The sequence below is a fragment of the Geomicrobium sediminis genome, assembly GCF_016908595.1.
GTDB lineage: Bacteria > Bacillota > Bacilli > Bacillales > Marinococcaceae > Geomicrobium_A > Geomicrobium_A sediminis.
Genome location: NZ_JAFBEC010000017.1, coordinates 1 through 56,456, shown reverse-complemented (window position 1 = coordinate 56,456; position 56,456 = coordinate 1). Strand labels below are relative to the sequence as shown.

The 56,456-nt window shown below is 41.1% G+C and carries 69 protein-coding genes (1 of these 69 running past the window's edge); 28 read left to right on the top strand and 41 right to left on the bottom strand.

Going from position 1 to position 56,456, the window contains the following annotated elements:
• Both JOD17_RS19215 and bcp read right to left on the bottom strand, forming a co-directional pair.
• On the bottom strand, positions 1–619 hold the 5' portion of the coding sequence (locus tag JOD17_RS19215; RefSeq protein WP_204699591.1) for an NAD(P)-dependent oxidoreductase. The gene continues 329 nt to the left of window position 1, outside the view; only the first 619 of its 948 coding nucleotides appear in the window; its start codon is at positions 617–619; its stop codon lies beyond the left edge, outside the window.
• 5 nt (positions 620–624) lie between these two features.
• Positions 625–1,098 (bottom strand): thioredoxin-dependent thiol peroxidase, encoded by a 474-nt coding sequence (gene bcp / locus JOD17_RS19210; RefSeq protein WP_204699590.1) that lies wholly within the window; start codon positions 1,096–1,098, stop codon positions 625–627.
• 115 nt (positions 1,099–1,213) lie between these two features.
• Here bcp and JOD17_RS19205 point away from each other — a divergent pair, with 115 nt between their 5' ends.
• Genes JOD17_RS19205 through JOD17_RS19195 form a run of 3 tightly spaced genes read left to right on the top strand, consistent with a single transcriptional unit; the run spans position 1,214 to position 4,834 of the window.
• Positions 1,214–2,506, top strand: a complete 1,293-nt coding sequence (locus JOD17_RS19205) for a glutamate-1-semialdehyde 2,1-aminomutase (RefSeq protein WP_204699589.1) — start codon at positions 1,214–1,216, stop codon at positions 2,504–2,506.
• A 21-nt stretch (positions 2,507–2,527) separates the two neighbouring features.
• The gene (locus tag JOD17_RS19200) at positions 2,528–3,751 is read left to right on the top strand and encodes a GTPase family protein (RefSeq protein WP_204699588.1); all 1,224 of its coding nucleotides are present in this window, start codon (positions 2,528–2,530) and stop codon (positions 3,749–3,751) included.
• A 24-nt stretch (positions 3,752–3,775) separates the two neighbouring features.
• Positions 3,776–4,834, top strand: a complete 1,059-nt coding sequence (locus tag JOD17_RS19195; RefSeq protein WP_204699587.1) for an FUSC family protein — start codon at positions 3,776–3,778, stop codon at positions 4,832–4,834.
• Here JOD17_RS19195 and JOD17_RS19190 read toward each other — a convergent pair.
• The 3 genes from JOD17_RS19190 to fabL all read right to left on the bottom strand — a co-directional run bounded on the left by JOD17_RS19190 (position 4,831) and on the right by fabL (position 6,426).
• Positions 4,831–5,355, bottom strand: coding sequence for a DUF402 domain-containing protein (locus JOD17_RS19190; protein WP_338028837.1), 525 nt, complete (start codon positions 5,353–5,355; stop codon positions 4,831–4,833). The two genes, JOD17_RS19195 and JOD17_RS19190, sit on opposite strands and share 4 nt — an antisense overlap.
• 107 nt (positions 5,356–5,462) lie before the next feature.
• Complete coding sequence (locus JOD17_RS19185; protein WP_204699585.1) at positions 5,463–5,618, bottom strand: gamma-type small acid-soluble spore protein; 156 nt, start codon at positions 5,616–5,618, stop codon at positions 5,463–5,465.
• A 58-nt stretch (positions 5,619–5,676) separates the two neighbouring features.
• Positions 5,677–6,426, bottom strand: coding sequence for an enoyl-[acyl-carrier-protein] reductase FabL (gene fabL / locus JOD17_RS19180; protein ID WP_204699584.1), 750 nt, complete (start codon positions 6,424–6,426; stop codon positions 5,677–5,679).
• A gap of 119 nt (positions 6,427–6,545) precedes the next feature.
• On the opposite strand from fabL, the gene JOD17_RS19175 reads away from it, so the two are divergent.
• Entirely contained in the window at positions 6,546–6,854 is a 309-nt protein-coding gene (locus tag JOD17_RS19175) for a hypothetical protein (protein ID WP_204699583.1), read from the top strand.
• Positions 6,855–6,913: 59 nt separating this feature from the next.
• A complete protein-coding gene (locus tag JOD17_RS19170; protein WP_204699582.1) occupies positions 6,914–7,267 on the top strand; it encodes a hypothetical protein in 354 nt (117 codons plus the stop codon).
• Here the strand turns inward: JOD17_RS19170 and mutY are convergent.
• Positions 7,256–8,299, bottom strand: a complete 1,044-nt coding sequence (gene mutY, locus JOD17_RS19165; protein WP_204699581.1) for an A/G-specific adenine glycosylase — start codon at positions 8,297–8,299, stop codon at positions 7,256–7,258. The genes JOD17_RS19170 and mutY overlap by 12 nt on opposite strands.
• A 14-nt stretch (positions 8,300–8,313) precedes the next feature.
• Complete coding sequence (locus JOD17_RS19160) at positions 8,314–8,619, bottom strand: hypothetical protein (protein WP_204699580.1); 306 nt, start codon at positions 8,617–8,619, stop codon at positions 8,314–8,316.
• Positions 8,620–8,712: 93 nt separating this feature from the next.
• Between JOD17_RS19160 and JOD17_RS19155 the strand changes: the two genes are divergently transcribed.
• Positions 8,713–9,729, top strand: a complete 1,017-nt coding sequence (locus tag JOD17_RS19155; protein WP_204699579.1) for a metal-dependent hydrolase — start codon at positions 8,713–8,715, stop codon at positions 9,727–9,729.
• Between the two features lie 2 nt (positions 9,730–9,731).
• Here JOD17_RS19155 and JOD17_RS19150 read toward each other — a convergent pair whose 3' ends face one another.
• Both JOD17_RS19150 and JOD17_RS19145 read right to left on the bottom strand, forming a co-directional pair.
• Positions 9,732–10,049 carry a YfhH family protein gene (locus JOD17_RS19150; RefSeq protein WP_042360935.1) on the bottom strand — a complete coding sequence of 106 codons (318 nt, stop codon included), beginning with the start codon at positions 10,047–10,049 and terminating at the stop codon, positions 9,732–9,734.
• Entirely contained in the window at positions 10,050–10,856 is an 807-nt protein-coding gene (locus tag JOD17_RS19145; RefSeq protein ID WP_204699578.1) for a RecX family transcriptional regulator, read from the bottom strand. It lies immediately after the preceding gene.
• 322 nt (positions 10,857–11,178) lie between these two features.
• Here JOD17_RS19145 and JOD17_RS19140 point away from each other — a divergent pair, with 322 nt between their 5' ends.
• Positions 11,179–12,075 carry a TIGR01777 family oxidoreductase gene (locus JOD17_RS19140; protein ID WP_204699577.1) on the top strand — a complete coding sequence of 299 codons (897 nt, stop codon included), beginning with the start codon at positions 11,179–11,181 and terminating at the stop codon, positions 12,073–12,075.
• A gap of 46 nt (positions 12,076–12,121) precedes the next feature.
• On the opposite strand, the gene JOD17_RS19135 is transcribed toward JOD17_RS19140, so the two are convergent.
• A complete protein-coding gene (locus JOD17_RS19135) occupies positions 12,122–13,015 on the bottom strand; it encodes an AEC family transporter (RefSeq protein WP_204699576.1) in 894 nt (297 codons plus the stop codon).
• A 319-nt stretch (positions 13,016–13,334) separates the two neighbouring features.
• Between JOD17_RS19135 and ectA the strand changes: the two genes are divergently transcribed.
• From ectA to JOD17_RS19120, 3 genes are read left to right on the top strand one after another with little or no spacing between them, the layout of a single operon-like run.
• Positions 13,335–13,847: a diaminobutyrate acetyltransferase gene (gene ectA, locus JOD17_RS19130; RefSeq protein WP_169967145.1), complete on the top strand. Its 513-nt coding sequence runs from the start codon at positions 13,335–13,337 to the stop codon at positions 13,845–13,847.
• Between the two features lie 39 nt (positions 13,848–13,886).
• Complete coding sequence (gene ectB / locus JOD17_RS19125; RefSeq protein WP_204699575.1) at positions 13,887–15,155, top strand: diaminobutyrate--2-oxoglutarate transaminase; 1,269 nt, start codon at positions 13,887–13,889, stop codon at positions 15,153–15,155.
• Between the two features lie 39 nt (positions 15,156–15,194).
• Positions 15,195–15,581: an ectoine synthase gene (locus tag JOD17_RS19120; RefSeq protein WP_042421183.1), complete on the top strand. Its 387-nt coding sequence runs from the start codon at positions 15,195–15,197 to the stop codon at positions 15,579–15,581.
• A 44-nt stretch (positions 15,582–15,625) separates the two neighbouring features.
• Here the strand turns inward: JOD17_RS19120 and acsA are convergent, their stop codons facing one another.
• The 6 genes from acsA to JOD17_RS19090 all read right to left on the bottom strand — a co-directional run bounded on the left by acsA (position 15,626) and on the right by JOD17_RS19090 (position 22,610).
• Positions 15,626–17,335 (bottom strand): acetate--CoA ligase, encoded by a 1,710-nt coding sequence (gene acsA, locus JOD17_RS19115; RefSeq protein ID WP_338028834.1) that lies wholly within the window; start codon positions 17,333–17,335, stop codon positions 15,626–15,628.
• Between the two features lie 20 nt (positions 17,336–17,355).
• Positions 17,356–18,105 carry an ABC transporter ATP-binding protein gene (locus tag JOD17_RS19110; protein ID WP_204699574.1) on the bottom strand — a complete coding sequence of 250 codons (750 nt, stop codon included), beginning with the start codon at positions 18,103–18,105 and terminating at the stop codon, positions 17,356–17,358.
• A 14-nt stretch (positions 18,106–18,119) separates the two neighbouring features.
• A complete protein-coding gene (locus tag JOD17_RS19105) occupies positions 18,120–18,950 on the bottom strand; it encodes an ABC transporter permease (protein ID WP_204699573.1) in 831 nt (276 codons plus the stop codon).
• A gap of 12 nt (positions 18,951–18,962) precedes the next feature.
• Positions 18,963–19,952: an aliphatic sulfonate ABC transporter substrate-binding protein gene (locus tag JOD17_RS19100; RefSeq protein WP_204699572.1), complete on the bottom strand. Its 990-nt coding sequence runs from the start codon at positions 19,950–19,952 to the stop codon at positions 18,963–18,965.
• Positions 19,953–19,978: 26 nt separating this feature from the next.
• Positions 19,979–21,784 carry an aminotransferase class V-fold PLP-dependent enzyme gene (locus tag JOD17_RS19095; RefSeq protein WP_204699571.1) on the bottom strand — a complete coding sequence of 602 codons (1,806 nt, stop codon included), beginning with the start codon at positions 21,782–21,784 and terminating at the stop codon, positions 19,979–19,981.
• A gap of 148 nt (positions 21,785–21,932) precedes the next feature.
• A complete protein-coding gene (locus JOD17_RS19090; protein ID WP_204699570.1) occupies positions 21,933–22,610 on the bottom strand; it encodes a hypothetical protein in 678 nt (225 codons plus the stop codon).
• A gap of 193 nt (positions 22,611–22,803) precedes the next feature.
• Between JOD17_RS19090 and JOD17_RS19085 the strand changes: the two genes are divergently transcribed.
• On the top strand, positions 22,804–23,142 hold the full coding sequence (locus JOD17_RS19085) for a hypothetical protein (protein ID WP_042360943.1): 339 nt from the start codon (positions 22,804–22,806) through the stop codon (positions 23,140–23,142).
• Here JOD17_RS19085 and pdaA read toward each other — a convergent pair.
• Positions 23,078–23,923 (bottom strand): delta-lactam-biosynthetic de-N-acetylase, encoded by an 846-nt coding sequence (pdaA, locus tag JOD17_RS19080; protein ID WP_204699569.1) that lies wholly within the window; start codon positions 23,921–23,923, stop codon positions 23,078–23,080. The genes JOD17_RS19085 and pdaA overlap by 65 nt on opposite strands.
• Positions 23,924–24,026: 103 nt before the next feature.
• On the opposite strand from pdaA, the gene yfkAB reads away from it, so the two are divergent.
• Entirely contained in the window at positions 24,027–25,154 is a 1,128-nt protein-coding gene (gene yfkAB, locus JOD17_RS19075; RefSeq protein ID WP_204699568.1) for a radical SAM/CxCxxxxC motif protein YfkAB, read from the top strand.
• 39 nt (positions 25,155–25,193) lie between these two features.
• Here the strand turns inward: yfkAB and JOD17_RS19070 are convergent, their stop codons facing one another.
• Together JOD17_RS19070 and JOD17_RS19065 are read right to left on the bottom strand one after the other, a co-directional pair.
• Positions 25,194–25,988 carry a YfkD family protein gene (locus tag JOD17_RS19070; protein ID WP_204699567.1) on the bottom strand — a complete coding sequence of 265 codons (795 nt, stop codon included), beginning with the start codon at positions 25,986–25,988 and terminating at the stop codon, positions 25,194–25,196.
• Positions 25,989–26,359: 371 nt separating this feature from the next.
• Positions 26,360–26,746 carry an OsmC family protein gene (locus JOD17_RS19065; protein WP_204699566.1) on the bottom strand — a complete coding sequence of 129 codons (387 nt, stop codon included), beginning with the start codon at positions 26,744–26,746 and terminating at the stop codon, positions 26,360–26,362.
• Positions 26,747–26,876: 130 nt separating this feature from the next.
• Here JOD17_RS19065 and JOD17_RS19060 point away from each other — a divergent pair, with 130 nt between their 5' ends.
• From JOD17_RS19060 to JOD17_RS21640, 5 genes are all read left to right on the top strand, one after another.
• Positions 26,877–28,055 (top strand): MFS transporter, encoded by a 1,179-nt coding sequence (locus JOD17_RS19060; protein ID WP_239575744.1) that lies wholly within the window; start codon positions 26,877–26,879, stop codon positions 28,053–28,055.
• A 290-nt stretch (positions 28,056–28,345) separates the two neighbouring features.
• On the top strand, positions 28,346–29,728 hold the full coding sequence (locus JOD17_RS19055; RefSeq protein ID WP_204699565.1) for an MDR family MFS transporter: 1,383 nt from the start codon (positions 28,346–28,348) through the stop codon (positions 29,726–29,728).
• Positions 29,729–29,786: 58 nt separating this feature from the next.
• Positions 29,787–30,602, top strand: a complete 816-nt coding sequence (locus tag JOD17_RS19050) for a YihY/virulence factor BrkB family protein (RefSeq protein ID WP_204699564.1) — start codon at positions 29,787–29,789, stop codon at positions 30,600–30,602.
• Position 30,603: 1 nt separating this feature from the next.
• On the top strand, positions 30,604–31,320 hold the full coding sequence (locus JOD17_RS19045) for a 5-formyltetrahydrofolate cyclo-ligase (RefSeq protein ID WP_204699563.1): 717 nt from the start codon (positions 30,604–30,606) through the stop codon (positions 31,318–31,320).
• 178 nt (positions 31,321–31,498) lie between these two features.
• Positions 31,499–31,615, top strand: a complete 117-nt coding sequence (locus JOD17_RS21640) for a hypothetical protein (protein WP_204699596.1) — start codon at positions 31,499–31,501, stop codon at positions 31,613–31,615.
• Positions 31,616–31,831: 216 nt separating this feature from the next.
• Here the strand turns inward: JOD17_RS21640 and JOD17_RS19035 are convergent, their stop codons facing one another.
• Both JOD17_RS19035 and JOD17_RS19030 read right to left on the bottom strand, forming a co-directional pair.
• Entirely contained in the window at positions 31,832–32,626 is a 795-nt protein-coding gene (locus tag JOD17_RS19035; protein WP_204699562.1) for a VLRF1 family aeRF1-type release factor, read from the bottom strand.
• Positions 32,627–32,694: 68 nt separating this feature from the next.
• Positions 32,695–33,090, bottom strand: a complete 396-nt coding sequence (locus JOD17_RS19030; protein ID WP_204699561.1) for a hypothetical protein — start codon at positions 33,088–33,090, stop codon at positions 32,695–32,697.
• Positions 33,091–33,310: 220 nt separating this feature from the next.
• Here JOD17_RS19030 and JOD17_RS19025 point away from each other — a divergent pair, with 220 nt between their 5' ends.
• Complete coding sequence (locus JOD17_RS19025) at positions 33,311–33,469, top strand: FbpB family small basic protein (protein ID WP_152549511.1); 159 nt, start codon at positions 33,311–33,313, stop codon at positions 33,467–33,469.
• A gap of 41 nt (positions 33,470–33,510) precedes the next feature.
• Here JOD17_RS19025 and JOD17_RS19020 read toward each other — a convergent pair whose 3' ends face one another.
• The 7 genes from JOD17_RS19020 to JOD17_RS18990 form a co-directional block, all read right to left on the bottom strand.
• Entirely contained in the window at positions 33,511–34,404 is an 894-nt protein-coding gene (locus tag JOD17_RS19020; RefSeq protein WP_204699560.1) for an alpha/beta hydrolase, read from the bottom strand.
• Positions 34,404–34,838, bottom strand: coding sequence for a peptide-methionine (R)-S-oxide reductase MsrB (gene msrB / locus JOD17_RS21780; protein ID WP_042420734.1), 435 nt, complete (start codon positions 34,836–34,838; stop codon positions 34,404–34,406). Before msrB ends, JOD17_RS19020 begins: the two co-directional genes overlap by 1 nt.
• Positions 34,838–35,359: a peptide-methionine (S)-S-oxide reductase MsrA gene (gene msrA / locus JOD17_RS21775; protein WP_204699559.1), complete on the bottom strand. Its 522-nt coding sequence runs from the start codon at positions 35,357–35,359 to the stop codon at positions 34,838–34,840. The genes msrB and msrA overlap by 1 nt, the downstream gene beginning before the upstream one ends.
• Positions 35,360–35,416: 57 nt before the next feature.
• Positions 35,417–36,055, bottom strand: a complete 639-nt coding sequence (locus JOD17_RS19005; protein ID WP_204699558.1) for a ribonuclease H1 domain-containing protein — start codon at positions 36,053–36,055, stop codon at positions 35,417–35,419.
• Positions 36,056–36,151: 96 nt separating this feature from the next.
• Positions 36,152–36,445 carry a DNA primase gene (locus tag JOD17_RS19000; protein WP_204699557.1) on the bottom strand — a complete coding sequence of 98 codons (294 nt, stop codon included), beginning with the start codon at positions 36,443–36,445 and terminating at the stop codon, positions 36,152–36,154.
• A gap of 225 nt (positions 36,446–36,670) precedes the next feature.
• Positions 36,671–36,895, bottom strand: a complete 225-nt coding sequence (locus JOD17_RS18995) for a hypothetical protein (protein ID WP_042420729.1) — start codon at positions 36,893–36,895, stop codon at positions 36,671–36,673.
• An 88-nt stretch (positions 36,896–36,983) separates the two neighbouring features.
• Entirely contained in the window at positions 36,984–37,244 is a 261-nt protein-coding gene (locus JOD17_RS18990; protein ID WP_204699556.1) for a hypothetical protein, read from the bottom strand.
• A gap of 105 nt (positions 37,245–37,349) precedes the next feature.
• Here JOD17_RS18990 and JOD17_RS18985 point away from each other — a divergent pair, with 105 nt between their 5' ends.
• The 5 genes from JOD17_RS18985 to aceA all read left to right on the top strand — a co-directional run bounded on the left by JOD17_RS18985 (position 37,350) and on the right by aceA (position 43,115).
• Positions 37,350–38,342: a lipoate--protein ligase gene (locus JOD17_RS18985; protein WP_204699555.1), complete on the top strand. Its 993-nt coding sequence runs from the start codon at positions 37,350–37,352 to the stop codon at positions 38,340–38,342.
• A gap of 17 nt (positions 38,343–38,359) precedes the next feature.
• Entirely contained in the window at positions 38,360–39,298 is a 939-nt protein-coding gene (locus JOD17_RS18980; RefSeq protein WP_204699554.1) for an agmatinase family protein, read from the top strand.
• 78 nt (positions 39,299–39,376) lie between these two features.
• Positions 39,377–40,516: a sporulation integral membrane protein YtvI gene (ytvI, locus tag JOD17_RS18975; RefSeq protein WP_204699553.1), complete on the top strand. Its 1,140-nt coding sequence runs from the start codon at positions 39,377–39,379 to the stop codon at positions 40,514–40,516.
• A 232-nt stretch (positions 40,517–40,748) separates the two neighbouring features.
• Entirely contained in the window at positions 40,749–41,681 is a 933-nt protein-coding gene (locus JOD17_RS18970) for a peptidoglycan-binding protein (RefSeq protein WP_239575742.1), read from the top strand.
• 168 nt (positions 41,682–41,849) lie between these two features.
• A complete protein-coding gene (gene aceA / locus JOD17_RS18965) occupies positions 41,850–43,115 on the top strand; it encodes an isocitrate lyase (RefSeq protein ID WP_204699552.1) in 1,266 nt (421 codons plus the stop codon).
• Between the two features lie 119 nt (positions 43,116–43,234).
• On the opposite strand, the gene JOD17_RS21635 is transcribed toward aceA, so the two are convergent.
• The 11 genes from JOD17_RS21635 to JOD17_RS18915 form a co-directional block, all read right to left on the bottom strand.
• Positions 43,235–43,360, bottom strand: coding sequence for a hypothetical protein (locus tag JOD17_RS21635; protein WP_275581901.1), 126 nt, complete (start codon positions 43,358–43,360; stop codon positions 43,235–43,237).
• Between the two features lie 108 nt (positions 43,361–43,468).
• Positions 43,469–43,771 (bottom strand): hypothetical protein, encoded by a 303-nt coding sequence (locus tag JOD17_RS18960; protein ID WP_204699551.1) that lies wholly within the window; start codon positions 43,769–43,771, stop codon positions 43,469–43,471.
• Positions 43,772–43,847: 76 nt separating this feature from the next.
• Positions 43,848–44,345 (bottom strand): CotY/CotZ family spore coat protein, encoded by a 498-nt coding sequence (locus tag JOD17_RS18955; RefSeq protein ID WP_204699550.1) that lies wholly within the window; start codon positions 44,343–44,345, stop codon positions 43,848–43,850.
• 316 nt (positions 44,346–44,661) lie between these two features.
• Positions 44,662–45,444, bottom strand: coding sequence for a hydroxyethylthiazole kinase (gene thiM / locus JOD17_RS18950; RefSeq protein ID WP_204699549.1), 783 nt, complete (start codon positions 45,442–45,444; stop codon positions 44,662–44,664).
• 70 nt (positions 45,445–45,514) lie between these two features.
• Positions 45,515–46,321, bottom strand: a complete 807-nt coding sequence (gene ehuA / locus JOD17_RS18945; protein ID WP_239575740.1) for an ectoine/hydroxyectoine ABC transporter ATP-binding protein EhuA — start codon at positions 46,319–46,321, stop codon at positions 45,515–45,517.
• On the bottom strand, positions 46,318–46,986 hold the full coding sequence (ehuD, locus tag JOD17_RS18940) for an ectoine/hydroxyectoine ABC transporter permease subunit EhuD (RefSeq protein ID WP_204699548.1): 669 nt from the start codon (positions 46,984–46,986) through the stop codon (positions 46,318–46,320). The genes ehuA and ehuD overlap by 4 nt, the downstream gene beginning before the upstream one ends.
• Entirely contained in the window at positions 46,983–47,651 is a 669-nt protein-coding gene (gene ehuC / locus JOD17_RS18935; protein ID WP_204699547.1) for an ectoine/hydroxyectoine ABC transporter permease subunit EhuC, read from the bottom strand. Before ehuC ends, ehuD begins: the two co-directional genes overlap by 4 nt.
• A gap of 90 nt (positions 47,652–47,741) precedes the next feature.
• Positions 47,742–48,623: a transporter substrate-binding domain-containing protein gene (locus JOD17_RS18930; RefSeq protein ID WP_042420711.1), complete on the bottom strand. Its 882-nt coding sequence runs from the start codon at positions 48,621–48,623 to the stop codon at positions 47,742–47,744.
• A 236-nt stretch (positions 48,624–48,859) separates the two neighbouring features.
• Positions 48,860–49,321 carry a hypothetical protein gene (locus tag JOD17_RS18925; protein ID WP_204699546.1) on the bottom strand — a complete coding sequence of 154 codons (462 nt, stop codon included), beginning with the start codon at positions 49,319–49,321 and terminating at the stop codon, positions 48,860–48,862.
• A 23-nt stretch (positions 49,322–49,344) separates the two neighbouring features.
• Complete coding sequence (locus JOD17_RS18920; protein WP_204699545.1) at positions 49,345–49,899, bottom strand: GNAT family N-acetyltransferase; 555 nt, start codon at positions 49,897–49,899, stop codon at positions 49,345–49,347.
• 108 nt (positions 49,900–50,007) lie between these two features.
• Entirely contained in the window at positions 50,008–50,205 is a 198-nt protein-coding gene (locus tag JOD17_RS18915; RefSeq protein WP_042361292.1) for a cold shock domain-containing protein, read from the bottom strand.
• 213 nt (positions 50,206–50,418) lie between these two features.
• Here JOD17_RS18915 and JOD17_RS18910 point away from each other — a divergent pair, with 213 nt between their 5' ends.
• The 3 genes from JOD17_RS18910 to JOD17_RS18900 are packed head-to-tail and all read left to right on the top strand — an operon-like array spanning position 50,419 to position 53,366.
• Positions 50,419–52,143, top strand: coding sequence for a carbon starvation CstA family protein (locus tag JOD17_RS18910; protein WP_204699544.1), 1,725 nt, complete (start codon positions 50,419–50,421; stop codon positions 52,141–52,143).
• A 9-nt stretch (positions 52,144–52,152) separates the two neighbouring features.
• Positions 52,153–52,416: a cory-CC-star protein gene (locus JOD17_RS18905; protein ID WP_204699543.1), complete on the top strand. Its 264-nt coding sequence runs from the start codon at positions 52,153–52,155 to the stop codon at positions 52,414–52,416.
• A 23-nt stretch (positions 52,417–52,439) separates the two neighbouring features.
• A complete protein-coding gene (locus JOD17_RS18900) occupies positions 52,440–53,366 on the top strand; it encodes an ArsA family ATPase (RefSeq protein WP_204699542.1) in 927 nt (308 codons plus the stop codon).
• Between the two features lie 110 nt (positions 53,367–53,476).
• Here JOD17_RS18900 and JOD17_RS18895 read toward each other — a convergent pair whose 3' ends face one another.
• Complete coding sequence (locus tag JOD17_RS18895) at positions 53,477–54,103, bottom strand: spore coat protein (RefSeq protein ID WP_204699541.1); 627 nt, start codon at positions 54,101–54,103, stop codon at positions 53,477–53,479.
• A 63-nt stretch (positions 54,104–54,166) separates the two neighbouring features.
• Complete coding sequence (locus tag JOD17_RS18890) at positions 54,167–55,225, bottom strand: YqcI/YcgG family protein (protein WP_338028832.1); 1,059 nt, start codon at positions 55,223–55,225, stop codon at positions 54,167–54,169.
• Between the two features lie 90 nt (positions 55,226–55,315).
• Here JOD17_RS18890 and JOD17_RS18885 point away from each other — a divergent pair, with 90 nt between their 5' ends.
• A complete protein-coding gene (locus JOD17_RS18885) occupies positions 55,316–55,948 on the top strand; it encodes a LysE family translocator (protein ID WP_204699539.1) in 633 nt (210 codons plus the stop codon).
• A gap of 129 nt (positions 55,949–56,077) precedes the next feature.
• Positions 56,078–56,329 carry a hypothetical protein gene (locus JOD17_RS18880; RefSeq protein WP_042361281.1) on the top strand — a complete coding sequence of 84 codons (252 nt, stop codon included), beginning with the start codon at positions 56,078–56,080 and terminating at the stop codon, positions 56,327–56,329.
• The last annotated feature ends 127 nt before the right edge of the window (positions 56,330–56,456 follow it).

Below are 56,456 nucleotides of genomic sequence, written 5' to 3'. Positions count from 1 at the left end.
GTTGTTTCGTCTTTGATGTTGACGGTAGGACGTTTACGATATAGTCCGCTTTAGGTAACACGTTAAACAACTCTTGTAGCGCATATGTCTCATCAAAATGCACAACCTCTCGCCCGCTTTGATTGATTCCAAACACTCTCATACCAAACACGTTCGCCCTCTTTGCGACAGCTTGTGCGATTGCGCCTGTTCCAAGGATGACTAGCGTTTTCCCGTAAAGTTCACCTGGCTTGAAGTTCTCAAATCGTTTGATTTGTTGATACTCTACGCTTACCTTATGTTTACGTGCATGATCAAGCATCGCATGAAGGGCGTACTCCCCCATCTGCACATTATGAACACCTCGAGCATTCGTAACGGTAATTCCTCGTTTCTCAAGTGAGTCCAACGGCAAGTTTTCAACACCTGCCGAAGAAGTCATCACCCACTTCAAATTAACTGCACTCGAAATGACACGTTCTGTTAAGCCTCCGCCAAACAAGAACAATGCGTCCGCACTCTCAAGCTTTTCTTTCGCTTCTGACATCGTTTCAAACTGAGAGATGTTAACAGAAGGTAATTGCTCTTTAATCTCACGAATGGTTTCAGTCGGTATTTTATTCGTAATGACAACTTCCACGATCATCATCCTCCATTTTTGTGGGCTTGAATCGCTTCTTTCACTTTTTCTACATGGTCTTTAACACGAACGTTTCTCCATTCGTTAATTACCGTTCCTGTTTCATCTATTAAAAACGTGGATCTGACGATTCCCATGTATTCTTTGCCGAAGTTCTTTTTCAATTGCCAAACTCCGTATTTGTTTGCGGCTTCTTGCTCTTCATCTGCAATCAGCGTAAATGGAAGTTCATGCTTTTGAATGAATTTGTCATGACGATCTAACGAGTCAGGACTGATTCCAAGGACAACTACATTATCTTCACGAAGTGCTGGCATAGCATCACGGAAATCACAAGCCTGTGTTGTACAACCTGGTGTCATGTCTTTTGGATAAAAATAAAGGACAACGATGCTACCTTTATAATCGCTAATTGAAAGGTTCTCACCATTACTTGCTGGCAACGTAAAATCTGGCGCTACTTTGTTCAATAATTCCATTTCATTCAACTTCCTCTCACTTTTTTGATGACTTTCTTCTATTATGATCGCGTTTTACGTGTTTGTCGAATCATACAATGGTAGAATAAAGATTGATGATATTGGAGGTTACAAAATGAATATAGAACAGTCACAACGACAATACGAAATCGCAAATGAACATATCGTTGGAGGCGTAAACAGCCCTTCCCGATCATTTAAAGGAGTCGGCGGAGGAATTCCTGTTTCAATAAAGAAAGGAAACGGTGCATACTTGTATGACTTGGATGACAACCGCTACATTGATTACATTGCAGCGTACGGTCCAATCATCACAGGGCACGCACACCCTCACATTACAAAAGCAATTACACAAGCTGCTGAAGATGGTGTCTTATATGGAACACCAACACGGTTAGAAAATGACTTTGCAATCATGTTAAAATCAGCCATCCCTTCTCTTGAGAAGGTTCGCTTCGTTAACTCAGGTACAGAAGCAGTTATGACGACCATTCGAGTTGCAAGAGCATATACAGGTCGCAATAAGATTATTAAATTTGCAGGTTGTTACCACGGCCATTCTGACCTTGTGCTTGTTGCCGCAGGTTCCGGACCTTCGACATTAGGTTCTCCAGATTCCGCAGGAGTCACAAAGAACATTGCAAAAGAAGTCATTACAGTTCCGTTTAACGATGCGGATGCATTAGAACAAGCGTTAGAAACATTCGGAGATGACGTCGCTGCTGTTCTCGTTGAACCGATCGTTGGTAACTTTGGAATTGTAGAACCTGAACCAGGGTTTCTAGAAGCGGTAAATGATCTTACGCATCGTTATGGAGGCCTCGTCATTTATGATGAAGTAATTACAGCCTTCCGCTTTCATTATGGAGCTGCCCAAGACCTTCTCGGTGTTAAACCCGACCTTACTGCACTAGGAAAAATCATCGGTGGCGGTTTACCAATTGGTGCCTATGGTGGTCGCGTTGATATTATGGAACAAATTGCACCACTTGGCCCTGCTTATCAAGCAGGAACAATGGCTGGAAATCCAGCATCGATGCATTCTGGCATTGCATGTTTAGAAGTCTTGCAACAACCAGGGGTATATGATCACCTAGAAACACTCGGGAAGAAACTCGAAGATGGTCTACACGTAGCCGCCAAAGAAGCGGGTATTGATGATGTTGTGATTAACCGTAAAGTAGGAGCATTAACTGTCTATTTCTCAGACAAACCAATTAGAAATTATGACGATGCTAAAGCGAGTAACGGGGAACGTTTTTCACAGTTATTCCATGCTCTACTAAAACGAGGCGTTCATTTAGCACCAAGTAAATATGAAGCTTGGTTCTTAACGACCGCTCATACCGAAGCTGATGTAGAGGAAACGATTGAGATTGCTAAGGAAGCCTTTAAAGAAGTTCGATAAAAGAAGGAAAAGGTGATTTTCTTGAGCAATGAAAGAAAACCTGAAGAACTTCAACAATCACTTGAATTAATCCGGAATAAACTTTTGCCTAAACTTCCGGCCTCTGTTAAGCAGAAAATAAACCCTGAAGTTGAGAAACTTGAAGAATTGTTTTTAAATACCCGCTCCCCTCGTTTTGCCGTCGTAGGTCGGCGGGGTGCGGGGAAATCAACGCTAATCAATGCGATCTTTCAAAAGGAAGTCGCCAAAGTCGGTAGTGTGGTCGCAGAAACAGAACGCGCCTCTTGGCATACATTTAAAGATGAAAAAAACGAAACACTAATGGAAGTACTTGATACGAGAGGATTTGGCGAAGGCTCTTCAGAACGTTTCGCTCTTTCTGAAGAAGACGCTTGGCAAGAAGCCATTCAAGATACGTATCCAGATGCCATTCTTTTTCTCGTCAAAGCTAAAGAAGTTGACAGTCGGATTACAGAAGATATAAAGCAGCTGAAAAGCCTACAATCATTGATCTTAGAAAAGCACGATTATCGTCCACCAATTGTAGGTGTTGTCACTCAAGTCGATGAACTTGATCCCATTTATGATTCTGATCCACCGTTTACTTCGGAGAAAAATGATGCCATTCATCTTGCAGTTTCTCACGTTAATAAAATGCTCAAAAAAGAATTTCAAGATATTCCGAAGGTCATTCCAGTCTGTGCTTATCTCGCATTTAAAAACGGTGAGATCGTTTACGACCGCCGTTATAACATTGAAACGCTCACTGACTATTTACTTGATCAACTTCCAGGAAATACGTGGATGGAGTGGGCGAGGATTACACAGGGAAAAAAGATTCAAACCCGGATTGCTAAAACTGTTGGCAAAAGCGCATCCACCATTGCAGCCGGTGTTGGGGCACAACCGATCCCCCTCGCAGATTTACCTATTATAACGAGTATTCAAATTTCAATGGTCGCTGCGATTGCGTACATTTCAGGGCGCAAGTTCAATCGGAAAACACTCCTTGAATTTTTCACAGCGATGGGAGCCAATGTTGGAACCGCATTAGCTTTTCGACAGCTATCACGTTCTGTTAGCAAATTCGTATTCCCAGTTGCCGGTAACGCTATTTCTGGAACACTCGCTGCAACCGCAACGTGGGGGCTTTGCAAAGCAGCAATCCTTTACTTTATTGAAAAAAGACCAGCGATTGAGGCGAAAGAAGCCTATGATTTTAATCAAGAAAAGCCGCTGGACTAACCGTAGAAAGGAGCGCTTATTCTTATGCGTCTAGGCGCCCGCATTTTTAAGACTGGATTGGCCATTATGCTTGCTTTGTATGCAGCACAATGGCTCGGTTTAGAACCCGCTTTCTTTGCAGGATTAACAGCAGCATTTGCAATCCAGCCTTCCATTTACAAAACGTATCAAACGATCTTAGAACAACTTCAAGCGAATACAATTGGAGCGATTCTAGCTGTCGTATTCGGTCTTGCTTTTGGGCATGAACCGTTTGTAATCGGGGTCGTTGTCATGCTGGCAATCGCTATAATCACCCGAATGAATCTAGAGTCCGCAACGATTCCAGTCACACTCGTCACGATTATCATTATTATGGGTTCAGCTCCGAATGAAGAATACTTGATGTATGCAATCTCTCGTTTTGGTTTAATTATGGTTGGGGTATTCTCGGCATTTCTCATTAACATGCTATTTATACCGCCTAAATATGAAGAAAAGTTATATAAAAAAGTCGTCACAATGACCGAGAACACCGCACAGTGGATTCGACTAACGACTCGTCACGATACGAATACTCAATCCAGAAGAAAAGATCTAGAAAAATCAAAAGAAGAGCTCGTTGAATTAGATCAGATGTACTTGTTATTCAAAGAAGAACGTAATTATTTCATGAAAAACAAATTCAACAAAGCACGCAAGTTGGTTCTCTTTCGCGAAATGATTAACGTTAATAAGGAGCTTATTAGCATTTTGACCTTCTTAGATGATCGAGAAAATGCTTATCATCACCTTCCCGACAATATGCAACGGCTATTGTCACAACAGCTTGATCATTTAACGACGTATCATGAACGGATCTTAATGCGTTATGACGGAAAAGTGACCACTCAGATGACCGATACGATGGCTGAGGAAGTTGATGAAGGTCACAAATCACTGACTGACCTGTTCATGGACTCCTACGACTACAAAGAGGTTACTCGGGAAGAATGGTTAAGCTTACTACCGATCGTCTCTCATATTGTCGAATACAACCAGCGACTAGAGCATCTCGACCGACTTGTAGAAAGCTTCTTTAGTTATCACAATAGCGATGATTAACGATGCATCAGAAACTCTTCATACCAACGTTCAATAAACTGGGGATCAAACGGTCCTTTCCCTTGGTAAATCCAATACTTTAATTCCTCTACCCCTTCGATCACTTTTGTTGTGACATCGAAGGGGTAGTTCATTGTCTGTTGATGCAACAAAAACTCATCTTCATCCAACAACTGAAAACTGTGATCTGGATACACTTTGATGTCTAAGTCATAATCGATATATTTTAAAGCTTCAGAATCATAAGCGCACGGTGAACTGATATTACAATAATAATGCGTACCGTCACTTCGAATCATCGCAATCACATTAAACCATTTTTCATGATGAAAATAAAATAACGCAGGCTCCCTCGTTCTCCAAGAGCTCCCATCGCCTTCGACCACAAGGATCCGATCATTACCACCGATAATCTCTTGGGATGTGCTTTTTAATACAGCCGATTGCTCCCACACTCTATGCAGTTTTCCATTATGTTTGTAACTACGAATTTCGATTGTTTCCCCTTCTGTTGGAATCACGTGGCTATCCCCCCTTTTCTGACAATGACAAATCGTTATCCGTAGTATAATAAACCTAACGTCAAAAGAAAAGGGAGCCATCCGTATAGGACGCTCCCCATCTTACATTACTGTTGGTTATTTTGGTTTTTGTGTTGCTCAGATTGTGCGTTACGTTTCTTCACTTCTTGCACATCAGTCTCACTACCGAACTCTTGTTCGTAGTTTTGGTGTTGTTGATTTTGTTGTTGTTGGTTTTGCTGGTTGTTTTGTTTCTTAGCCATTTGACTTCACCTCCACAACGATTAACATGCCCGCTGTGTGAAATCTTATGCAAAGAAATTACATTGTCAGCGATATACCCCCATCTACAATGATGGTTTGTCCACAAATCATACTCGCTTCATCCGAAATCAAAAACATAATCGTCGATGTTAAATCGTGCGGTTCAACGATCCGCCCTGCTGGTGTATTTTTCACAGAACTCTCTAGAATTTCATCACGATTAGGGAAATGCTTTAACGCATCCGTATCAACAACTCCCCCACTTACTGCATTGACTCGAATGTTCTTCTGAGCGAGTTCAACAGCCAAATATCGTGTTAGCGATTCGACAGCAGCTTTTGAAACGCCTACCGCTGTATAGTTCTCTAATGTACGAATTGAGCCTAACGAAGAGAGACTTACAATATAGCCTTGTCCGTTTTTTTCCATTAACGGGACGGCTTTTTGTGCACAGAGGAGTAATGCTTTAGCGTTCACATTCATCGTCCAGTCCCAATGATTGCTCGTCAGTTCCATAGAAGGCTTTAAAACGCCTGATGCTGCATTGTTGACGAGAACATCTAATCTTCCATAACGCTCATGAATTGCTTCAAATAGTTGATCAATCTTTTCTTCATCATTTAAGTTCGCTTTTACACTTATTGCTTCAACACCGTGAGATTGAATTTCCTCGACAGTCTGATCCGCGTCTTTTCTGCTTCTAGCATAGTGTACGACAAGGTTATATCCACGTTTTGCAAGCTCAATCGCTGTTAGTCTTCCAATTCCACGGCTTGAGCCTGTAACGAGTGCTACTTTTCTTTCCATATAAATCCCTCCTTCAGTTTCATTGGCATTATACCATTACATTTGAGTCGTTTGGTTCAGATTATATTTATTCGTTAACGGGTAATCCTCTCATAAGCCAGATTTTAAGGAGAGATTTTGTGGCACGTGAAAAGTTTTTTGTTACAGTAAATCAAGGATCACTTGAATTATCACCGGTTAAAGTAGACGACAATACCATTCAATATGAAGTATTCGTTAATACAGAGGAAAAGCACGAATTAGAAAATGAACTAAGCGTTATTGAACTTCATGACGTTGAAGGTGATGAACTTGTAACGTTTTTCGATGAATTGCAAGCCGATCGCGATAAAGAAGAAGTCGGTAAGGAATTCGGTCGCCTGTACAAACTCATTTATGAATATGGTTCAAAAGAGACAAAATCAATGCTCGATGAGATTAGTAAGTAAACACACATAACTCCTCCTTACGTTTGCACATACTACGTATACGATAAGGAGGAGTTATCATGGATAAACAAATTTATTACGTGAATTTAAATCCCATTAGCATGGATGATGTAACTACAACAAAGATTGATGATAGCGAATTAATTCAGTTTGAGATCGAAGCATCCGCTCACGAAATCAAGGAATTAAAAACATTACTAAGTGAAGTCCAAGCCCATGATATGGAATTACAAGATTTATTTACGTTCAGACATTTTAATGAAGAATATACCGATGACGACAGTCGAGAATTTCAGCACGGATTGGATCACGTTTACAAACGTATCTACGAGTTAGGCACGCATAAGACGAGAGAAGATATGGAAAGCATGCGTCCTACACTCATGAGCAATGAGGATGAATCACCATCCTAAATAATGCTTGGCAATCTTTTGGTAAACAACAGGGAAACTATAGGTTTGAAACTCTTGTTTATTTACCCAAACACCTTGATGATCTTCTTCAGTTGCAATCGTTCCAGTGTAGATGGACACTTCCCATTTTAAATGGGAAAACACATGCTTAAATACGTCGCTTTCTTTTTGTAACGATATGTCTAATTTATATTGATCGTGTAAGACTGAAGAAAGATCATCTTCATGTCCAAGCACAGCTGGAAATTGCCAAAGACCGGCCAAAAGCCCTTCCTTCGGACGTTGCTCAATGAGCACTCGTTCATTTTCATCGACAATAACCGCACAGGAGACTTGTTGATCTTTTGGCTTTGCTTTTTTCGCCTTGATCGGGAGTTGTTCAACAACTCCTTTTTCTCTCGCTACACATAATTTCGAAACTGGGCATTGTTCACAATCCGGTTTTTTCGGCTTACAGATTAACGCACCAAGCTCCATAAGAGCTTGGTTAAACTTAGATGGCTCAGTCATTTCCAAATACTCACGAACGTGTTCTTCAAATTGCTTTCTCGTTTTTTGTTTTGAAATATCTTCAGTAATATAAAGCACTCTAGAAAGAACTCGCATAACATTTCCATCGACTGCCGGTTCTTTAAAATCGTATGCAATACTCATTACCGCGCCACCCGTATAAGGACCAACGCCTTTTAGCTCGCGGAACTTATCAGGGTCATTCGGAACGACACCGTCGTATGACGCTGCAATTTCTTTAACTGCTCCGTGGAGGTTTCTTGCTCTTGAATAATAACCAAGTCCCTCCCAAGCTTTTAACACTTCATCTTCATGAGCATTGGCTAAAGCAGGTAATGTCGGGAACTTCTTTAAAAAGTTTTCGTAGTATGGAATGACCGTATCGACTCTCGTTTGTTGAAGCATTACTTCTGAAATCCAAATCCGATAGGGATCTCTACTCCGTCTCCACGGTAAGTCTCGTTGTTCAGATTCATACCAGTCAACGAGGTCTTGTGTAAATTGATATGCAAAAAGTGACATGGTGAAGATCCTTTCTAGTTATTCTCCTTTTGTTCAATAAATGCCCAACAATTCATGTTGGCTAATGGCTTCGTAATTAGTGGCGCAAGCTTACCAAAAACCGGATCGTTCTCATTTCTTCGACTACTCTTCACGTACTCATATTCTTGTTGATTAGTCACTTCGAACATCTCAACAAATAAATTCGGCTGATCAAATGCTTTGTAGGTGCGATAATTCCAGACTTCAAACTGTTTCATTGCCTCTTTAATATGAGGTATCAGTCGTTCGTAATCAACTACATAGTCATCATTAACTTTATATTCCATAAAGATTTGCATTGTATTTACTCGTCATCACCTTTCTTTTATTTACGTCAGAAACGATTTTTGCTAATCTATTTACACGCATTACAAAAGGAGGAACAACCGGGTATGGACTCAGCGACACATGTAGTCATGGGTGTAGGGTTGTGCGGGCTTGCTACACTTGACCCGGTCATCGCCGAGAACCAAGCGACTTTCGCAGCAGCTGCTGTTGGGATCATGCTTGGATCACAAGCACCTGATTTAGACACTGTTTTAAAAATGAGAAATAACGCCGTTTATATTAAAAACCATCGTGGTTCTTCTCATTCACTTCCTGCAGTTTTACTCTGGTCAGTAGCCATTGCTGTCTTAACCTTTATGTTCATTCCAGAAGCAGCATTAATTCATGTTTGGATATGGACATTACTAGCAGTCGGTCTTCACGTGCTTGTAGACATTTTTAATGCTTATGGTACGAAAGCACTCGCCCCTTTTAAAAACCGGTGGATTGCACTCGGGGCCATCAATATATTCGACCCTTTTCTCTTTGGGATGCACATTCTAGGCATCGTTTTGTGGATTATGGGCGCACACCCTGGCTATACGTTTTTAGCGATTTACGGAGTTTTATTGCTTTATTATCTGTGGAGGATGCACGTTCGCAATAAGATCGTTCGTCTTGCGAGAAAAAGACATCCAAGAGCCAGTCACATCTTTATTTCACCGACGATTCGTTGGACTGACTTTCATCTAGTCATCCGTACAAGAAACCACTTACACGTCGCCACTTATAAGAATAAAAACATTCGTTATTTAGAAAGCTTTCCTTTTGAGCCAATTCCCCAAGATGAAGTCATTTTGGCAGCTCTAAAAGATACGAACCTTACGGCTTTTTTAAGTTTCTCCCCAGCATATCGTTGGAATGTTGAAGAGAAGTCGTTTGGATATGAAGTTACTTTTACAGACCTTCGCTATCGTTCTGGTGGATATTATCCATTTATTACAATTGTCCGCCTTAACAGCAACCTACAAATTCTTGGGTCTTATACTGGTTGGATTTACAACCAAACAAAGCTCGAACAGAAGCTACAAAAATCTACCGAACAGAATACGAAAAAAGCGAAATTAAGACATGCAACGTAACATTACGTTGCATGTCTTTTTAGTAGTGAAATTGGAATTGCAGTTAAGTCTGTTTCTCCATCTCGGTATCCCCAAGCAAAGACGCCATTCATATAGGAAATGAGTAACGAACCTTGATCTTCACCCTGAATTTCATATCGCTTTCCAGGCTCATACTGCTTTCGGTCAAGTAAATACGATTGAGCGATGGTTTTTTTTCTCTCATAAACCTCGAATTCACTTAACATTCCTTTCTGTTCTGCTTTTCTAGCTCGCTCTGTTAACGTTGTTACTTCTCGCAATAGCTCTTGTCGTGTTAATCGTCCATAACGTTGATCCATCTATTGATCTTCCTCCTGAAAGCTCTCATTAACATAATCGATCGCTGCTTGATACGAAAACCCCTTTTGCACAAGCTTTTGAACGATGCGTCGATGAAGGTCTTGTCCACTATATTTCTTTTGTAACTTTTGTGCAGCTTGTTTTGCTTGGATCGATAAAGCGTCTTCTTCATCTGCTTTTGGAAGATGCTCTAATGCCAATTGAATCATCTCATATGAAAAGCCAAGTCGCAACAAAGCGTCTGTAAGCTTCTTCTTTTTCATTTGTATACTGTCTTTTTTGTATTGCCTCGACTTCTTTTGGATAACTGCAATCGCCTTGTCTAGTTGTTGCTCTTTCGTGTAGCTCAAAAGTGCACCCTCAATGGTTGACCTTGCAACACCCTTCTCTTCTAAGTATTGCTTCATTCTACCAGGACCTTTAGAACTTGTTGATAATTCGAGATTTACATATGACTTGGCGTACATGTGATCATTCACATACTTACGTTCTTTCATTGCTTCAAGAATTCGATCGATGTGGTCCATTATAACTTCTTTGTTCGCAAGCTCGAGACGTACTTCTTGTTCTGTTCGCATGCGGCGGTTTACATAATGCAATGCATGTTTGTATGCTTTCTCATATTCGTCTTCTAATGCCCATTGCGCAAGCTTTTTTTCATCAACTTCCATGCCTTTATGAAGATGATGACGCAGTAGTAATTCTTGATCAACGCCACAAGCAAAGCGTTCTTCATGTTGGTCCCCAACAAAAATATTGTACCGCTCTGGATCATTTTTTTGGACGGTAATTTTTGTTATTTTCATTGCATCCTACTACTAGTCTAAAGAAAAATATCCCTAGCTCGTGTTCGTCATTAACTAGTAGCAGGCTCACCTCGCTTTCGTTATCGTTATCGAGTTCTCAGCTCGTAATTGTACGATCCTAGCTGTCTACTTAAGAAGTTCAAACAGGCAGCTCAGTTACGTTTGACTCCACTCGCTTCAATAGGCTATTCTTGCTCGTCAAAAACGGCTTTCGTTGCATCTATGACGTTACACAATTCGATGGACATTATAAAATTCTACTTTATAGGATAACTACTCGTCATTTTTGGGTATGAGTTACTTAGAAAGGGAGGTTCTTGATATGCACGTACTCATTTCAGGTGGAACTGGACTGGTCGGAACGAAACTGACCGAGCGTCTCATTGAAAAAGGTCACTCTGTTACTATTCTAACAAGAAATGCAAAAGACAAACAGAATCATTCTCACATTCGTTACGTAACGTGGCTCGATGGCTCAAAACCAGAAAATCAATTAGAAAACGTTGATGCGGTCGTAAATTTAGCGGGTGCTTCGATTAGTAAGCCCTGGACTCGTTCACATAAGGAAGCAATTTTAAAAAGCCGAGTGGTGGCCACACAAGAATGCATTCGAATTATACGAGCCTTAGAGCATACGCCTAGCGTTTTCTACAGTTCCTCAGCAATTGGATACTACGGAGTTTCTGAAGAAGATACGTTCACGGAACACTCAGAACCGATCAATCAATACTTTTTACAAACAGTCAGTGAACAGTGGGAAAGTGAAGCGTCGCAAGTGAAAGATGAAGTCCGTTTAGTGATCGGTCGACTCGGACTCGTATTGGATCGTAATGATGGGCCACTACCGCTTATGGTGCTCCCCTATCGGTTTGGTGTTGGAGGCAGAATAGGCAATGGCAGACAGTGGTATTCATGGATTCATGTCGAAGATGTTGCTAACGCAATTGTATTCTGCTTAGAAAATGAGCAATGTGAAGGTCCCTTTAATATCACCGCTCCTGAACCACTTCGAATGCGTAAATTCGGGCAAATCATTGGAGAAACGATCCATCGTCCGCACTGGTTACCTGCTCCGCGATTTGCTATGAGACTTGCGCTTGGAGAAATGAGTGACCTTATTATTAAAGGGCAACGAGTCATTCCGAAACGGACTGAAGAACTTGGTTATTCGTATCGTTTCCCCACATTAAGAAAAGCGTTACAAGATATTTATTCTTAAAAAAACCGCTACGCATCGAGGCATTCGATGAACGTAGCGGTTTTGTTTATAGTAAAACGAGCAATGCTGTGATTGAGAATATACTTATAATCGTCGTCACGAGCGTAATGCTTGAGACGAGCTTTGGTTCTGCCTCAAATTGAACAGCAAACATGACGATATTTGCTGCACTTGGCATTGCAGCAAGCACGATAATAACATTTGCTAACAATGGATCTACAGGAAACAACAACGTTAGCCCATAGGCAATGAGCGGCGATACGAAAAGTCTCATAATACTTGCATATGTAATGCCTTTCCATTCAAAACCTGATAGTGGAATTTTGGCTAACTGCATCCCTAAAATTAACATGACGGTAGGAATTGTAGCCTCAGAAACCATACTCGTCGTTCTCTCTAACGCTAACGGCAACTCAAGCGGAATTGTTTTCGCAATAGCAGCTACTACCAATGCCCAAATTGCAGGCATTGTTAAGACCATTTTTACCGCATACATCATCGATTCCTTCATTTTTGTTGCGAAATAAACTCCAAAACTATTCATTAGAATCGATTGAATGACCATAAACATAACCGCAAATTGAAATCCTTCTTGCCCGAAAGCAAATAAGATGATCGGTGCCCCATAGTTTCCTGCATTCATAAACGCCGTTGATAAAACGAAACCTGTTTCCCGATCGGAAGGAATTTTCATAAAATAAGCGATAATTTTATTGAGAATTACGAGGGTTAATAATAAAATAAGAGCAATCAAGAGCATATAAAAGATTTGTACATCGATCGATGTATGGTAAAAGTTCTGAAAAACGAGACAAGGCGTCATAATATAAATAGCGAGTGTTGAAATCGGTTTAATATCGAGTTTGGATTTTCTTTCTAATACGAATCCGAGTGAAAACACTAATAAAACAGGCAATACGACCTCTAAGAATATAGTCAAACTTCTTTCCCTCCCTTTCTCTTTCTGTATATTTTTGTCGAGTTTTTCTTAGCTAAATAAGGAAATTGATCAAATCGGCAGAAATTAAAATGCACCACTATGTTCAAATCATCAATTCACGATTAATCGTCTCTCAGTGGTTCAGAGTCCTTTTAAATGCATTTGATCTTTTTTTTGTTTCTCCTTATCATTATATACCGTAATCGTTTTTCAAAAAGGAAATAGTTAGCTACTCATTCCAAATAACTGGTTTAAACGATTAGGATAACGGTTATGGAAGAGTAGGTAAATAAAATACTCTTTAGAAGGTGATGATCACATGGCGGTTACTCCAATTACGGAGAAAGAAGCGCTAGTATTTACGAAACCATCAGTCGAAGATGGTGCTGAAATGTGGGAACTAGCAAAGAAGCTAGGACTCGATTTGAATTCATCCTACAAATATTTGATGATGGCTGAATATTTCGCCGAAACTTGTGTTGTCGTTAAAGAAGATGATGAACTTGTAGGTTTTGTTACCGCTTTTATTCTTCCAGAACGCCAAGACACTGTATTTGTATGGCAAGTCGGCGTAGATGAATCACAACGAGGACGCGGACTCGCTTCACGTATGCTAAATGAAGTTTTAGAACGTAACTCATGTGGTAAAGTAAAGTATCTTGAAGCAACAGTAACTCCATCGAACGACGCTTCGCAAAAGCTGTTCCGGCGATTAGCCCGTAAAAACGATACTGCTTGTCACGTGTCGGAATGCTTCTCCGAAGATTTGTTCCCTGGAGAAGGCCATGAAGCTGAACTATCGTTTAAGATCGGCCCATTTTTACGTCAATAAGAAAACGTTTTTTATACTTGAAAGGAGCACATCAATTACATGTCTGTCAATGTCATGAACGTATTTGAACAATTAGAATCTGAGGTAAGAAGTTATAGCAGAAGTTTCCCTACCGTTTTTCACAAAGCTAAAGGGTATAAATTATACGATGAGTCAGGTAAAGAGTACATTGATTTTTTCTCCGGTGCTGGTGCACTAAACTACGGTCACAATGATGATCAAATGAAAGCGAAATTAATCGAGTACATTCAAGAAGACGGAATCACTCATTCCCTCGATATGGCCTCAAAGTCAAAGCGTGAATTTTTGAGCGCTTTCCAATCTTCAATCTTAGAGCCTCGTAACATGTCTTACAAAGTCATGTTCCCAGGACCAACTGGTACAAATGCCGTTGAAAGTGCATTAAAGCTTGCTCGTAAGATTACTGGCCGAACAAACGTCGTAAGTTTCACAAACGGCTTCCACGGTATGACACTCGGTTCACTTTCTGTAACGTCAAATGACTTCAAGCGTAAAGGCGCTGGCGTTCCATTAAGCAATACGACAATTATGCCTTACGACAAATATGTCGATGAGCCTGTAGAAACTCAAATGAAGTACATTCGTAGATTTCTGGCGACGAACGGTAGTGGTGTTGATGCACCGGCAGCATTGATCTTAGAGACAGTTCAAGGTGAAGGTGGTTTGAACGCTGCAAGTATGGAATGGCTTCAAGAGATTGAGAAGCTCGCTAAAGACATTGGTGCGTTATTGATTGTTGATGACATTCAAGCTGGAGTTGGTCGTGCGGGTACGTTCTTTAGCTTTGAGCCTGCTGGCATTAAACCAGATATCATTTGCTTGTCTAAATCAATCGGTGGTTACGGATTACCACTTGCATTGACACTCTTTAAGCCAGAGCTAGACAAATGGGCACCAGGTGAGCACAATGGTACGTTTAGAGGAAACAACCTCGCCTTCGTTACTGCGACAGCGGCCCTTGATTACTGGAAAGATCCTTCCTTTGAAAAAGGTATTGAAGAGAAATCCCAGATGATCACTAGCTTCTTACAACTTATGATTGATAAATATCCTGCACTTGAAGGAAAGCTTAAAGGTCGTGGGTTCATCCAAGGAATTCGTACAGACATTCCAGACCTTGCTGGTAAAGTAGCAGCTAATGCGTTTGAGCAAGGCTTAATTATGGAAACAGCTGGACCTAACGATGAAGTATTTAAGCTCTTCCCACCACTTACAATTGATAAAGAAGGTCTTCAAGCAGGACTCGATAAACTAGATGCAGCCATCGATCAAGCACTTAACGCATAAACATCGATCGTTACTCAACAACTTTAGGAGGCAATACACATGAAAGTCGTCAAATTAGAAGACATCCTAGGAACTGAAAAAGAAGTCGAAGGTGGCAACTGGGTTAGTCGCCGTCTCATCTCTAAAAAAGACGGAATGGGTTATTCTGTGAATGACACGATTATCCGTGCTGGCACAGAAACACACATCTGGTATCAAAACCACCTCGAAGCAGTCTATTGCATCGAGGGTCATGCAGAAGTTGTTACGTTAAGTGATAACAAAGTACACACGATTAAAGCAGGTACACTTTATGCACTTGATGAGCACGATGAGCACCTACTTCGCGGCATTGAAGATGCACGTATGGTTTGTGTATTCAACCCACCATTAAGCGGTCGTGAAATCCACGATGAGAATGGTGTTTACCCAGCAGACTTAGACTAATTACAAATACAAAAACGCAGGAGCTTTTAGCCCCTGCGTTTTTCTTATGCTTGTTCTTTTAATAATCGTCGCATTATCTTACCGCTAATCCTCGTTTTCGGCAGCTCTTTCAGCACTTCAATTTCTCTCGGTGCTGCATGTGCCGCAAGTTTGCCTCGAACGTGTAAACGAATCTCTTCAAGTAATGCTGGTGACTCTTCATAGTCAGGGTGTAAGACAACAAAGCCTTTAACAATCTCCCCTCGTAGCTCGTCGGCTTTACCTACAACTGCCGCTTCAATGACGGCATCATGAGTAATTAAAGCACTTTCTACTTCAAAAGGACCGATACGCTCTCCAGAAGAGTTAATCATATCATCATTTCGACTTTGAAAAAATACGAATCCTTCCTCATCTTGGTATGCTAGATCACCAGAGACATACCATTCTCCATCATAAGGAAAATAGGAACGATACTTCTCCTCGTTCTTCCAAATTTCACGCATCATTGATGGCCAACCTTTTCGAACAGCCAGTTGACCTACCAATCCGCGTGGCAATTGATTGCCCGATTCATCAAGAATTGCAACTGTAATTCCAGGTAATGGTCGCCCCATTGAGCCTGCCTTAATCGTCTGATTCGGGAGATTAACGATTAATTGCGCTCCTGTTTCAGTCATCCACCACGTATCGTGAATCCGAACGTTTAGCTGCTCGTAGCCCCACTTTACAATTTCTGGATTTAGAGGTTCTCCTACACTTAACACATGTCGTAAGCTAGACAAGTTATAACGCTCAATTAATTCCTGACCACCAGCAGCTTTTAACATCCGAAATGCCGTTGGCGCACTATACCAAACCGTCACGTTAAATCGTTCAATATAGCTATACCACTCGTTTGCATCAAAGCGCCCTGTATTAATCAGACTCGTAGCACCGTTTAAGAAAGGAGCAAAGATTCCGTAAGAGCTACCGGTTACCCAACCTGGGTGTGATGTGCACCAATACACATCGTTTTCTTTTAAATCAAGCACCCATTCGCCAGTCTTCTTCTGCTGGACGATTGCCCGATGAGAATGCAGAACCCCTTTTGGTTGTCCTGTTGAACCCGATGTATAATGAATGATCATGCCTTCGTTCTCATCCACCCATTCCGTCACTTGTGCGGCACTCTCTTTAGATACCGATTCAAGTTCCTCTTGAAGATGATACTCGCCTGCTTCCTTGTCCGCACCTTCTCCATCAATTAGAACATGTTCTAATGCCGGCAACTTATTTGATGGTACTCGGCTTTTTAACTGTGCATCGGTAATGATCATTTTGGCATCACAATTGTACATCCGCTCGAAAATTGCGTCTTCTTGAAATGCCTCAAACAATGGACCAGCAACAGCGCCCGCTTTAATAATAGCGAGCACCGTAATGTATGCGTTAGGTGTCTTTGGTAATAACGTGAACACGCGCTCGCCCCGCTTGATTCCTTTTGCTTTAATGACAACAGCAAATCGATCCGTTTCATTCTTTAATTGACGGTATGTGATTTCTTCATGTATGTCATCGTTCACATAAATCATCGCGACACGGTCGCCTCTCCCTTCATCTACGTGTCGGTCGATACATTCATAAGCGGCATTCCATTTTCCTTGTAAACGTGCTCTCCATTGATCGAACTCATCATTCCAATGAAACGAAGTAGCGTCTACGGATTCTATATTTGCTTTTTCTTTATGCTCACTTGCTAAAATAAGACGTTCTCCTGATGTAATTGAACTCACCGTTAATCCTCCTCAATTGTCTAAATTGCTGACTTTACATGAACGTCATGATTTAAATCTAATGATTGCAAGATTTCACGTTTGTATTCTGCCATTTCGAGTGATCCTCGTTCCCGAGGTCTTTGCAAATCAATCTTCAAATCTTTAAAAAGCACACCAGGTTGATCTCGAAAGATTAACACGCGATCACATAAGAATAATGCCTCATCAATATCGTGGGTAACAATGAGCATCGACGTATGATTTGTCTCCCATAAATCGATGAGCAACTCTTGCAATTGCATTTTTGTAAACGCATCTAGTGCACTAAAGGGTTCATCAAGTAGCAACAATTGCGGGTTTGTAACGAGGGCTCTTGCAATCGCTGCTCGCTGCGCCATGCCTCCTGAAAGCTCTCGCGGATACAGTTTTTCTGTATCTTTTAACCCTACAGCACGAAGAAGACGGGCTCCCTTCTCACGCTTTTCTTGTTTATTCCCTTTTAAACCGAAAACAACGTTGTCAATGACCGTTAACCAAGGCATTAATCGGGGCTCTTGGAATACAACACCCGTGTGTTCCGTGCCACTTCTCACCGATTGCTCTTGAAACGAAATCTCACCGTCAAAGCCGAGATCAAGTCCGGCTATGGCACGTAGTAACGTACTTTTCCCACAACCACTCGTTCCGAGTATGCCGACAATCTCACTTTGTTCTGTATGAAAGCTTACCGGCTTAAATGCTTTATACCCATTGTCAAACGTACGACTCACTTTTTGAACCGCTAACATGCTCATGCCCTCCTTTATGTCTCATACCGATCTTGCCAACGTAATGAACGGTTTTCTAATTGTTTTAGAATTGCATCGGTTGCTTTACCGAGAATCGCAAACAAAATGATGCTCGCTAAAATTGTATCGGGTCGCGACGTATTCTGTCCGAGTGTTAACAAGAAGCCTAAGCCTTCACTTGCTCCCATAAGTTCTGCAGCTACAACGAACATCCACCCTAAACCAAGTCCACTTCTAAGCCCAACAAGAAATGAAGGTAAAGAAGCAGGCAATACAATTCTTGTAATAATAGAAGCTGTTGACATGTTGTAAACTTTTCCAACTTCAATGAGTTTTCGGTCAACGCCTTGAATGCCACTTACTATATTCAAATACACTGGGAAAAAAACTCCAACTGCAATAAGCGTCACTTTTGACGTTTCCGCAATTCCCATCCATAGAATAAAGAGTGGTACCCACGCTAGTGAAGGAATCGATCTTAACGCTTGAAGGAGTGGATCAAATAGTCGTTCCAACGGTTTAAAAAAGCCGATAAATGAACCTAAGACGACCGCAACAATTGTTCCTAAGAAAAATCCGATGAGTACGCGAGATAAGGTTGATGAAACGTGTGTCCATAGTTCTCCACTACTCGCTAAGGCGACCAACGTAGAAATGACTGCAGAAGGAGCTGGTAATAAATATTGAGGGAAAATCCCAGCTCTAGATGCCACTTCCCAAATGATGAGAAGAAGAGCTGGAATAATTAAGCCAATTGCAAATGAACGAATGTAGTTCACGCTAGACGTTGTTTTCTTGCCTGGTGATTTCTTGTTCGGTGAATGTGATACTTCTGTTTGTGTCATTGTGCTCCCCCATTAATTGCTCGTAGAGCCAACGACTGATTCGACATACGTAGGATTAAGCAGTTCGTCCACTAACTCTTCTACCGAAGAAGCTGCTGGACCTAAGTGTCCTTCTTCTAGTACAACACCCGCACCAATTAGTGCATCGCGATGCTCATCTTCAAGAACGGGGTTCGAGAAATCATTTCTTTCCATTTGTATTGCTGCAACTTCCTCACTTAAATCAGCTTGTTCCGCAAGAATGGCTGTCGCTTCCTCATTGTTATCAAGCGTCCACTTTCTTGCTTCTTCGTATAATTCAATGACTTCTTCAACGAGTTCTGGATGACTTTCAGCAAAGTCCTCACGAACATTTAACACACTATACGTATTGAAGTCTTGATTGCGGTAAAACAGTTCGGCATCATGTTCAACTTCTTGGGTAGCCATATGTGGATCAAGCCCTGCCCAAGCATCCACTTCCCCTGTTGCTAATGCGGATGCACCGTCGTTATGTTGCAATTGAACGATCGTAATTTCACTTTCATCGATGCCAGCTTCGTGTAGAGCTCTTAATAAGAAAATATGAGGATCAGTACCCATCGTTGCCGCTACTTGTTTGCCTTTTAAATCTTCAATCGTTTCAATGTCACCATTTGCTAGAAGCGCTGTCCATTCAGGATCAGAAGCAACATAGACTGTCTCAATTGGCGCGTGGTTGGATTTGGCAACAAGAGCTGCCGCTCCTGCTGTAGAGCCAAAGTCAACACTGTTAGAATTGAGTAATTCAATCGCTCGGTTACTTCCTTGACTGAGTACCCACTCAACATCAATTCCTTGTTCTTCAAAGTGTTCTTCAACCTTGCCTGACTCCTTTAGGACAAGACTCGTTGGTGAATAAAACGCATAATCTAAGCGAATGGTCTCTGGTGCGCTCTCTTCACCGCTCGTTGAACTTCCACAAGCTGACAACAGTAGTGCTCCGGCTAGTAACGTAAATCCTACATTTCTTTTTTTCAACATTCTCCACTCCTATTTCTAATGATAGTTTATTGGCCACTGAATGTACGGATTGTGCCACGCATTCGTTGGGCTTCCTTATACGTACATCTGTTGTGAACCACTTCTAAACCACCTTCGGTCGCGATGCGAACCGCCTCATCAGAAATAACACCCTCTTGTAGCCAGAAAACCGAAGCATCCGTAAGAATTGCCTCTCCAGCTATACCAATTGCCGCCTCCGGACTTCTAAACACTTGTACGATGTCGATTTTTTCATCGATTGATTGAAGATCTGGATAAACTTTCTCCCCTAAAATCTCTGACTCCTTAGGGTTTACCGGAATAATCTTGTACCCGAGTCGTTGCATTTTTCGAGCAAGTCGATAGCTAGGTCTAGCAGCATTGCCACTTAATCCAACAACAGCTAATGATTTCGTTCGAACAGAGTCTTGACCATTAACAGTCGTCCGTTCGAGCGAAGAATGAAGCGCCCAGCGAATGACCCCTTCATCATTCACGACTCCTTCTGGTCTGCTACTACCTGCATGACTTAGTCCTGTTGCTTTATAAAGAGCTTTATCGAGTGCAGTGATTAAATCTCCTGACGACTCTAAGCCAACTGAAAGACGAATAAGCTCTTCTAACACGCCTGACTTCTTTCGCTCTTCTTCATTCAATTGTTGATGCGTTGTACTAGCAGGGTGAATAACGAGAGACTTTGCGTCACCAACGTTTGCAAGGTGCGACCAAATTGATACAGAATCAATAAACGTTTTCCCTGCTTCAAGTCCACCTTTAATTCCGAAGTTCACGACAGAACCAAACCCACGTTGCAAATACTTCTTTGCAAGTTCATGAGAGTCGTGTGATTGCAGCCCTGGATAAGAAACCCAGTCAACAGCAGGGTGGGACTCTAAATATTCAGCGATCTTCAAAGAATTCTCTTGATGACGCTCAATTCGAAGTGGCAATGTTTCCAACCCTTGCAATAGTAAGAATGCATTAAACGGACTAAGCGCTGGACCGAAATCACGTAGAAGTTGGACGCGAACTTTTTGACTAAACGCAAGAGTAGCGAAATCAACCGCATAACGCACACCATGATAACTTGGATCTGGCTCTGTAAAACCAGGGAACTTCTCGCTATTCCAATTAAATCGACCACCGTCAACGATAATTCCGCCGATCGTTGTTCCGTGACCACCAATCCACTTCGTTGTTGAATGAACGACAATATCTGCTCCCCACGTAATTGGGCGACAAACAGCAGGACTAGCAAACGTGCTGTCAATAATTAGAGGGATCCCTGCTTGGTGTGCAACATCAGCAACTGCTTCAACATCTAAGACGTGTAAGCTTGGATTCCCAATAATCTCAGCAAAAACCGCTTTTGTATTCGGGGTAATCGCGCTCTCTATGTTTGAAGGGTTTGTTGCATCAACAAACGTCACATGAATTCCGTATTTCGGAAGTGTTGTAGCAAAGAGGTTATATGTACCGCCATAAAGATTGTTCGCCGCAACAATCTCATCGCCTGATTGACAAATGTTTAAGATCGCTAACGTAATTGCAGCTTGCCCTGAAGCTGTTGCTACCGCCGCTACTCCGTCTTCTAACAAAGCAATTCGCTTTTCCAAAACTTCGACCGTAGGATTACCAATTCTCGAATAAATGTTTCCTGGCTCATCTAATGCAAACAGTTGCTTTGCATGCTCAGTATCGTGAAAGACATAGGAACTCGTCTGGTAAATTGGCACTGCTCTTGAACCGGTTGTCGGATCAGGATGGTGACCACCGTGCAATACGAGAGTCTCTAAATCATAGGTTTTTACATCGTCTTGGTGTTTACTCACTGTTCTGACTCCTCCTAATACTTTCCTAATTCATGTTTAATCATACTAATCTTATAAGAATTAAATAGTATTCTACTGCTTCATCGCATTAACGTCAACATGTTTTTTTAGAAAATTTACTTTTTATACGCAAAATAAAAAGCAAGGATTAGCTCCCTGCTTTCTCTTCGTTCACCACAGCACTAAGCTCTGGCTTCTCCCAATATTCTGTTGCAATTAATTCTGCATCAAATTGCTCGAGGCTTTCCCATTCAATATTCCGTAATTGTTCATTAAATACCGTCATCTTTAAGATCGTATCGAATTCACCTGGTCCATACTCTGGCTCATAATAAAGGTCCCAATTAAGATGAATGATATCAACTTCTTCAATTTGCGACAAACGTTGTAACACTCTTGCTGTACGGTTCATCGTAGATGAACGAATCAGTTCTGTCGTTACATTGTCTTCTGTCGTAAGCGATGCATGAAGTTCAGTAAACTGTTCCTCATTATTCTCTACAAATTCGAGATTACGGATCACATCATTGTGATCAACGGTTACTTGTCCTAGTTCTGATGTTATGTGCCAACTCGCTTGTTCTTCTACTGTTGAAAGCGACTCTGGCGTTGCATACATCATTTCAGCGGGTATAAATTCATGGTCGTCTGCAGTCACCCAAAAAAGTAAAAACAAAACTGCTGCAGAAGAAATACTCGCTCCAAAATATTTCACTTGTTTATAGCGTGCGTTTTTCCGATTCGGCCACGTTATAAGCATTAGGAATGTTGTATAGGCCGTAAAAACCCCTGCAACAAAAAAGCCTGTCAAAAAAAGCGTCGACATCGTCAAGCCCCCAATTTCCGCATTGCTCATTCAAACTGTCTGCTTACAAGTGTACACGAAAATGATGATGAACCGAATGGAAATGTATGAACGTTTATTGACTAAACCACACATTTCCTAAACTTACTAGCGAATCTAACGCATAACGTTTGTTAGAATTGAACATGCACGAATGATCACTGGAGGGATTACTATGTCAATCGCAACAGACATTGCTGCAATTAAGATTGTAGCGGAACTCGAAAAAAATAATAAACATCCACGGTTTTTAGAAGAGACCGTCCACACATTAGTAGAGCGTGTTAATTACATTCATTACGCTGCACTTCATTTAGGTGATGACAAACCAATCGTTGCTTCTGACTGCGATGAAGATGAATACATAGGTTCTCTAAGTTTTGCGATCGGTGAGAATGAAGACAATGGAAAACTCGTCGTTCGTACGAAAGAAACGGTTGCCTTTGATGTTACGGATTTATCCACGTTACAAACGGTTGCAGACCGAATTGGGGCTCGCTTGTTTGCCCACTAATGATTGGTGAGGCTGAGTGTTTACCCGTAAGTTCGTCCAAACTCTTAAATGTATAACCCTCAGCCTTTAACTGATCAATAACTTCCCCGAGTGCATCCCGATTATCAGTTGAAACAGAATGAAGTAAAAGTATTGCCCCTGGATGGACACGGTCCATAATTTTTTCGTACGCGTACGCTTTTCCTTTTTGATCGTCAGTATTCCAATCAACATAAGCAAACGACCAAAAAATATGATGATACCCATACTTCTTTGAAACGTCTAACGTGCGCTCATTAAATGTTCCTCGAGGTGGTCGCACATAATGCATCGGATTTCCGGTTAAAGCATAATAATGATCTTCTACTTTCTTCAACTCTTGGATAATTAATTCATCAGACAAGTCCGGAAAATGCGGATGACTCCACGAATGATTTGCGACAATATGCCCTTCATTAGCCATACGCTTAATCAATTCAGGCTCACTTTCTAAATAATGACCTGTTACAAAAAAGGCGGCAGGGACTTGCTTTTCTTTTAGTGTGTCTAAAAGATCTGGCATTGTACCATTTTCATAACCGCTATCAAATGTTACATACAATTCTTTTTCATTTGCATTGCCGAGAAAGTATCCGTCATACTTATCGAGCCATTCTAAATACTGCTCTTCTGTTGTCGGTGTTTCATTGTTTTTTGCTGGTTTAAAGTTCCAACCATAAGACTCCTCAGCAAAAGCCTCTTCATATGTTGTGCCAACAGAGAATAAACATATCCCTATAACTACTATCATTAATTGCTTCATGTTTAGTTCCTTCCCGATCCATAAAATATCCTTTTCTGTATGTTACAATGGGAAATAGTGCAGTTTTGCTGTTCTTGACTTTTTACCATAAAGGAGACGAACGATGTCTTTACATACGCCTGCAATTCATCACCAACCGATTACACCCCAAAACGACCCGTGGGAAGCTTACGAAGACCTGCAATTGTTTGGGCAATCTACGTTAACGAATATAGAATTTACAACAACAACCCTTTGCAATATGCGCTGCGAACATTGCGCTGTCGGGTATATGCTCCAGCGTAAAGACCCTGAAGCATTACCGTTTGAACTGCTCAAAAAACGATTAGATGAGATCCCTCATTTAAGAGCACTGAGCATTACAGGTGGAGAGCCAATGCTATCAAAGAAATCGGTTGATCACTACGTTGTTCCACTTTTGCGTTATGCGCATGAACGCGGAGCGAGAACTCAAATTAATTCCAACCTCACACTCCCATTAAAGCAATATGAAGTGATCTTGCCTTATTTAGATGTATTACATATCTCGCACAACTACGGCAGCAAAGAAGACTTCGCTGAAATTGGATTCAAAGAAATGGCGAACGCACCTAGCATGGATAAACGGTATGCCTTCTTTGATCGAATGGTTGAAAATGCTCGAGAGCTAACGAAACGTGGGGTCCTCGTTTCAGCTGAAACGATGGTCAATGAACGGACATTACCCCACTTAGAAAAAATTCATGAACAAATTGTTTCTATGGGCTGTCAGCGCCATGAAGTTCACCCGATGTATCCGAGTGACTTCGCTTCTAAGCTAAGCATTTCAACACTTCCTGATATACGTAAAGGCATTCACCGATTGCTAGACGTTAAAGATCCAAATACGTGGATGTTGTTTGGGACTTTACCTTTTTATGCATGCAATGATAATGATGAAGATGTGGCGCTCATCAAACGTCTACATGAAACCGACGGCGTCACCATTCGAAACGACCCTGATGGTCGAAGTCGTTTAAACGTTAACATCTTTGATGGGGATATTATCGTGACAGATTTTGGTAATGAACCAAAGCTTGGTAATATCCGCGACACATCGCTTCTTGATGCATTTGATAAGTGGCAACAAACAGCGCTAAACCAATCCCTTAACTGCCATTGCCCTTCAGTTCAATGCTTAGGACCGAATGCCCTCGTTAAAAATGCTTATTATAAAAATATCGACTTCAAACAACGTGCAAGTCGCTTATAAAAACACAAGCTTCTATATCAAATAGAAGCTTGTTTCGTTTTATCCATTGTTATACTTCAATGTGACAAAGTCCTTAACTGGAATCCAAGCATCGACCTGTTGCTTTTCGATATTTTTAACGACGAGTGCTGGATTTTTCCCTTTTAACGTTAAGAACACTTCTCCATAAGTGACCGTCCCTTGGTCATGTACGGCCGGTACATATCCTTGAACCGTACCCATCTGACCTGCATGGACTTGATATTCTGGACCAATCTTCGTTTCTCTTCCAATAGGTGCTAAGAACGTTAACGGTAACGATGTTTTCTTCGTTGCTGTAATTCGCATCATGTTCTGAACATCTTCTTGTTGAGGGACAGGACTTAACAATTCCCCTTTGATGAACTTGTCATCATTTTGTACAAATGAAAGCTTTGAAGAATCTTCCCCGCCACGATTATCAATCGTATTCGAGTTAATTCTCTCGTACTCCCAGTTTACATCTGTTTCTTCGGAATCGTATGAGAGCGCCCAAGAGCCTAAATAAATCGATGCATTTACACCGAAGGCTACTTTCGAATCTTTCACATTGGATTCATTGAGCATAGAAATGAGTGTTGGATTTTCGATGCGTACGTCTGACGTGTCTTGAAGACGGCTCGTAAATTCTGCGGGCTCCAAGTAAGGCAATTCTCGACTCACGTTTTCAAACGTATTTTCTCTAGAAATATTATAGACATAATCAGGCTTTTCAAACGGGTTTGCTTCAGGCTCACTTTCTGCATTGGCAATCAACGGTAACAAGGCACTTGCAAGAACGAGCATGATCATGAGGATTCGACCAATTCGTTTCATAATAACCTCCAAAAGCGATTTTTTTATAGTCTTTTCAGAGGCCGTATGTTTTATCCAAATTAATCATCACTGACTTTTATTTTCGTAATTGAAACCTGTCCTTCACACAAGAAAAGCACGATTCCAAGATATGGAACCGTGCGTTAGGAATAAGTGAAAGTACGTACGGCAACGCAATAACATTTGCAGCACCAATGACAACTAACACACCAATGAGGTCCGACATTGTGAACACCTTTCAACAATTTTAAGAATTATTCGTTATATCATCACTTTATATTTTTCCCATTGAAAAATCTACACATTATGTTCATTTTAATGAATTCTTCTTCATAAAAATACGAGACCGGAATGATCCGCTCTCGCACATGTTACGTTCGTAATGTTAACGTTTCTTTAATTTCAATAGACTGATTTACCGATTGAACGATCGGACAGTTTTTAGAAGCTACATGGAGCATCTTCTGCAATTGTTCTTCTGAAACACCTCGTGCAGCAACAGTAAAATGAAGATGAACAGCTTGAACCTCACTTGGAGGGTTGTCGTTTCTAGTCACTTCTGCTTCGACAACGATGTCTTCAAATTCAACCCGACGTTTTCTCAATATCTTACGAAATACACTTGCGCTACAACCAGCAATTGATGATACGAGTAATTGATAAGGACGATAACCAAATTCATCGTTTCCTGAGATGACAAGAGGTCCAAATGGTGCTTCTGTTTCAAATGCTTCATCATTATGAATTGTGAATTTCATGATTTTGCCTCCTTTGTTCTCGTATATTGTACCGAATGTTTCTCGCGTTTGCGAACGGTTTGCTTTTCACCTTTTCAATTGTACAAAACTTCGCTATGATAGCTTTTGTACACGATAAGGAGCGGTAATTTTGACTACGTTACAATCCAATTCACCAACATTTCGATTTACGATGCTCGTCATCATGGTCTTTATCGCCGGGTTTGTCCAAGGCATGTTATTGCCTTTACTAGCGATTCTTCTTGAACAAGCAGGATATTCCTCTGCATCAAACGGTTTTAATGCGATTGCATTATACATAGGTATTCTGATCGCTTCACCATTTATTGAACACCCTGTACGAAAATATGGATACAAACCCGTCATTTCAATCGGCCTCATTGCCGTCATCATTACTTTGCTACTATTTCCATTATGGCAAAGCTTCTGGTTTTGGTTTATCCTACGATTAATTATCGGAATCGCAGATAATATGGTCCATTTTTCAACACAAGTATGGATTACATCAACGAGTTCAAAAGCGGTACGTGGAAGAAATATCGCCATCTACGGGCTTGCATTTAGTGCCGGATTCGCTGGCGGACCACTCATGTCGAACTTATTAGCGATCGACGAACGACTTCCGTTTGTGATTGCCGCGCTATTTTGTGCGATGATTTGGGTCATCATGCTAAAATTGCGAAACGAATGGCCTGACAACACGGTTGAAACCGTACAACAATCCGGAGTATTGGGTCGCTACTTCCTCGTCATCAAATACGGTTGGTTTGCATTTCTACCACCATTAACGTTTGGATTTATGGAAGCAACCATTCATGGCAGTTACCCGATCTATGCAATGCGGATGGGCATAGACATTGAATGGCTTTCGTTCATACTGCCAGCGTTTGTAGTCGGAGGTGTAATTACGCAAATCCCACTCGGGTTATTAAGCGACCGGGCGGGGCGTAAACGAGTCCTTTTACTACTTGCTACTGTTGGCGCGTTGATCTTTTTAGCGATTCCGCAATTTGAACATCATATTCCTCTTCTCATAGCAGCTTTTCTCGTTGCCGGAGGATTGCTCGGTTCATTTTATTCACTCGGATTAATGTACATGGCAGACTTGTTACCCAGACAGCTACTGCCGACCGGAAACGTCCTCATCGCAATTTCTTTTAGTCTCGGTAGCATGCTCGGCCCAGTCACTGGAGGCGTCTTAATTGAATGGGTCGGTCAAGGAAGCCTCTATTACGCAATCGGTTCGTTGTTAATCGTATTAATCGGTGCAGGACTCATCTTCCGCCCTGTTTATCGTGGGGAGGAGTGAGCCGAGGTGGTGAGACAGTGCCTTTCTGTCGCCAGACGAGTTCCGCCCGCTGTCGCTCAACAGCTTGTCGGTCTGTCTAGCGAGAGAAGAGTAACTTTAAAGCACACCAAATATAGTCACAATACAACATTTATACACGAGCACCTAGACTAACGCAAAGCTAGGTGCTCTTTATGATCAAATGAGTACGGCTGACGAATAGTCCAATAACAAATTCTCTGCTATAATAAAGAGAATATTTTTTATTTTATTAAATACTTCGTTACTCGAATCTTTAGGGGATGGAATTGATGAGTGATCCACAAAAATCTAAGTGGGGCGTCTTGTCTGCAACGTTATTTGCTGGCTTTACTGTCGTCTTAAACAATAGTTTAATGAATGTTGCATTGCCTTATTTTATGGGTTTTTATGCACTTACAGCCGTTGCTGGGCAATGGATTATTACAGCGTTTGCTTTAGGTATGGCTTTAATTATGCCTGTTTCAACCTACTTGGCAAAACGGTTTGGTAGTAAAACAATCTTTCTTACAGGGACGATTATTTTCTTATTTTCTTCTTTAGCAGGGTCTTTTTCTTGGGATTTTGCAAGCATGATTGCCTTTAGGCTCGTTCAAGGAATCGGCGGCGGGTTGATCATGCCAATTGCGATGATCATGATCTTTCAGAAATTCCCGAAAGGAGAACGGGGATTTGCAATGGGGATCTGGGGTGTTGCAGTTATGATTGCCCCAACGATTGGACCTACAATTGGCGGCTTATTACTTGAATTCTTTTCTTGGCACATGCTGTTTCTTATGAACATTCCTACTGCCTTGATTTCTTTACTACTCGCCATTAAGTTTTTACAAGAGGACGCACAAAAAGAACGACGTCAATTCGACTGGTTAGGCTTTTTATTCGTAACTGGCGGGATATTAGGAACGTTAATTGGGATCGATGCACTTCAAACGAACGCAGGAGTGTATGTTTACCTACTCATTTTTAGTGGAATAGTATTACTCGGACTTTTTGTCGTCCACGAATTACGGACTTCTGAACCATTACTAGACATTTCAATACTTAAAAACACTGTCTTCTCTGCAAGTTTACTCATACTTATTAACAGTGTTACAGCTATGTTCTCTGTCTTACTTCTCATTCCCATGCTTATTCAAGAAGTGTATGGACAATCGGCATTGTACGCTGGGTTGTTACTGTTTCCTCAAGCGTTAGCGATGGGGATCTCTATGACAATTGGAGGTCGTCTTCTTGACCGCAAAGGTCCTTATCCTGTCATTATGATTGGTGTTATTACGATCACAGTTGTGACGTTTATTCTCGCCTTTTCAATTAATACGACAAGTGTTGCTTTACTCATTACGTTGCTCGTGATTCACGGAATTGCGAACGGTTTTATTAATACTCCGGTCACTACAGCTGGTTTAAACGCCTTACCAGCTGAACACGTATCTGCAGGCTCTGTGTTTAACAATGTAGCGCGCCAAATGATGAAGGTCATTAGCGTTGTGTTGCTATCGATCCTTTATGAAAGTCGACGCAACTCACATCTTGTAACAACTTCTGATGAACTTCAATCTGGACTCGTTGCAATTCAAGAAGTATATATTATCGTAGCAATTTGCCTTGCCATCAGCATACCGATTGTGTTTTACCTAAGAAAAGACTGGCAATGATTGAGATCTTACAAAATTGTTCAAACTACCAAGAACTTATCGTGTGAGGAGAAATTGAATGCTCAAACTGATCGTAGCAATGGTCAAAACGACGTGGGAGCAGAGGTTATTTGATGTTGCTGCTCAAATGGCTTATTACTTTTTATTAGCTTTCTTTCCTTTGCTCATTGTTATTTTAAATATTATTAGTTTCTTTCCAGTTGGAACCGCTGAACTCCTTGAACTTATCTCACCGTATATTCCAGATCAGATCTACTCGTTTATTCAATCCACGTTAAACGACATCTTTACTGATCAACGTGCGAACGTATTAAGTATTAGCTCGATCGCGACAGTTTGGCTCACGTTTCTCGGCTCTTTTGCGGTCATTCGTGCTGTAAACAAAGCTTATCAGCTCCCCCATCCGTCATTAAAGCGAATGGTTGGCGTTGGTTCAATTCTTGTTGTTTCATTTCTTACTGCACTACTCGTCTCTCTTCTCTTTCCTATCTTTGGAGAACCGATTGGGGAATTTATCTTTAGCACATTAGGTGTTGAAAGCTGGCTAGCACCGTTTTGGTCCGTGGTCCGCTGGTCCATTAGCGTACTAGTTATTGGGATTGTGCTCATTATTTTGTACACGATTGTACCGAGTAAGCGAATTAGTTGGCGAGACACATGGCCAGGAGCCCTGTTCGCAACGATTGGTTGGCAGATCGCTTCACTAGGGTTTTCCTTTTATAACCAGTATAATGACTACTCGATTATATACGGTAGCCTAGGCACGATTATCGGTCTTATGGTATGGTTTTTCCTAACTGGATTAATGATTTTACTTGGCGCACAGTTAAATGCGTTACGAATCAATGTTCATAAGCACGAAGGAGAGACCTAATTTGAACGAAAAACAAGCGATACGTGAAAAAGTCTGGACCGACCTTACTGAACAAAAAGCAGGTCGCTTCCCATTTCCACTCGAAGGAAGGATCCCAAATTTCAAAGGAGCAGAAGCTGCAGCAGAGCAACTGTTTCAACTATCCATATATAAAGAGGCAAATGTCGTAAAAGTGAATCCTGATTCGCCTCAATTGCCGATCCGAACACAAGTGATTAAAGACCAAAAAACGTTACTCATTCCTACACCAAGGCTAAAAGACGGATTTGTCGTTATTCTCCCTGGCACAGTACCCACTGGCGAAGAACGAAAAGCAGCAAGCTTAAAGCATATGAATGCCTATGGTAAAGTTACCCCTCTTCATGAGCTACCTGAAATTGATCTCATGCTCATGGGCTCTGTTGCTGTCGACTTTGGCGGTCATCGCATCGGGAAAGGCGCGGGTTTTGCAGATCGGGAATACGGCATTATCCGTGAAATCGGTAACCGAGCGATCCCTGTTGTAACGACCATTCATGAGTTACAGCTCATTGAATCTTCTCTTCCTAGCGCACACTATGATGTCTCAATGGACTATGTCATAACAAATGAACGGATCATCGAAGTTCAGAAAAGCCATAAGTCTACCGGCATAGATTGGTCGATTGTCAGCGAAGACGACTTAGATGAGATGCCTATCCTTAGAGAGTTAAAAGAATTAAAAAGTAGTAACGCTTAGTAGTAAAGCAGCTTCCAAAGTTGTGAGGACTTTGCAAGCTGCTTCTTTTTTAAAAACTCCACAACTCAATCCTTCTCATACCACTTTAAATAGGTGACCCTTATTCAACAGATAACCATCCGCATTATACGTTGTCACATATAAATCACTTTAGGGCAGAGTCCCAAGAGCCGTAGCAATCAGCTCCGCCACTCGACTCGCTTATGTTAGCAATAACTTCGATAATACTGTATCGGTCATTGACCTTGAAACCAATACTGTAATTGCTACCCTGCTTGTAGGCAGAAATCCTTAAGGAATTGCAATTTATTAATTTCCACGTGAATGATCACATGACTAAAAAGTGGAGAACCGTATTAAACGGTTCTCCACTTTTTTAGGTTAATGCTTAGTGTTAAGAAACATCAAGTAAAACCTAAGCAGATCCTAATTATCAATCATGAATATGATTGGCAACTTGCTTCTATAACACAATTGTCTCGGTCACATTCACAAATTCATTTGAGTAAGTCTATGCTTCTTTAAATACCGTGTACACGATGTCTTTCACTGACTTTGAACCAAGGTTCTTCTCAACTCTACCTTGAATATGGTTTGATGAAAAATGTTGAGTGAGTTCCCCGATCATTGGCTTACTTCCAACGAAGAATGCGCCATTTAACTCGCGTTTCTTCATTTCTTGAATAATGACTGGGGCTAGCTTCTTATACCAACGTTGCATGTTCTCTTCAAAACGACGGTCGAATTCGTCATTTGCCGTATCGGCACCGTTCGGTGAACTTGCATGTCCCTCATCGTGTTGAACCCAATCGTCGTTCTCGAAATCCCAACTAAATGTAAACGAATCACGAACTTCACCAAGCGCTGTATCAATAAACGTAACATCGGTTTTCTGAGTGACGATAATGCCTGTTTGTGGATAAGATTTCAGAAGCTCATGCAATTGTTCAAGCTCAGCTTCTTCTTCCCAATGAAACGATGTTTCAACTGGCACTTGCAGTAGATGTGCGGAAAACACATCCCCATTAGCCGTCGTTACAATAACTAAGCCTCGTTGCATATTCGCTTGTTGGTCATTGATGTATGACTCGACTTCTTCAAGTCGCTTCTTCAATTTCTTCACTGAATCAGCGTCTTCGCTCTTCTCTGCGTATTCTATCAGTCGCTTTCGACCATTCTTCAGTCGAATCTTCCATTCGCCTCGATGATGGTTCTGATCTTGAAAATCGGTGTTCAAGTAAACCGTTAATGTTCCTTCTTTGTCTTGTACCTGTTGTAGTTGATCTAATTCTTCTATAAGTGACATATTCTATTCCTCCTACAGCAATAACGTACTGTACTTATTACCGCTCATAGTAAGGAATAAACATCTTTTTATCTTGGGTCCAAGTAAGTTAAATTGTCAGGAGTAGATTGATCATCTTCAATGTTCTTTTGATGTTTGATTTCTTCTGCCGCTGACTTTGCGGTGTCAATGAGGTCCGTTGCTGTCGTTTTTAAGTGTGATGTGTGCTTGGCAATTTGTTCAATCTCTGAGCTTGCAACGGTAACGAGTGAATTTACTTTCGTGCTCGTATCTTTAATTAAAGATCGAATCTCTTCTTGGTTGTCTCTTACAAACTTTCCGGTCTCATCGATAAACTGAGCACCTTCTCGAACGTAACCGATCGTTTTCTCACGTGTTTTCTTATTCGAAAATATATACGCAACAAAAGCTGCAATTCCACCGATGACTACCCACGCTGTCCATTTTCTTCCTTCTTTTGACAAGTTGATCCCTCCATCGTTCAAATTATTGTTTACTTTTCCATATTATACATCGAAACCGCTCTATATTTCACGATTCTTCGCAAATGTTGTCCATTCTTGTACGCTTCGCTAAATTGTAACAATTTATCAATGTTTAATTTTTTGCAAATAGGGTAAAATGATCTTACAGGTAAGTTTACAAATTACCTATTCAATGAATCTATTCAAAAGGACGGGAAACATGCGACGACCATTTAGAACTTCTTTTAATGAACTAGTCGACCAAAATAAACAAGATCTTGAGAGAGACGCTGACCTACTTAACGCGATTGAAAAGCGCGTTGAAGATCGCCAACTCAGACGTTTAAAAAAGTCAAATAATAAGAAAGCTTTATCGTAAGCTTAGATCAGAAGCACACTTTTATAAGAGTGCTTCTTTTTTTATTGTTGAAACTGCCACACAATATGAAAAATCCGACTGTACGTCATTTCTCTAATAGGTGATACCTCGTTTAGTAACTGGTGTTCACCATGTTCAATTAGAATCGGATTTGCTCTAGGAAACTTCTGTTTGTAAACCGAAAGATTATGTTTCCAATCGACCGTTTTATCAGCTGTGCCCTGAATAATAGAAACGGCCTTTTGACTCGGTTGATTAAAAAGAAATTTCTTTTCCCAACTTAGCATTTCTTTGACCCAAGCGATCGGTATTCGATCGCTTTGCAGCGGATCTTGTTGTTGCATCATCGCAAAGTGACCATCACCTGTATTATGCCGAAATTTCCGAGGTACTTCTTCTGACGTCAATTGAACGAGCGGTTGCCCTACTTTCATGAATAGTGAACTCATCGTTCTGACGAGCGGGGAAACGAGGATCGGATGCAAAACATACGGATTGTTTCTTTTTAATATATAGTGAGCAATAATACCTCCACCGGTACTATGACCGAGTAAGAACGGTCTCTTACGATTCTCCGTTTGTATTTGCTCTAACAGTATCCCCAACATTTGATCATAAATATCAAAAGAACGTACAGCATAGCGGTCACCTGACGACAATCCGTGACCTGGTAAATCGATTGCAACGACACGTAGACCGTGTTCTACTGCTTTTGTAAAAAACGGCGCTTGCGCGCCACTGTGGTCCATATATCCGTGTATAAAAACGAGCGTGTTGTCGTATGACTCTGGTGTAAACCAATGAACAATTACGTCTATCTGCTCCACACGCAAAACAGTTTGTTCATATTCTGCAATTGTTGATAAATGATAATGATTAAGATAGCTTTGTTGATCTTGCAAAAAATGAAGACGCTTCTGTTCTAGACGTTCCATTACTTTGAATCCATGCGCGCTTTAAACGCTCCGTAACCTTCTTCTTCTAATCGGTCGTAAGGAACAAATCGAATGGCTGCTGAATTAATGCAATAACGCAAACCCTCTGGTCCTGGTCCATCAGGAAATACATGGCCTAAATGTGAATCCGCTTCTTTACTTCGAACTTCTGTACGACGCATGCCGTGAGTTGTATCCAACTTCTCATTAATCACTTTTTCTTCAACTGGCTTCGTAAAACTCGGCCAGCCACAACTTGATTCGAACTTTTCCTTAGACGTAAACAACGGCTCACCAGAGACGATATCCACATATAATCCTTCTTCAAAATGATTCCAATACTCATTTTGAAAAGGAGGCTCTGTTGCATCATGTTGCGTAACATTGTATTGTATGTCAGTTAACCGCTCTTTTAAATCTTTTTTCTCACTCATTACTCATTCCCCCAGTGTTTCTTAATAAATCCTGCTCGACCTGAGCCTCTTTTATACAGTTGATAGTGAAATGGGTTTTTTAAATGATAATCTTGATGTTCTTCTTCTGCATCATAAAAAATCTTCGCTGGAACGATTGGTGTAATAACCTTACCTTCAAAAGGACCGCTTTTTTCAAGCTGGGTACGTGATTTTTCTGCTGAATCTTTTTGCTCGTCACTATGATAAAAGATTGCCGTTTTGTACGAATCTCCACGATCGTTAAACTGGCCACCAGCATCTGTTGGGTCGATATTCATCCAAAAGATTTCTAGAAGCCGATCATAACTTACAACACCTGGATCAAAGTCAATTTGAATTGCCTCAACGTGACCGGTCGTATCACTACACACTTCACGATACGTTGGATCTTCTGTATGACCACCTGTGTAACCAGATCTCACATTGGTGACCCCCTCTTGTGCTTGAAACGGGCCAACCATACACCAAAAACAACCACCAGCAAATGTCGCTTTTTCCATGACGAAATAACCTCCTCATGCGTGTTCTATATTTTTTCCCATTAACGAAACTTTATGTTACTTCCGTCCATAGTCAGCCTTTATTTCTCCCCAATCTTTCGTTTCCCATTTCAATACTTGGTTTGGGATACCATGTTCATGTAGCCACTCTTCTGCTTTTGAGACATCGTTCCAAATCGGCTTACTTTTTTCATTAACGACAAGTGTTGCCTTCGCTTTCTTCTTGTTCACCCAACCGATCGCTGTTTGTGAATCACTATAGATTGGAACGTTTAGGTTTTTCTCTTTTTGAAATTGGAGCGCGTGGACAATTGCTAGAAATTCTGCCATATTATTCGTCCCTAACGGGTATGGTTTTGTTTTAAATAATACTTGTCCATCTTCAGTCCAAACCCCTTGGTACTCAACAGGTCCAGGGTTTCCATGTGTCCCTGCATCGACAGAAATACTCGTTGTTTCATAATAAATCGACGTTTTTTTCTGGTTCTGGTTCGTTGTATGAGTAGGTTGCTTTTTTTGTGTTGATGCAACCTCACTTTTCCCAGATTGAAACGCTCGTTTAGCTTCCTCATACGTTGGATATGATTTAAAACGGGCGCCTTTGAATCCCTTAACCTCCGCTTCACACTCTGCCCACGTCGTATAAATACCAGGCTTTCTGCCTTTCCAAACGACGTAGTATTTCTTTTTGGCCATAATACGCCCCCCTACTCCCCGTATCATATCATGCTCTTTTTCTTATATTAAAGAAAAGAAGCTCCGTAGAAAATCTACAGAGCTTCGTTCTAACGATTACATATCGTCGTCGTCATCTTCCATATCATCCATGCCATCGTCTTCTAAATCATCATCCATACCGTCATCTTCCATGCCATCGTCTTCGAGGTCATCTTCTAGACCATCGTCTTCCATGCCATCGTCCATGCCGTCATCTTCCATGCCATCATCTTCTGGCGCCATTTCATCGCCACCGTTCATGTCATCGCCTGGCTCACCTGCTGGATCTTCAGCATCGTCTCCACAAGCTGCTAACATCCCTACTGCGAATACTCCTGAAAGTGCTCCGTACAATAATTTCTTATTCATGATATATTTCCTCCTTAAAATTATAAAACCAAATGTACTTTTTTATGGTTCTTGTTGATTGTTCTTGCTTGCCTAGTTAATGTTTTACCGTTTCTGATACTTCTTAAACAGAAAAAAACCCTTTCACAAACTTTCACACGATCATTAGAGATTGTGAGAGATTGTCTCATTTGCTTTGACATTAAAAAAGCTTATGCCCAAATGGGCATAAGTCGTTTCTTTTCTCTACAATTGCCCTCTAGAAGAGAGGTCTTTCACCTTCTGTACTTCTGAAGCTTCTTCTTCATTCGCATAATAAGCATCTTGGTCATGTATGCCTTCAATTTCAGAATCAGTTAGCTCTACCTCTTCATTATCTAAAAGATCTTTCAAGTAGTTATACACTTCATCTAAGTTCTCTTCAGTTAAACGATCGACAAGTTGACGCACTTCATCTTTTGTTACTGCCATTCATTATCATCCTTTCTTGTGCATCTCGTTCCCCCTTTTTGTCGATTCTAATCCTACATTGATTACCATTTCTTGCATTGCTACTTATTTATTCAATTACCTTTCGACCACGAATCGCTTGATCGATCACAAAATATAAACTAAACAAAACAAACGAAGTAAAAACCCCACCAATATAGAAGCGAATGATTCCATTACGTCCAGAATCAATAAATTGGCTCGTTAACGCACCAGCGATTGACGCAATTATCAGAATTAAGACAGCGATTATAAATTCTTTCTTATGAACACGCAATGCATTTACGAGCTCAACGGCATTGTCACGCCAAATTTGACTTAGCGTACCCATATCATCACTCCTTGTTTGTACAAGTATAGCATAAAAGAATCAGAAAACGTGCAATGATGAACAAGCTTTTATACAATAGGAGTAGCACGTAAGGAGGCAAATACAATGATCTTTGTAGATAATCAGAACATTACTGATCCATCACTGAACTTAGCAATTGAGGAATACATCTTAACGAAATTAAATCAAGACGAAACCTACTTATTATTTTATATTAATGAACCTTCGATTATTATTGGCAAGAACCAGAATACAATTGAAGAAATCAATCGCGATTACGTAAAAGACAATCAGTTACATGTCGTACGCAGACTTTCTGGGGGCGGAGCCGTTTACCACGATCTCGGAAACCTTAACTTTAGTTTTATTACAAAAGATGACGGCAACAGCTTTAGCAACTTTAAAAAATTTACTGAGCCTGTTGTGGAAGCGTTAAACCAACTCGGTATTCCGGCTGAACTTAGCGGACGTAACGACTTACACGCAGATGGAAAAAAGATCTCTGGCAATGCACAGTTTTCTACAAAAGGACGCATGTTTAGTCACGGTACGCTTATGCTCGATTCCGAAATTGAAAACGTCGTGTCTGCACTCAATGTAAGTGATGAAAAAATTCGCTCGAAAGGCATCAAATCCATTCGGAGTCGCGTAGCGAACATTAATGATTTTCTTGATCACCCTCTTTCTATGGAAGACTTTAAACAAAAGATCTTATTACACATCTTCGATGGTGATGAGAACTTTGAACGATATACATTAACCGAAGATGACTGGAAACAAATTCATGAAATCTCAAATAAACGTTACAAAAACTGGGACTGGAATTACGGCAAATCCCCGACCTACGATATAAAACGTTCTAAGAAATTCACTGCAGGTCTCGTTGACTTCCGTTTAAAAGTTCGTAAAGGAACCATTACAGAAGCGACAATCTTTGGTGATTTCTTTGGGACAGGTGATGTAACTGATGTCGAAAACGCACTAACAGGAAGAAAGCACGAAGCAAATGATGTTCGCAAAGCTCTAGAAGAGCTCAACATGAAGAAGTACTTTGGTGCCATTGACGTTGAAGATCTCGTTCAATTAATCTCAGAATAAGTGCTGGAGGGATACTCATGAGTGAATATGTTTACGGCAACACACCGACTTTTCTAGGAGCCAAGTGGGCTGTTGATAAAGATGAGCGAGGAGCAGACGTTGTCATTTATGGCGTTCCTTGGGAAGGTGGAGTCACGTGGGGCGATTACACCGGAGTTGAACTTGGACCCAAATCAATGCGAATTGCATCAGCTAGGTACAGTGGCTATTTACCAGAGCTAGATCATATTGATGTGTTCGAATCGCTATCTCTTGCAGATATGGGAGACGTTGATATTATCCCTGCCGAAGTAGAAAATACGATGCATCGCATTTCTTCATTCTCAAAAGACGTATGGAATAAAAATATATTCCCAGTTGCTTTAGGTGGTGACCATAGCATTACGTACCCTATTGTAAAAGGCTGGTCGGAAAGTAACCCTGGTAAAAAGCTCGGAATCATCCACCTTGATGCTCACTATGACAACATGAACGATTATAATGGTGACTTGTATGCACGGAACACTCCGTTTGCAAGACTCTATGAAATGGATGCTGTTGTGAATTCTTCTCTCGTTCATGCTGGTATTCATGGCCCGAGAAATAAACCTGAAAGTGGTAAATTCGCACGAAACGCTGGTGCAATCACAAGAACGGTTAATGAGTTTAAAGAAACGAACGATTTACGTGCACTTGCTCGTGATTTATACAAACAAGCGAGCAAAGACGTCGATGCCGTTTATTTATCGATTTGTAGTGATGTTTTAGATCACGCTTACAACCCAGGAGGCCCAGTTGACACAAACGGTCTAACTTCTTATGAGTTGCTTACTGTAATTCATGAACTTGGTAAACAAGGACTCTGTGGAATGGACTTCGTTGAAGTATACCCTCAACAAGATCCGACCGATTTCTCCTCTCATCTTGCATCTACCGTTATTCTTTATGTACTAGCTGGGCATGCTGAGCGTATATAATAGAATATGATTTGCAAGTCTAGTGAATAAGCGCCGATCCATAACACCTACCCTTGTTGCCGAAAGGGCGATACCTTCATGACTAAAGAACAAGCTTTTGTTGTAGCAAGAGCTGTTGGTGTGTTTATCGCAGCGATTGTTGCATTACTCGTGTCAGCGTATTTGTTTCGCATTTCGTACCCATTTGTTATTGCTGCATTCATTGCTTGGCTTTTCTCCCCGTTGCTAAAGGTGTTAAAGATCAAGTTCAAGTTTCCATCAACACTCGCTTCTTTAACGACTGTACTCATTGGAATCTCTGTACTCGGGGGAATTATTACAGGAATTACGTTTTTGATTATTTATATCGTTCAACAAATTTCTGATCAACTTCCTGGTTGGATTGAACAAGGCGCCATGCAATTGCAGCAAATGTTTAATCAACTGATTTTACCGATATGGCAAGAAATGAATTGGTTTATTCACAACCTCTCTGGCGAGCAACAACAAACGTTGCAGCAAGGGATTACCGAACTAGGTAATCAAGTGGGCAGCATTTTAGGTAACTTCGCCCAATCAATTGCTAACGGTATGACAAATATCGTATCTGGAATACCCGTATTTTTGTTTGCCCTTATCTTTGTTATTCTTGCCGTTTATTTTATTGGTAAAGATATCGGCACGATGAAAGCGAGCTTACAAAGCAGGATTCCAGTTGGCATTCAAACGAAATTCGTCTTGTTTACAGAACAAGTAAAAACGAGGGTTTGGGGATTTATTCGCGCCCAACTAATTCTAATGACAATTACGACAGTGATCGTGTTGATTGGATTGTTAGTTTTGGACGTTGAATACGCGATTACTCTAGCTCTCATTACTGGTTTAGCAGAAATTCTTCCTTATTTAGGAACAGGAACCATTCTTATCCCTTGGGGAATTTATAGCCTCGTTACAGGTGATATTTTCTTAGGCATTTCACTGCTCGTACTTTATGTCGTTGTCGTCATTGTACGTCAGTCGCTTGAACCGAAAGTGTTATCTGTCAGTATGAATCTGAACACGCTTGCTGTCCTTTTCTCCTTGTTTGTCGGCTTCCAAGTTCTCGGTGTAATTGGATTGTTCTTAGGTCCAGCACTTTTGGTCGTCTTAACCATATTAAAAGATATCGGCGTGATTACAGAGGTCGAACAGTTTATTCGACATGGTTTTATCGAAGAAACACCACCTGACAAGAAATAAGCATTAAAGTTCATATTTTCCCGTAAGAAAGCACTGCAATTGCGACAAGGACTAACAAACTCCGACTTTGTTACAACCGAACGATACTTGTAATGAATACATCTCACATATTACAAGGTGTTTTCAGTGCTGTTAAATTGTCCACAAACCTCTTGTGTCCCACTTGATTTACTTGCTAGGATGCTAGTGATAAAACAAGTGACTAAGCACGCCAAGAGGAGGAGTTAGCTTCATGGGGAAATTGAAATTTGTTGAACAGATTCACTGTTCTCATTTTGTTGCAATTGCAGTAACACTCGTTGCACTGCTTTTTGTACCTCTAACAGCAGATGCTAGCGATTTTGGTAGTGAGAATTTGCAAGACGGTATGGAACATGAACACGTTGAGAAGTTGCAAGAGTTACTCGTAGAGGCAGAATACTTATCTGCAGACGATGCAAGTGGAGTCTTTGATTCAACTACACAGGATGCAGTTTCTAGTTATCAAGAAACAAAAGGTTTGCTCGTAGATGGTATTGCTGGCCCCCAAACATTGAGTGCCTTATACAGTCTAGAGAAGGGCGATGAAAATACGCTCGTTGAACATTTACAAAGTGACCTACAAGCATTTGGATATTTTGGTAGCACAGTTGATGGGATTTTTGGACCACTTACTGAAGAGGCTGTAAAAGGATTTCAATCCGATGCTGGACTTTCTACTGACGGCGTTGCTGGACCGAAAACATTTTCAGCGATGATGACGTTTAGTCCTACTGCTACAACAGAGCAAGAACCTGCAACAAGTGAAGAACCTGAGCAAGAAGCGGCATCAGCAAGTACCGAGGAAGCAACAGCTACTGAGTCACAAAACAACAACGCGTCAAGCAGTCCAGAAGGAACAACGATTCAAATGGAAGCAACTGCATATACCGCTTATTGTGATGGATGCTCAGGGATTACAGCAACAGGGATTGATCTAAGAAATGATCCGCATGCCAATGTTGTTGCCGTTGACCCTAATGTCATTCCACTAGGTAGTCGCGTTTACGTTGAAGGATATGGAGAAGCGATTGCTGGAGACACTGGCGGTGCGATTAACGGAAACAAAATCGATCTTCACGTTCCAACTCGTGAAGAAGCACTGAACTTCGGTCGCCAAACCGTAAGTGTAACCATTCTTAACTAATTGATTTCTGAACCTTGATCCTAAGTGATCAAGGTTTTTTTATCGTTCTTTCGTCCATAAATTAAATTAATTGTATGAATTGACGAAAAAGTGTTGCATAACAGAGTTTGTTGTTATATATTAAATAGCATAAGAACTAACTGTTATAATACAAAGGAGTTGGGAAACATGACGACAGAAAAAGAATTACAACAACAGTGGGAAAATGAATCGCGTTGGAACGGAATCGAGCGTCCTTATTCAGCGGAGGAAGTGCTTAAACTACGCGGCTCTCTTGAAATTGAACACACGCTTGCAAAAACAGGTGCAAACAAACTTTGGTCTCAACTACACTCTATGGATAAAGTACATGCGCTCGGCGCATTAACAGGTAATCAAGCAGTTCAACAAGTAAAAGCTGGATTGAAAGCGATTTATCTTAGCGGATGGCAAGTAGCCGCTGATGCAAACATTGCTGGCGAAATGTATCCAGATCAAAGTTTGTATCCAGCAAACTCGGTACCTCAAGTCGTAAAGCGTATCAATAACGCATTACGCAGAGCTGATCAAGTTCAACATATGGAAGGCAAAGGCGATATTGATTACTTCATGCCAATTGTCGCGGACGCTGAAGCTGGATTTGGCGGAAAATTAAATGTTTTTGAACTCGTAAAAGGCATGATTGAAGCAGGTGCTTCTGGTGTTCACTTAGAAGACCAACTCGCTTCTGAGAAGAAATGCGGTCACCTCGGTGGTAAAGTTCTACTTCCTACACAAAACGCCGTACAGAATTTAATTGCAGCACGCCTTGCCGCTGATGTGTCAGGCACTCCTACTGTACTCATTGCTCGTACTGATGCCGATGCAGCAGATTTAATTACGAGTGATATCGATCCTGCAGATGCTGCATTTATCACTGGTGAACGAACGTCTGAAGGGTTCTACAGAACAAAAGCTGGCATCGACCAAGCGATCGCTCGTGGCCTTGCTTACGCACCTTATGCGGATCTGATTTGGTGTGAAACGTCTAAGCCAAGCCTTGAAGAAGCTCAAGCATTTGCGGATGCTATCCATGAGAAATTCCCAGACAAGATGCTTGCCTACAACTGTTCCCCATCCTTCAATTGGGAAGCAAACCTTGATCAAGCAACAATTGAGCAATATCAAGATGAACTTGCAAAGATGGGTTACAAATTCCAGTTTGTTACACTCGCTGGCTTCCACTCATTGAACTACAGCATGTTTGATCTTGCAGAAAAGTACAGAGATCATGGAATGGCAGCTTATTCTGAGCTACAACAAAACGAATTTGCAGCTGAGTCTCGTGGCTATACTGCAACAAAGCATCAACGTGAAGTTGGTACAGGGTATTTTGATGAAGTCGCACAAACGATCTCTTCTGGTACTTCTTCCACAACAGCTCTTGCTGGCTCTACTGAGACTGAACAGTTCTAATACAGTGAGAAAAGGCTACCAATTGGTAGTCTTTTTTTTTTGCTAATAAACAAGAAAGCCCTAGTTGTCTACACTAGAACTTTCTTCCTCAAAATAAAAAACACCAGGAAACCTGGTGTTTAACTATGCTCGACATGTCGTAAACAACGTTCACACTGAGTAAAGAAACGATCCGCTTTTGTCGGAAGTTTCTCCCCACAATCTTGACATCGGTTTGACTCTTTTAAAAGTTCAGTTTTTTTCATCGTCCGTTCCTCCTCGTGTATTTTTCCTTGTACAGTTATTGTATTATAACAGGTTAATTTTGTCTACAGTTGTTATATAAAAAAGGCTAACAATTTTGTTAGCCTTTTCTACATTTCTATAGCTCGCTCTGAACGCTTTGCATCAACCATAAGAAGCAACGCTGTTATCATGTGCATAATCCAACCAATGATTGGAATCCAAGCGAGGCATGCCGTTACAATTCCTAATATACTGCCGTGTTTGTTTTTGCCATCTTTTATACTAAGGACTAACGTTACGATGTGTAGTCCAAGAAGCAATAAAAATAAACCAGGAAACGTATGCGTATAAATGAGCCATCCTAACAGAGGAATTGCAAAGAAAGCCTCTATACCACCTGTGACCCACTTGAGAACCGATGATGTATTCAAGTTATTCATCTCCTCTTGCGATGATTATCTACATTTATTCTAACACTCTTTATACGTTTCATCGGTATAAGAAGTTTCAACGTCTAACTAAATTTGGATCTAGACATTGCACTTGGCAAAGCGCATGACAATCAACAACTGCATATTGCCACGTTCTTTGCAATTGTACTTGATCCACATTCACACTTTGAATGGGAATTTGCGTTGCGCTTTCTGGTACAACAATTGGCGTTGAAGGTCTCAGTAATTCAAGAGTTACGCACCCTTCATCGTCAATGTCTTTTACTCGAAAATAAACGGTAACAAACGATTCACCGAAGCGATCTTTTCCAAACGCATAAAGTAAATGATTGTGGAATGTTTTAAATAGAACAGGAATTGTTCCATAGTTACCTTCGTTTTTTAACGATAAGCAATAACAAGACTGTGAACATCCATCTGTTTGATGCTTTAAAATCCACTCGACCTCTTTACATACACATGAACAGCCACATCCGCATCGATGTTGATGTTGGTGTTGATCTAGACACGGAATTTTTGGTTCATGCTTTTTATTACCACTATGACAGCCCATAGCTCATCCTCCTTTTACAATACTCTATGCGCAAAGGGGATCGCCCGTATAGTTGATTGCTTTTGTAATTTACTGAAATTTCTTGCTTAATTTATATGAAAGCGCTACACTTACGTTAAGGATGTCACTATGTCGAGAGGTTGATGATGATGACACCAGCTGGTTTGTTAGCAATTCTTGGTTTTTCTTTCATTATGGTAGCAATCAGTACAGGTATGGCTTTCGTCTTCTTTAGAACTTCTTCAAAACGCGATGTCTAAACAAACAAAACTCCCGATGTCCTCTCCTATTTAGAGTGGATTTACGGGAGTTTTGTTTATACGTATACAAAATGCTCTTTACTAAGCGTCGTGTTGCTTGTTCTTTTTGACAACTCATCAAGAAATGACTGTTGAAACGTTCCAATTCCATATGGCTCGCTACGCGTATGCGCTGCCTCCGCACATAATCCATAATCAACGAGGGCACTAGCTACCGCTTCTAATGTGTTCTCTTGGTGAGTACTAATGTAAGCTGTAATAATTGCACCGAGTAGACAACCTGTACCGACAACTTTCGTTAACCACTCGTGGCCACTTGTAATTGTAATCGTCTGTTCTCCGTCACTTACAGCATCCGTTTCACCGGTCACACAAACAATCGTGTTAAGCTCTTTCGCCGCTTTTTTGGCAATCGCGCTCGTGTCAATTGCACTAGAACCATCTACGCCTCGTACGTTCGCTTCCATCCCTACTAATGAAGCAATTTCCCCACTGTTCCCACGAACAACGGTCACCTCAATTTGTTCAAGCAATTGTACCGCTGATTGTGAGCGAAAAGTAGTTGCACCTACTGCCACAGGATCGAATACGATTGGGACATTGTTTTGATTCGCTGAAACGCCTGCATTCCTCATAGCTTCAAACTGAACATCGGTAAGCGTCCCCATATTTAATAGAAGTCCATTAGCTGCTGTAGCCAGATCTGCTGCTTCTTTTGGTTGCTTACTCATAACAGGAGCTGCCCCAACTGCTAGCAGACCGTTTGCTGTGAAATTCATAACCACATCATTCGTTATACAATAGATAAGCGGATGAGTCTCTCTAACATTTTCATTCATCTCTATTCACCACCTATCTCTTATAATAACGTAAAAAAAGGCCTCGGGAAATTCCCAAAGCCTTCTACCTTTAGTGAGCACTATTAAATCGACCAAGGAATGATTTCAAGCGATCACTTTGTGGATTCTCGATGACATCGTAAGGTGTGCCGTGTTCTGCAATTAAACCATTGTCTAAAAACAAGACACGATCCGCCACATCACGAGCGAAATCCATTTCATGGGTGATGAGCATCATCGTCGTCTCACCTTCTGATGCAATGTCTTTGATGACCTCAAGCACCTCTCCGACGAGCTCCGGATCTAAAGCTGCTGTCACTTCGTCAAACAACATCACTTTCGGTTGCATAACGAGGGACCTTGCAATCGCAACACGTTGCTGTTGTCCACCAGAAAGCTGGGATGGGTACATATCCACTTTGTCACTTAATCCAACCTTTTGTAACATTTGCAATGCGCGCTCTTTCGCTTCATCTTTCGATAGACCCAAAACGTGAATAGGTGCTTCTGTACAATTTCGCATGATTGACATATGCGGAAATAAGTTGTACTGCTGAAACACCATACCAATCTTGCCACGGACTTTTCGTAGATGCTTTTCATCCGCATCCTTTAATTGACCATTTACTTCTTTATGCCAAAGGTGCTCACCATCGATTTCAATCGTTCCTGATGATGGTTGTTCGAGCGTCATCAACATTCGGATAATCGTCGTTTTCCCTGAACCAGATGGTCCAATCAGCGCAACTTTCTCTCCTTTATATACATCAAGATTTAAATCGTTCAGCACAATATTGATACCAAACGCTTTCTTAACGTTATTGTACCGAACGATCACCTCTCGTGCCGGCTCTAAATTCTCCGCTACTTCTGTCATGCTTTCACTCCCTTTTCAGCGCTTCCAGGAATTTGACCAGATCTTCGCTCCAAGTATCGGATAAATAAAGCACACGGATAGCTTAGAACGAGGAATATGAACCCTACAATTGTGATTGGTTCTAAGAAGCGATACGTTTCTGCACCAATAGAACGAGCAATCATCATCATTTCTGTGACATAAATCCCCATTAACAAAGGCGTTTCCTTGAATAAGATAATTAAGTAATTTCCGAGCATCGGAATAATTGGAGGAATCGCTTGAGGTAACACGACTTTCCGCCACGTTTGAACCGGTGAAAAGTTTAATGCACGACTTGCTTCCCACTGACTCTTAGGAACTGAATTAATTCCTGAGCGATAAACTTCAGACACGTACGTACTGTAATGAACACCAAGCACAATTGCACCTGTTAAAAACGGTCCCATATCAAACGCAAAATAAACGAAGAACAACTGGACAAGCGGCGGTGTTACGCGTATAAACTCAATAATTCCTGCAACAGTTAACGATAACGGTTTGAACGACAACCTTCTAAGTAACGTTAAAACGAGACCAAGTGTTAATGAAATTGCAAAGGCAGAAAACGTTGCACCAATCGTTACGCCAACCCCTTGTAGTATTCTTGGAAAAATCTCAAATGCAAATGCCCAATCCCACGTCATGCTGTACTCACTCCTTTCGAAGCACGTTTCTCAAGCCAACGAGTAAGGAACACGAGCGGCAACGCCAGTACGAAATAGACGAGCAACAAGTATGTATAGATCTCAACTTGTGCTGCGAGTGACGTATTAGAACTTCTTAATATGTTCGCGTTAAACGTCATATCTGCTAAAGAAATAAAGTAAACGAGTGACGTCCCTTTTAAGAGTTCAATCGCATTGTTTCCAAGCCCAGGCAACATGAGACGAAACGCTTGAGGCAAAACGACTCTTCGCATCGTTTGAAATTTAGACATATTTAAAGAAATCGCAGCTTCTTTTTGCCCTTTAGGTACAGCTAGTACCGCTCCTCTTACGACTTCTGATGCATATGCGCCATAGTTAAGACCAAGGGCCAAACCACCAGCAATAAACGTCGACATTGTAAATGGCATTAATGCCGGAAAAGCAAATGCAAAGAAGAACATTTGCACGAGTAAAGAAGTTCCACGAAAAAGTTCAACAAAAACCGTTGCAGCACCACGAACAATTGCAAGCCGGCTCGTCCTTGCAAGACCAGCAACAATAGCAATCGAATACGCGAGAACTGCACCAAACAGAAATGCTTGTACGGTCGTCGTTAATCCACCTAATATATACGGTAAAAATGTATCGATGTTAGTGAACATCTTCAGTCTCCTCTTTCTTGCTTAATCTTGTGATGTAAAAAAGCACGGCCGTTTGTATTCCCGCCGTGCTTCATCGATTAAAGCTTACGCTTAGCCTTCATCTCCACCTGCATTACAACGATCTTCTGTTGTTACACCTTCAACGACATTGTCCGCACTAAACCCGAATTCTTCTAAGATTGCGACAAACTCGTCACTACCTTGTAAATCCGCTAACGCTTCGTTGTATGCTTCACGCAATTCATCATCGTCACTACGGAATAGCGCTGCACCGTAAGCAACTTGCTCTTCACCTTCAATTACTGGGTTTGTGAAGTTCTCTGGTTGTTCAATTAAATTCTCATCAGCTGTCGCAATCGCTGCGTTCATCGTCGCATCTGTCATCACAGTAACATCTGCATCGCCTGATTCAACGGCTGCTATGTTCCCTGGGATGTCATTCGCTGGCATAATGTTCAAGTCTGCTTCAGGATCGAGCCCTTTTTCTTCAGCAATCGCTTCTAGCATGCCGAATTGATTCGCTCCAGACATCACTGAAATTGTCGCCCCTGCTTCAACTGCATCTTCATAACTATGAAGATCCATTGGGTTCCCAGCTTGTACTGCCATTCCTTCACCATAACTATATTCAATATCACCAAAAGAAGCATTTTCACAACGCTCTGGTTGAACGTCCATGCCCGCCGTAACAACATCATAGTTGCCAGCATTTAAACTAGGAATCAGGTTATCCCAATCCGAAACTTCTGCATCAATGACTTCAACACCCATACGTTCGAATACAGCTCGAGCAATCTCAGCACTCGCTCCCGTTGCTTCGTCTGTGCTTGTGTCTATGTATCCGTATGGTTCTTCGTTAGCAACACCTAACGTTACCCCGTTCTCTTGAAAATCCTCAACAGATGTGCTCGTTCCACATGCAGCGAGCGCTAAAATTGCAGCTGGAAATAAAATAAGACCGAATTTTCGCATTCGTTACTCTCCCCTTAAAATTCTTATTATTTACCTGATACTACGTTGTCCTAGAAATAAGTATGACTCGTAGCTTTTTCTTATCTTATCATATATTAAAAATGGTTCAAACTTACTGATTCGTATATATTACCTGCTAATTGCGATAATTACGCTAAAAAGCCGTACGAGCGAGTGAGATAACTAAAGCTAGATAATCATCACTATTCCTCGCTCATACGGCTAGATGTCAATTTTTATGACAGTTTGCGTTCAGCTAACATCCGTTTGTACCTCGAATGCACGTTCACATTTACGACAACGAGTGCAATTGGATAAATGACGGGTAATGTAAGCATCGTCTCATCCACTTCAATCGTTCCAAATGATTGTAGGATCGATACAACAAATAAAGCCGTCCCAACAATCAGTAAGCTAATTCGCAAACTAATACGATAGTTGTGATGTTCTTCTGGAGCAATCGTCTGCTCAAAATTCATGACTTCTTTATATTTCGGAATGATTTGTGCTAATAGTGCTCTTGTGTTTTGACGTTCAAAAATCGCCCAAGCGATAAAAATAACCGCAATGATCATTAGTACCGTAGGAAATGAAAATGAAGCCATTGCAAAAATGTACAAAAAATAAGCGATCGTAAATAAAATACTGACGATCAGGTGATCGTATTTCTTAAATGCTAAATAATCGTTTGTTTCCATCGTACAACGTTCTTCCCTTTCCTCTATCCCTGTTGTCGCTCCAACCAAGTTGATCGTAGAAGACTGAATTGATATAAATCATGATAGTGATCATAAAGCCACTCTCCGTCTTTAACGACCCCTTCCAATTCAAACCCTAGGCGCTTAGGAATGCCTTGACTTTCAAAATTTTCAACACCGCAATTAATTTGCACACGGTTTAGTTGATATTCTTCGAAAAGAACATGAAGACAAGCATCCACAGCTTTCGTCATAATTCCTTTGCCGACAGCCTGTTGCGATAACCAGTATCCCATCGTCGTTTTGCGACTTGCCCAGTCAATATCATGAAGGCCAATCATCCCGACAAATTCACCATCATAACGAATTCCCGCTTGAAATCCTCTACCTTCTGCAAATTGTTGGAGCCAAGAACCTATAATTGGTTGATAGTCATATATTGATTTTACCTGATCAACCCAAGGAAGCCAACGCCTTAAATGTGCTCTTGAGTTATGTACAGCTTCATACATCGCTTCAATATGGTTCATTTCTATAAGATGAATCTGTATGTGTTCATTAACTTTTATGCTAAACATCGCAATCACCGCCAAACTCTATGTTTGACAGCTCCCCCCTATCCTATTAGATCCATCAAAAAGAAAAAAGCGGTGCAACGATGCAACCGCTTCCAACTTCATTAATTTCTATGGACGCACAACGTTAGCCGCTTGCGGGCCTCTGTCGCCTTCGACGATTTCGAATTCTACTGTTTCACCATCTTCGAGAGTCTTAAACCCTTCCACTTGAATAGCAGAGAAATGTACAAACACGTCGTCCCCGTCTTCTCTTTCAATAAAACCAAAACCCTTTTCTGCGTTAAACCACTTTACTGTGCCTTTCATCGTATAAAGGCCTCCTTACATTTAAATCTCAAGTGAATCATCTTCACTTTTTCCCTTCTAAATTACCACGAAAAAATCGTTGATGCAACCAAATTTTTTAAATATTACACCATTTAGCTGCGGTTCTTTTAAATACTTTGTAAATAAATCCTACAAAATTGTTGACCAAGGCTTTATACTTAAGCGTAACACGTTTGAAAGGAGTGTTTGATCATGCCTGGTATTGGTTTAGCTTTAATTGGAATGATCGTATTTGCTCTCGGTTATCGCTATTATTCTAAATACATTGCCGAGAAAGTATTCAGATTAGACCCAAATTTCCAAACCCCTGCAGAACAATACAATGATGGGGTCGACTTTGTTCCAACGAAGAGATCCGTCGTTTGGGCGCATCATTTTACCTCTGTTGCTGGGGCAGCACCTATTTTAGGACCAGCTATCGCCGTCTATTGGGGTTGGTTACCTGCGTTTATATGGGTTGTCCTTGGAACTGTATTCGCCGCAGGTGTTCATGATTTTGGTGCTCTTGCATTATCGGTTCGGAACAAAGGTCAATCCGTCGGAACAATTGCCAACAAACTCATTGGTCGTCGTGGGAAGCTATTATTTTTGTTCATTATTTTGCTCCTCGTTGTTATGGTAAATGCCGTATTTGCATGGGTTGTTGCAAACCTTTTTATTAGCTTCCCGGCAAGTGTTATCTCAATATTCATTCAAATACCGATCGCCCTTTGGATTGGTGTTGCGATCCACAAGCGTCAAAAAAGCATGCTGATCCCATCTATTATTGCTCTAGCCATTATGTATGGTACAGCCGTACTCGCTGCTCAATTTCCTATATTACAAATTGATTTAGTCAGTTACTTCGGAGGCGAAGAAGGCACTGTTCTTGGAATGGGCGCTGTTCCGATGGCTTTCTTAATTTGGATCGTCGTCTCATTCATTTATGTGTATTTTGCATCTACTTTACCAGTTTGGCGATTACTACAGCCAAGAGACTACATCAATGCCCAACAATTTGTCGTCGGCCTAGGTTTGCTTTACCTTGCCATTTTCGTAACAAACCCTACAGTCACTGCACCAGCTACTCGATCTGTTGATGATGTTTCTTGGTTTCCATTGTTATTCATCACTGTCGCCTGTGGTGCAATTTCTGGTTTTCATGCCCTTGTTGCATCGGGAACTTCATCCAAACAAATTCGTCGCGAACCGGATTCTCGCATGGTCGGTTACTTAGGAGCAGTTGGTGAAGGCGTACTTGCATTGCTCTCCATCATTGCTGTTACGACGCTGTTTGCTTCTGCCGATGCGTTTAATCAAGCATACACTAGCTTTAACGTTGCAAATGAAACAGGGCTTAATAATTTCATTGCAGGTGCTGGGCAACTTGCAACCGGCTTAATGATCCCCGCTCATGTTGCAGAAACGATCGTTGCCGTTATCGTAATCAGCTTTGCGGCAACAACGCTTGATACGTCAGTGCGATTAATGCGCTATATTATCGCTGAACTTGCGACTGAATATAAAGTGCCTACATTAACGAAAAAGCACGTTGCTACTTCCATTGCTGTTGCATCGAGCATGGCTCTCGTTATGATGCCAGGAGATGATCGTGGATTTGGTTCAGGTGGTTACTTACTATGGCCACTGTTCGGCACTCAAAACCAATTGCTAGCAGGTATTACTCTCCTCCTCATCACGATTTGGCTCAGAAAACTCGGAAGAAATTATTTCATCACACTCATACCGATGATCTTCCTTCTTACGATGACACTATCGGCAATGTTCATTCAACTTACGACCGAATGGCTCCCATCAGGAGAATGGCTATTGTTTGGAATCGGTTCAATTGTCTTTGTATTCGCCTCTTGGATTTGTTTAGAAGCGATCTTTATATTTAAGAAGAAAAACGACACAAACCAAGATTTAGACGTATAGGAGAATCCCATGAATTTCTCAAAAAAAATTGCTCAAGCATTAGTGTGGTACGATGAAGTCTTAAGTCTTCCTCATAAAGCAGATGTAAAGCGCGAGCTGCGCGATGAAGATGATTTATTTCATTTACTATGCTTCTCGGAAATGCTTGGCCTACCGAATCCGGTATCTTATTACACACTAGAAATGTACCCTCATATCATTGAGCAATTCCACGATTGGCATTTGCGCATGGGCATGGAGAAGTCCCCCCTTGACCAAATCCGCTGTTGCTAATCGCTACAAGAGGTGAACAAGCGATGACTACACACAAGATTGTTTTTTTCGGTGGGAAAGGAGGCGTCGGTAAATCGACGTCTTCCTCCGCCTTTGCTTTACAGCAAGCGGACCTAGGCAAGCGTGTTTTACTCGTTTCCACAGACCCTGCGCACAACCTTCAAGATCTTTTTCAAAAGCGCATCGGTCATAAGGTCACTTCACTTACGAAACAGTTAGATGGTCTTGAAATCAACGCTCAAGAAGAATCGAAGCGCTACATTAAGGGTGTTAAAGAGAATATTAAAGGGCTTGTCCATGCACATCGCTTACCTGAAGTTCATCGACAAATCGACTTAGCGGCTTCTTCTCCCGGCGCAGATGAAAGTGCCCTGTTTGACAGACTCGTTTCAATTATTTTGGAACATACGTCTACGTACGATTCGATTATCTTTGATACAGCTCCGACAGGTCATACCATCCGTCTGCTTACTTTGCCTGAACTTATGGAAGCGTGGATTAATGGGATGTTGAAGCGTAGAAAGGTTGTCACAGACAACTACAGTTCGTTGCTCAATGACGGTGAACCTGTCGAAGACCCGATTTATCAAACGTTAATGGAACGTAAACGAAAGTTCTCATTAGCCAGAACGTGGTTACTTGATAACGAAAAGACTCGATTTCTTTATGTGCTAACCCCAGAGAAGCTACCGATTGAAGAAACAGACCGTGCGATCGAACAGTTAAAAAAGCATCAAATGGACGTAAGCGGTTTAATCGTAAATAAGTGCTTACCTGATGAAGCGAACAATTCTGCATTTTTCAAGCAACGTAAGCAATTGGAAGAGGGTTACAAAGAAGAAATTCAACAACGTTTCACGAACCAATCCAAAGTGTTCGTACCATTGCAAGAACGCGATATTGCTTCAGTTGAAGAACTCAGAGCATTGCATCCTTACTTAACCATTTAAGAAAGAACAAAACGTATAGCAAACGCCTGTTGACACGATGGTCAACAGGCGTTTGCTTTCGCACAAGTGCTTTATCTAATTAACGCATTGGGGGACTGTCCCCCAGTGCGTTAATGCAGATGCGTGGTGCTCGTTTTAATATTTGTCGAGCTCGTCGTAAAGCTATTCAACATTGCTGTCATATCCGCTTGCTGTAGCTTTGGTACTTGATAATAGCCGTGTTTATTTTGGTACAAGAAGATTTCATACGCCATTTCAATCCAATCAGGAATGCTGTCAGCAATTACGCGTCGAAATACAGGGTGAGTCACTTCCGGTGCTGCCATTGCAAACAACGAAGACGTCGATTTAATTAAACCTAGCATGTGAGCAGAGATTCCCGTCTCTTTTACTTCAGATAAGTTTGCGTTCGGTTTTTTCGGCTGGCTCGGTGTAATGCCATACGTTACATCCGTTGAGGCATCCATTTCATAAGGCCCAATTGATGTTGTTGGCTTTTGACCAGTAGAAAATGCTTCTACCATGCGATTGTATTGGGTCGTAATATACCCGTATTGATGGTCTAAAATCGACAATAGTTGCTGGTCTTTCACATACGGCCTGAAAATCATATACTGGTCTAGCACATTCACAGTTGTTGCCAACATTTCGTGGGCATCAAACAGCTCATGACCACCATGGTTCATATTGACGCTTCCAGCTTGAGTGTGATTTTGATTGAATGGTTGTTGTTGCATAGAATCCTCTCCTCCCATCCGTAGTATGAATAAGAAGACGAACATTCATGCTGAAAAGATTTGTTAATCTAATACAGAGATAATGTACGTACAACCTTCTGGGCCTGCAACTGAACTATGCAGTGAGTTTTTTTGTAAAGAAATTCGATCTCCTTCACCGCATTCATACTTAACATTATCAACGGTGAACGTCAACGAACCTGCAACAATGTGCAACACTTCATCGTTCGGATGGGTATGCGGTTTATGAGCTTTGTATGGTAAATCGCGCTGTACTTCAACACTTCCAGTTTTCCCTTTAGGTAACAATTCTTCTATTACTTGAAGCATCTTTCCACCGAAGTTCTGTTGAATTTTTGTTTCCATATTATCTCCTTTCATGTGAAACGGGCACTTCATTTCCAACGGCTCGTTATGATCGTACAAAAAATATTGCTTCCACTCGTGTGATCCTTTTTCGCCGTACCATTTTAATGACGGGTGGGGTAATACGTCATCATACGAATATAAATGACTTCTTACGATGTCTTGAATATGCCGCCCCCTTTTTGTACTGCCGTTAATGTCTTCAAACACCCAGCGTGGTTGAAACGTAATCATAAACGTATTCGCATGCCGACTTTTCCGTTTTTGATGAGCCGGTGTATTGCATACAACAAACATCGGTTCACCCATGAACGAAAATTCCCATAAGGCATCATCTGGATGCTTCGGTATATCATTTGGCCAAGGTTGATTGTCAAAGTCATGAAGCTGATTTAATACGTTCCAAAAACGCTTTTCATACTGCTCCAAAGAATCCATGCCTACATCCGGCTCAAAAAAAGCAACAAACGATGTATTCCGACCGTACGTGCGACTCGTCCTCGCATAGTTCGAGAGCTCACCCGCTAATTTCTCATAATTTTGATCTGATTTTGGCACAAATGTAAATTCAAGCTCACCCATTTTTAAACCTTGCACTCCGAGCACACAAGGAAACGGATCGGCTTCACTTAATAAATCATGGCAAAATCTCCGAAATTGATCTTTTGCCCAATCATCTTGATCTTTAAAAACGTTCTCATAATAGCGCTCAACATCTTCGAGTAATTCAAGACGAATGCCAAGTCCTCCTCTCACGTGTAGACAATGATATATATGTACGATGATTCTAATCATTTATGTATAGACAAGTTCTCAAAACATATAGTGCAATGAGGTGGACAAACGATGGAAGTATTAATTGTGTTTAAAATGTTGATACTCGGTGTAAGTTTAGCTGCACCTGTTGGTCCGGTTAACATTGAAATGATTAAGCGTGGCATTAGTGGTGGGTTTTTACCTTCATGGCTCGTAGGCTTAGGCGCAATGACCGCTGATTTAATTTTCCTCGTTGTTATTTTTTTTGGCCTGTCCCATTTTATTGAACAGAAGTTCGTACAAATGATGATTATTATTATTGGTGGATCGCTACTCGTTTACTTATCGATTACCACGTTGCTCGCCGTATTTAGAGGGAATGTACTTAAGCAATTACAAACACGCACAACTGCCGGTTCTTCGTATTGGACTGGTTTTGCAATCGCCATTTTTAATCCGTTAAATTTTGTTTTTTGGTTCGGTATTTTCGGTTCGACATTAACGATGCTTATGAATGATACGACACTGGCTCAGGCAATTCTTTATAGTGCATTGATTATTACGGGTGTGATCTTTTGGAATTTAAACATTGCCTTCACCGTTCACTTTTCGAGGAACCTCATTAACGAACATGTGATGCGAATTGTTATGTTCGGTTGTGCACTCGTTTTATTTTATTTTTCATTAGATCTTTTTACCCAATTACTTTCAATTACTAGCTAAATCGGTAAAATCTACATGAATTCGACAAAAAAACATTAAAAATTCATATTATTAGTTACAAATTATAATTTATTTCTACCTGTGAATTATTTAGAATTAAGGAAACGATATTGAAAGGGGTACAAGCCCATGGAAGACAAACTCTCCAAATTCGAACGCATTGCGAAAAGACGTACTGAAGAGACTGTAAAGAAAATCCGTTTAATCGGAAATTTATCAAACCGGAATAATTATGATTACTCCGAGGAACATCTCGACCGTATTTTCAATGCTTTAGAAGCAGAGCTAAAAGCTGCACGACGCAAGTTCCAGGGCCACAGTAGTTCCCCTGATTTTCAAATCTCATTTGACCGACAAGCGGCTCGCAAAAAGACAAGCTAATAACTAAAACGGAAGAGTCGAATACTCTTCCGTTCAGGCTGTTGAGAAAGTCATTTCTCAACAGCTTTTTCTTATTTATAGACGCCGAATCATAACCACGCTTTGTTATAATAGAGAAAAGAACGGA

Coding starts and splice junctions, on each gene's coding strand:
- thiM (WP_204699549.1), bottom strand. CDS start 45,444: ATGAATGAAAATGTTAGAGAGACTCATCCGCTTATCTATTGTATAACG.
- JOD17_RS19185 (WP_204699585.1), bottom strand. CDS start 5,618: ATGGCTAAGAAACAAAACAACCAGCAAAACCAACAACAACAAAATCAA.
- ehuC (WP_204699547.1), bottom strand. CDS start 47,651: ATGTTCACTAACATCGATACATTTTTACCGTATATATTAGGTGGATTA.
- JOD17_RS18995 (WP_042420729.1), bottom strand. CDS start 36,895: ATGGCAGTAACAAAAGATGAAGTGCGTCAACTTGTCGATCGTTTAACT.
- JOD17_RS19035 (WP_204699562.1), bottom strand. CDS start 32,626: ATGTCACTTATAGAAGAATTAGATCAACTACAACAGGTACAAGACAAA.
- JOD17_RS19110 (WP_204699574.1), bottom strand. CDS start 18,105: ATGTTAGCGGTTCAAAAAGTGAGTCGTACGTTTGACAATGGGTATAAA.
- ectA (WP_169967145.1), top strand. CDS start 13,335: ATGGCGGTTACTCCAATTACGGAGAAAGAAGCGCTAGTATTTACGAAA.
- ehuA (WP_239575740.1), bottom strand. CDS start 46,321: ATGACAGAAGTAGCGGAGAATTTAGAGCCGGCACGAGAGGTGATCGTT.
- JOD17_RS19085 (WP_042360943.1), top strand. CDS start 22,804: ATGTCAATCGCAACAGACATTGCTGCAATTAAGATTGTAGCGGAACTC.
- JOD17_RS19020 (WP_204699560.1), bottom strand. CDS start 34,404: ATGGAACGTCTAGAACAGAAGCGTCTTCATTTTTTGCAAGATCAACAA.
- JOD17_RS18955 (WP_204699550.1), bottom strand. CDS start 44,345: ATGGGCTGTCATAGTGGTAATAAAAAGCATGAACCAAAAATTCCGTGT.
- JOD17_RS18980 (WP_204699554.1), top strand. CDS start 38,360: ATGAGTGAATATGTTTACGGCAACACACCGACTTTTCTAGGAGCCAAG.
- ehuD (WP_204699548.1), bottom strand. CDS start 46,986: ATGACGTGGGATTGGGCATTTGCATTTGAGATTTTTCCAAGAATACTA.
- JOD17_RS19205 (WP_204699589.1), top strand. CDS start 1,214: ATGAATATAGAACAGTCACAACGACAATACGAAATCGCAAATGAACAT.
- JOD17_RS18925 (WP_204699546.1), bottom strand. CDS start 49,321: ATGGAAACAAACGATTATTTAGCATTTAAGAAATACGATCACCTGATC.
- JOD17_RS18920 (WP_204699545.1), bottom strand. CDS start 49,899: ATGTTTAGCATAAAAGTTAATGAACACATACAGATTCATCTTATAGAA.
- JOD17_RS19140 (WP_204699577.1), top strand. CDS start 11,179: ATGCACGTACTCATTTCAGGTGGAACTGGACTGGTCGGAACGAAACTG.
- JOD17_RS19150 (WP_042360935.1), bottom strand. CDS start 10,049: ATGGATCAACGTTATGGACGATTAACACGACAAGAGCTATTGCGAGAA.
- JOD17_RS18985 (WP_204699555.1), top strand. CDS start 37,350: ATGATCTTTGTAGATAATCAGAACATTACTGATCCATCACTGAACTTA.
- ytvI (WP_204699553.1), top strand. CDS start 39,377: ATGACTAAAGAACAAGCTTTTGTTGTAGCAAGAGCTGTTGGTGTGTTT.
- JOD17_RS19145 (WP_204699578.1), bottom strand. CDS start 10,856: ATGAAAATAACAAAAATTACCGTCCAAAAAAATGATCCAGAGCGGTAC.
- JOD17_RS19025 (WP_152549511.1), top strand. CDS start 33,311: ATGCGACGACCATTTAGAACTTCTTTTAATGAACTAGTCGACCAAAAT.
- yfkAB (WP_204699568.1), top strand. CDS start 24,027: ATGTCTTTACATACGCCTGCAATTCATCACCAACCGATTACACCCCAA.
- msrA (WP_204699559.1), bottom strand. CDS start 35,359: ATGGAAAAAGCGACATTTGCTGGTGGTTGTTTTTGGTGTATGGTTGGC.
- JOD17_RS18915 (WP_042361292.1), bottom strand. CDS start 50,205: ATGAAAGGCACAGTAAAGTGGTTTAACGCAGAAAAGGGTTTTGGTTTT.
- bcp (WP_204699590.1), bottom strand. CDS start 1,098: ATGGAATTATTGAACAAAGTAGCGCCAGATTTTACGTTGCCAGCAAGT.
- msrB (WP_042420734.1), bottom strand. CDS start 34,838: ATGAGTGAGAAAAAAGATTTAAAAGAGCGGTTAACTGACATACAATAC.
- JOD17_RS19195 (WP_204699587.1), top strand. CDS start 3,776: ATGCGTCTAGGCGCCCGCATTTTTAAGACTGGATTGGCCATTATGCTT.
- JOD17_RS19065 (WP_204699566.1), bottom strand. CDS start 26,746: ATGAAATTCACAATTCATAATGATGAAGCATTTGAAACAGAAGCACCA.
- JOD17_RS18885 (WP_204699539.1), top strand. CDS start 55,316: ATGGAAGTATTAATTGTGTTTAAAATGTTGATACTCGGTGTAAGTTTA.
- JOD17_RS18970 (WP_239575742.1), top strand. CDS start 40,749: ATGGGGAAATTGAAATTTGTTGAACAGATTCACTGTTCTCATTTTGTT.
- JOD17_RS19090 (WP_204699570.1), bottom strand. CDS start 22,610: ATGTCGACGCTTTTTTTGACAGGCTTTTTTGTTGCAGGGGTTTTTACG.
- JOD17_RS19105 (WP_204699573.1), bottom strand. CDS start 18,950: ATGACACAAACAGAAGTATCACATTCACCGAACAAGAAATCACCAGGC.
- JOD17_RS18900 (WP_204699542.1), top strand. CDS start 52,440: ATGACTACACACAAGATTGTTTTTTTCGGTGGGAAAGGAGGCGTCGGT.
- JOD17_RS19055 (WP_204699565.1), top strand. CDS start 28,346: ATGAGTGATCCACAAAAATCTAAGTGGGGCGTCTTGTCTGCAACGTTA.
- JOD17_RS18905 (WP_204699543.1), top strand. CDS start 52,153: ATGAATTTCTCAAAAAAAATTGCTCAAGCATTAGTGTGGTACGATGAA.
- JOD17_RS18895 (WP_204699541.1), bottom strand. CDS start 54,103: ATGCAACAACAACCATTCAATCAAAATCACACTCAAGCTGGAAGCGTC.
- JOD17_RS19050 (WP_204699564.1), top strand. CDS start 29,787: ATGCTCAAACTGATCGTAGCAATGGTCAAAACGACGTGGGAGCAGAGG.
- JOD17_RS19005 (WP_204699558.1), bottom strand. CDS start 36,055: ATGGCCAAAAAGAAATACTACGTCGTTTGGAAAGGCAGAAAGCCTGGT.
- JOD17_RS18990 (WP_204699556.1), bottom strand. CDS start 37,244: ATGGGTACGCTAAGTCAAATTTGGCGTGACAATGCCGTTGAGCTCGTA.
- JOD17_RS19070 (WP_204699567.1), bottom strand. CDS start 25,988: ATGAAACGAATTGGTCGAATCCTCATGATCATGCTCGTTCTTGCAAGT.
- pdaA (WP_204699569.1), bottom strand. CDS start 23,923: ATGAAGCAATTAATGATAGTAGTTATAGGGATATGTTTATTCTCTGTT.
- JOD17_RS19000 (WP_204699557.1), bottom strand. CDS start 36,445: ATGAATAAGAAATTATTGTACGGAGCACTTTCAGGAGTATTCGCAGTA.
- JOD17_RS19100 (WP_204699572.1), bottom strand. CDS start 19,952: ATGTTGAAAAAAAGAAATGTAGGATTTACGTTACTAGCCGGAGCACTA.
- JOD17_RS19155 (WP_204699579.1), top strand. CDS start 8,713: ATGGACTCAGCGACACATGTAGTCATGGGTGTAGGGTTGTGCGGGCTT.
- fabL (WP_204699584.1), bottom strand. CDS start 6,426: ATGGAAAGAAAAGTAGCACTCGTTACAGGCTCAAGCCGTGGAATTGGA.
- JOD17_RS21635 (WP_275581901.1), bottom strand. CDS start 43,360: ATGAAAAAAACTGAACTTTTAAAAGAGTCAAACCGATGTCAAGATTGT.
- JOD17_RS19170 (WP_204699582.1), top strand. CDS start 6,914: ATGGATAAACAAATTTATTACGTGAATTTAAATCCCATTAGCATGGAT.
- JOD17_RS18930 (WP_042420711.1), bottom strand. CDS start 48,623: ATGCGAAAATTCGGTCTTATTTTATTTCCAGCTGCAATTTTAGCGCTC.
- JOD17_RS19120 (WP_042421183.1), top strand. CDS start 15,195: ATGAAAGTCGTCAAATTAGAAGACATCCTAGGAACTGAAAAAGAAGTC.
- JOD17_RS18910 (WP_204699544.1), top strand. CDS start 50,419: ATGCCTGGTATTGGTTTAGCTTTAATTGGAATGATCGTATTTGCTCTC.
- mutY (WP_204699581.1), bottom strand. CDS start 8,299: ATGTCACTTTTTGCATATCAATTTACACAAGACCTCGTTGACTGGTAT.
- aceA (WP_204699552.1), top strand. CDS start 41,850: ATGACGACAGAAAAAGAATTACAACAACAGTGGGAAAATGAATCGCGT.
- JOD17_RS19160 (WP_204699580.1), bottom strand. CDS start 8,619: ATGCAAATCTTTATGGAATATAAAGTTAATGATGACTATGTAGTTGAT.
- JOD17_RS18880 (WP_042361281.1), top strand. CDS start 56,078: ATGGAAGACAAACTCTCCAAATTCGAACGCATTGCGAAAAGACGTACT.
- ectB (WP_204699575.1), top strand. CDS start 13,887: ATGTCTGTCAATGTCATGAACGTATTTGAACAATTAGAATCTGAGGTA.